Below are 50,370 nucleotides of genomic sequence, written 5' to 3'. Positions count from 1 at the left end.
TAGGGGGCGGACTTCCTTTTTTTAAAGGTATAATAACCAAAAATCGTAGCTTACTTTAGATTTAATCTAAAACTGTGTTTATAGTGCGTGTTTTATACACCATTTTGTCCCTTTAATATGTTAACAATATTAGTTACTATGCATTTGTGTAGTACAACGATTTAAGGTGACCATGGCGATAGGGTCCACCCCTTACCATTCCGAACAGGGAAGTTAAGCCTATCAGCGCCGATGGTACTGCTATACCAAGTGGGAGAGTAGGTCGTCGCCTTTTTTTAATCAAGTCCTCAATAGAAATATTGAGGACTTTTTTTGTTTATATAAGGTTCTTATCCTTGATGATTCTTATTCCTAACAACTGTAGTATCCCAAAACGCATTACTCCTGAGAGTAGATTACTTCAATATCTATTTATAACAGTTTTGTAGTCATAAGTAGCTATTAGTAGGCGTTGGTGGTATTCAAAAGGTATTCGTATAATCTAGATGCTATAGTTCGTGTGCAATAAAGTCTGAGTATTTCTTAGAGCTGCATGCGCACCAGCACCCATTCTTGCTCGTTATCTGTATATCTAACCATTTTTTCAAAACCTACCGCCTTATGTGCTTGCATAGATCTGTCATTTGAGGTTGCTTATATAGTTTTCTCAAGATCAATGTAAAAGGGAGCGAGATAAGTTCATTCCAGAATAGTATATACGCAGTCGCATTATTTTTTGGTTTAATACTTATCTAATACTAAATCTAGAAAGATAGTATGTCGTTGGGAATTTTAATTTTGAGGGCGGAGTAGCTCCCTAAATTTGCTCTTTAATTTTTCTCAGCGCCAAAGACATATGCGCCTCAACAGTCTTAATAGATATTTTTAAATTATCAGCTACTTCTTTGTACTTCAGGCCTTCAATTTTTATCATTATAAAAACCTCTTTGCATTTATTAGGTAATTTTTCAATTGCCTTTTTAATGAGTGTTACTTTGTGTTCATTTGTAATCTCAATACTGTCATCAATGAAGAAGTCCATGGCAGAAATCCGTATCTCTGTTAGGTAATCAATATTTTTTTGTTGTTTCTTATAGTTATCTATGAACTCATTATAGCACGCTTTGAATAAATAGGAACTCAACGAACTACTGATTTCTATTTTCTTTCTATTCTTCCATAAATTAAAAAATACATTTTGCACGATATCTTCAGACAATACTTTGTCTTTCGATAGTCCAAAAGTATAAATACATAATTTTTTGTAATGTTGTTTATACAATACCTTGAATAGATCGTCATCACCATTTCTAAGGCTTTTAATATCTAATGTATGTTCTTCTCTTTTCAGTTGAATTTCTTTAATAGTGTATCTCAATTTTAAATTTAATACTTTTTTTAAAATTTCTTAACATAAAACTAAGGGTATTCTATTTTTTTTAAGTCTTACTATAAAGAATCAACTACTTAATGAAGAATAGTCAGTTAAACAACATTGAAATTTCTAAATTTTTAAATAACACTTTGTCGCCTAATGAACTTAATTTGTTTAAGGAAAAATTAGAAGTGTCTGATAATGTAGCGCTATTAAAAAAATTTATTATCGTAAATCATTTATTTGAGGTTGAAAATGTGCACTTTGATTCTGATGCTGCTTTTGAGAAATTTTTGGCGAAGAAAATTGCTTATAATTCCAGTACTGAAAATTCCTTTTTTAAAACAAATAAGTCTTATTTATATGCTGCTGCTATTGCTTTGTTTGTTTTGGGACTATCTATCTTAATCTACACTAATAATGCTATTTATACTACGGAAGTTTCTGATCAGGTGGTTTTAAAACTTGGCTCTGGTGAAACTAAAGCAATAGATGAAACTGAATCTAATAAAATATTCAATAAAAAAGGTGAAGTTGTTGCGGTGCAAAAGGGAAATAGTATTCTGTATAATTATTCAGTGAACAAAGAACTGTTAGCAGTAGAGATCAATGAGATTTACGTTCCTTATGGAAAGAGAATGGAGGTTGTATTGTCTGATGGAACTAGAGTCTATCTAAATTCAGGTTCTAAGTTAATATATCCGACTTTTTTCAATAAAGACAAGAAACGTATCGTAGAATTAAAAGGGGAGGCTTATTTCAACGTAGCCAAAAAAGATTCTAATAATAGATTTGTGGTAAATACAAAGAATTTTGAGACCACCGTTTTGGGAACGGAATTTAATATTTCCTCTTATGATAATGATGTTTCTAATGATGTTGTTCTTGTAGAAGGCGCAGTTAGTATAAGCTCTAGTGCTGATGGTGATACCGAATTTTTCTTGGCACCCGGCGAACAATTTAACTATACAACTAATGCACCCGGCAGTGTCGTCTCTGTAGATGTTCAAAGTCACATAGCATGGTTAGATGGGGTCTTAGTTTTTGAAAATGAATCTTTTGATGTTATCGTTAAGAAATTAGAACGATTTTATAATGTTTCAATAGAAAACAACTATGATACTCTTTTGAATGAGAAGTTTACGGGTCAGTTTGATTTAGAATCTATTGAAGACGTATTAACGACTTTTAAAAATACAATGCCTTTTAAGTTCGAAATAAATAACCAAAAAGTGGTCATTAACCCTTTAAATTCCTAGTAAACTATATGACATAAAATAACTAAAACCAAAAAAATCGAGAGATGTTCCAGCATCCCTCGATTCACACAAAAATTTTAAAAACGCGAAATCTCTAAAATCATATTAAAAGTATGAAAAAACAATATAATAATTGCCATTATCTAGGCAATCTATTTAAATTCGATTTGAAAATGAAACTTACTGCGATCATGCTTATTCTATCTTTATGTAGAATAAGTGCTAGTATTTATTCTCAGAATACAAAAATCACTTTAAATCTTAACGAAGTAACGTACCAAGAATTGTTTAAAGAGATAAAAAAGAAAACAGAATTTAAATTCTTTTTTAAAAACTCTGAAGTAAATTCAAAGGATATAGTTTCTATAGATGTTAATGACAAGTATGTGGAAGATATACTGGACATAATATTCAAAGGAAAAGATATCTCTTATCAAATTCTAGGGAAACAAATAATTTTAAAGCGTGAGAAGCCTAAGATAGTAAAGGACAATTCTGAGCAAGATAAATTTAATCTTGAGGGAAATGTATTAGATGAAGATGGTATTCCCTTGTTAGGCATATCCGTCTTAATCAAAAACACCACGAGAGGAACAATTACCGATTTTGATGGAAATTTTACGATTGAGGCCGCTATAGGTGATATTTTATTATTTAAAGGTCTTGGGTTTAAAAGTACAGAAGTAGTTGTTAAAGATAAAAATGATATAACGTTGCAGTTGCTTGAAGATGTTGCAGCTTTGCAGGAAGTAGTAGTTTCGGGCTATGATAAAACATCCAAAAGAATCTTTACGGGGGCTTCTAGCTCTATTATTGCTCAAGATTTAAAGATTGATGGTTTGGTAGATGTCAGCCAGATGTTGGAGGGTAGAGCAGCAGGAGTAAACATTCAGAACGTTACAGGGACCTTTGGTTCTGGACCTAAAGTTACAATTCGTGGTGCTTCCTCTGTTTTTGGTGATACAAGACCATTATGGGTTATTGATGGGGTTATTCAGGAAGATATTGTCAACACAGATTTTGATGCTTTAATTTCAGGAGATGCTTCAACATTAATAAGTTCTTCTATCTCTGGTCTTAATGCAAATGATATTGAAAAAATAGATATTCTTAAAGATGCTTCTGCAACGTCATTATATGGTGCTCGTGCATTAAACGGAGTTATCGTAATTACAACTAAAGGGGGTAAAAGAAAATCAAAACTAAAAGTAAATTACTCTTTAGAGCAGACGGTTAGAGATATTCCAAGATATGGGAATTATGATATTCTGAATTCAAAAGAAACGGTGAGTATTTTTAATGAACTTGAAGCTAAAGGTTTTTTAGATTTCCCTAGTGTAGCGCAAAATAGAAATGGTGGTATTTATACAATCCTTGCGCAGCAAATTAATGCATATGATACAAGTAGTGGGCAATTTGGAGTTCAAAATAACATAGAATCAAGAAATCAATTTTTACAGCAATATGAACAAGCTAATACAGATTGGTTTAAACAGTTATTTAGATCTTCATTGACACAAAATCATACCTTGAGTTTTTCAGGAGGTGGTGAGAATAATAGTTTCTATACTTCCTTAAGTTTCTTTAATGATCCGGGATGGACGATTGCAGATAAGGTTAGTAGGCTTACGTATAAAGTTAAAAATACCTACTATTTGTCAGATAAATTTAAATTGACGCTAGGGTCTAACGGGGCTATCAGGGATCAAGATGCTCCTGGAACGTTTAATAGAGAAGAAGATAGTTTTAGAGGTAGTGTTTCTAGGGTTTTTGATATAAACCCATTCAACTATGCATTATCAACAAATAGAACAATAAGACCGAGAGATGCTGATGGAAATTTAGAATATTACAGAGCCAACTGGGCTCCCTTTAATATTTTTAATGAATTAGAGAATAATACGATCGAATTAAAAGTAAAAGACATCAGTTTCCAATTAGAAGGTAATTATAAAATAACCAAAAATTTAAATTATGATTTCTTAGGTTCTGTGAGGTATGTTGTTTCAGATAGAGATCATAATATAACAGAGAATTCTAATGTAGCAGCAGCTTATAGATCTCAAGAGACTACAATTGTTCGTAATTCAAATGTTTTCTTATATAGAGACCCTAATAATCCTACGGCTCCACCTATTTCAGTTTTACCACAAGGCGGAATTTATAGAAATACGAGTAACGAACTGACAAATTTTTATGTTAGAAATAGTATAAATTATGCCAACACCTTTAATCAAAAACATGAGGTTAGTGGTTTGCTTGGTCAGGAAATGCGGTATATAGATAGAGAGGAAGATTTCTTTATTGGTTACGGGTTGCAATATGATCGAGGGTTAACACCTTTTACTATTCCTGAGGTATTTGCAAAAACGCTTGGAGAAAAGAACGATTATTTTGGATTAGAGAGCGAAAAAGAACGCACGCTTGGTGTATTTTCAAAGCTTACCTACGTCTATGACAGTAAATATGTATTGTCTGTAACAGGCCGTTATGATGGGTCAAATAGACAAGGAAGAAGTAAATCTTCTCGTTGGTTGCCAACAGGGACTGTGAGTGGTAAGTGGAATATGAAGCGAGAACACTTTTTAGAGAACGTAGATTTTGTAAATTCTTTAGGTCTTAGAGCTTCATATGGTCTTACAGCAACTGCCGGTCCTGCAACAAACTCACTGGCCATCTTTAGAAATGATATAACCAATAGATTGGATATTAATTCTCGAGAACGTTTTTTGAATATTGATGAATTACAGAATTCAGAATTAACTTGGGAAAAGCAATATGAAACCAATTTAGGACTAGACTTTGGAATGTATGAAAATAAGGTTCTTTTTTCTGCGGATGTATATCAACGAAAAGGGTTTGATCTTATAGATTTTGTACGCTCTTCTGGAGTTGGCGGAGAGTTTATAAAACAAGGTAATAATTCTGATATGGAAACTAAAGGGATAGAACTTTCTATTACGGTTAAACCTATCAATACACCTAATTTTAGCTGGTCTTCTACTTTAAATTTGTCAGCTTTAGATCAAAAAATTACGGCCTTAGAGAATAAGCCTAACGTTTTAGACTTAGTAGATCAAACTGGAGGTAATGTTGTAGGTTTTCCCAGACAATCTTTATTTTCCTTTCAATTTACAGGCTTAGATGATAGGGGTTTGCCTAATTATATTTTACCAGAAGATCCAGGAAATGAAGAGAATAGTGTTACTGGTGCAAATTTTCAAGATGTAGATGATATTACTTCGTATTTAAAATATGAAGGAAGTATTGAGCCTACAAAAACAGCAGGTTTCTCAAATACATTTAGGTATAAAAGTTTTTCTCTTAGTTTCTTAGTATCTGCTTCAGGTGGAAACAAAATTAGGCTAGATCCTAAATTTGCACAATCTTATTCAGATTTGAATGTATTTACTTCGGAGTTTAAGAACAGATGGATTTCTCCAGGAGATGAGACGCTTACAAATGTACCTGTGATTGCAAGTGGTAGGTTAATTAATGAAATTCCTAATTTATTTAGAGCCTATAATGCGTATAATTTTTCGGATGTTAGAGTAGTCGATGGAGATTTTATTAGAATGAAAAACATTAGTCTTTCGTATAGTTTTCCAAAGTTATTGATAGAGGATCTAGGTTTGAATACGTTTAACCTAAAATTGTCTACTACAAATCCGTTTATGATTTATTCAGATGCTCGATTAAATGGTCAGGATCCAGAATTTTTTAGATCTGGTGGGGTCTCACAGCCTATAACAAGACAATTTACATTATCACTTAATCTAGGTTTTTAATATTAAAAAGATGAACAAATTATATACAATAAAAATTGGGATATGGATCTTCTTAGCATTTTTAGCTACTTCTTGCGAAGATTATTTATCAGAAATTCCAGATAACAGGACGGAAATTGATAGTCCAGAAAAAATTTCAGAATTATTAGTTATCGCATATCCGGAGGCAAATTATATGGATTTTGCAGAGACGATGTCTGATAATGTTTCTGATAAAGGGAACACATTGCCAACCGAATTAAATTTAGCGAATTACAGGTGGGAAGATATAGATATTGATGATTTGGATTATAGGGTAGGCTATTGGAATGCTTGTTATAAAGCGCTAGCGCAAGCCAACCAAGCTTTGGCATCTATAGAAGAATTAGGAAATTTAGAAAGTTTAGCACCTCAGAAGGGGGAGGCTTTATTGGCTAGAGCTTATAGTCATTTTATGTTAGTTAATTTTTGGGCTAAACATTATGACCCTGCAACTGCAGCAACAGATAAGGGTGTTCCTTATGTATTACAACCAGAGGAAGTATTTATAGAAACGTACACACGTAATACGGTTCAGGAAGTGTATGATTTTATTGAGGCAGATTTAGTGGCTGGTTTAAAATTAGTCTCCAATAATTATCAAGAGCCAAAATTTCATTTTACTCCCGAAGCAGGAAATGCCTTTGCTTCTAGATTTTATCTGTTTAAAGGGGATTGGGAGAATGTAATTAAGCACAGTTCTAATGTAATAACCAACCCTCAGTTGCAATTGCGTGATTATTTGGGGACGTATGCGGAATTAGAATATTCTCAAAGAACAGCATTGTATGCCAGTGATTCAGATAATGCGAATCTTTTAGTGGTATCGGCAAATTCGTTGTATTCTAGAATATTTGCAAGTAACAATTTTGGACTTAGTAGTGAGAAAGCCAATGAATTATTTTTTTCTGGAAATATATTAGGAAAAGCATGGGCTTATGATGTATTTGGAGGAGAGGGTTTTAATAATCTACCAAAATTTGCAGAATTCTTTAGGGTTACCAATGTAAGTGCGGGTATAGGAAATCCTTATGTAGGTCTTGTATTGTTTTCCACGGATGAAGTTTTACTAAATAGAGCAGAGGCTTATGCGATGCAAAATAATTATGAAGCTGCATTGGAGGATATCAATGCGTTTTTCTCTGTGAGAACCGAAGCTTATGATTCAAGTACCGATGTTTTGGTGAAACAAGACCTTTTAGATATATACCCGGTAGTGGTAAATGAATATACTCCATTTTATAGCTTAGATAGTGATCAGATTTCTTTTGTGAAAGCAATTGCAGAACTTAAAAGGAGAGAGTTTTACCACGAAGGTTTGCGTTGGTTTGATGTAAGAAGGTTTGATTTAGAGATAGCTCATAATCTTATTGGAGGAACTGACTTATTATTAGAAAAAGGAGACAATAGACGTCAATTGCAGATTCCAAATTTCGCTATTGAAAGAGGCTTAGAAAAGAACCCACGCTAACGATCTAAAAAATAAGAAAATGAATAATATCAATAATAAATACAAAAGATTAGTAAATGCGTGTGCTTATATAGTAGCTGTAATTGCTATTGTAATTTTAGCCTCTTGTTCACAAGAAGATTCTTTTGAAGGAAGTAATCTGGATACAAGTGCGCCTAAGCTTACTGCATTAGATACTTATATTAGAACGAATTATGTTTCTGCATATAATATAGATGTATTGTATAAATGGAATGAGAATGTGGTAGATAATAACCGATTTTTATTTCCGCCAATAGAAGAAAATGTACAACCAGTTTTAGAAGTTGTAGAAAAAATCTGGTTAGACTCATATACGGAAGTTGGTGGTGCTGATTTTGTTAAACTGGTAGCGCCAAGACAATTACTATTAGTTGGAGGTAGAAACTTTAATAGATCTGGAACTATTTTATTAGGTCTAGCGGAAGGCGGGAAACGAATAACCTTATTCGAAACAGATCTAGTAGATGTTTCCGATAGAGCGAATATTACACGTTTTTTATCTACGATTCAGCATGAATATTGCCATATTTTGAATCAAACAATTCCTTTTGATGAAGAAGGATATGGTAGAATAACACCCTCTGAATATACTGCTCAATGGTTTAACACCAGCATAGCAGAAGCTAGAGAGTTAGGCTTTATTTCTGATTATTCAAGGAGTAGTGTTGTAGAGGATTTTGCGGAGATGGTAAATTTCATGCTAATTAATTCTAATGAAGAATACAATGCAATCATTGATGGTATTTCTAATGTAGAAGCGCGTGAAAGTATTAGAAGTAAAGAAGCAATTGTAGCCGATTATTTTGATAAACAATGGGATATAGATATCTATGAATTGCAGGAAGTAACCGCTAGAAATACGCAAGAAGTAATAAATAATTAAAGAGCGACATGAAAAATAATAAATATATAATTAATACTATTGTTATAGTGCTGTTAAGCATGTTCTTGGTTAATTGTGCAGATGATGACAACGAAGGGGTGTTCGATGAAAGTCCGGCGGAAAGAACAAATGCACAAAAGCAAGAATTAAGAACGGCATTACAATCCTCAGATACAGGATGGAAGGCTGTTTATTTTACGAGCCCTGGAGAGTTAGGTGGTTTTACCTTCTTTTTTAATTTTTTAGATGATGAAACGGTAGAAATGACCTCAGATTTTGATGATGATTTTACAGTAACTAAAAGTAAGTATGACGTTGTTTTAGGAAGTACTATTAAGCTATCGTTTACCACTAAGAATGATATTCATAAATTATCGGACTCGGCAAATCCTCCAGATTCAGGCTTAATTGGGAGAGGATATTTAGGAGATTTTGAGTTTCTATATTACGGTCAAGATGAGGCTACAGGAGATTTAATTTTTAGAACCAATAGAACTCAAGAAGAAGTTAGGTTTACAAAAGCTACCACTAATGAAGTGCAGAATATTATTGATAGTAAGGCTATAGCTTTAGAATTAACGGACTCAGAAAAATCAGTGTATCAAAATGTTATTGTTACTATTGATGGAACTACAGAGGTTTTTGATTTTTCATTGAATGTAAATAGAAGATTCATCGATATTTCAAATGATTCTGATTCCTATTCTTTTGGGATTGCTTATAATGAAAAAGGTTTTACGGTGAGTCCGCCTCTTGAGATTAAGGGCCAAGAAATTTCTGAGTTTACATACAACGTAGAGGCTGATAAGTTTATAGCAGACCTAGGCTCTGGAAATATGGCAGAGATCGCATTCTTGGATGCGCCTTCTAATCCTACCGATGATAATTTAGTGGTGGTGCAGCCGGATAATGCTTATGGATATATAGATGATTTCTTATTTGATGCAACTTCTAGCTCATCTAATTTTAGAGCATTAAGAAATTCGGTTAATGAAGGACTTAGTCCGTTTGATTTGAGCCTTTCTAGAGTTCAATTCTTTTTTACAATTGGAGGGGATGAAACTTTTAATGTTATTCAATACCAGTTGCTAAGTGCTGTAGATGGTTCTATAATACGGTTAAATCACTTTGTAACATTTGAGAATGTTGACGGAAAATTAATACTTATAGATGATGGTTGGAGTGATCCTAGTTTAGCGCCTTTTGTTGAAGCAATTGATAACGTTTTAACAAATTCTGAAGGTTTGTATATAAAACAAGAAAATTTTACAGTAAGATTTCCGAATACAGTATTCACATTTACCAGTGCAGCAGATCCTAGTTTTAGAATGACAACTTACGCCTTTTAATAGGAGATAAGAGTTTATTATTTAATTTGTTAGTTATGTTTAAACTCCAAAAGCTGTAAGGCTTTTGGAGTTTTGTTATATTAAAACACCCTTTAAGAACTGCATCTTAAAGGGTGTTTGTATGAATTGTAGTGTATTCTTATATTCTAGGTAAATCTCCTTCCCCTTTCAGAGGTAAAGCAGATGTGGTTCCCATTAAATACGTATCTATATGATATGCAGCTTGTCTTCCTTCAGAGATGGCCCAAACGATTAAGGATTGTCCTCGTCGCTGATCTCCTGCAACAAATACTCCAGGAACATTTGTCATATAATCTTTGGCAGTTGCCTTTATATTGGTTCTGGGGTCTGCTTTTAAACCTAGTTGATCTGCAATAGTCATTTCTGAACCTGTAAATCCTAAGGCTAATAAAACTAAATCGCATTTCCACTCTTTTTCTGTGCCTTCAACTTCTTTTAAAAGCGGTCTTTGACCAGGTTGTTTGATCCATTCTACTTCAGAAGTGATCAAACCTTTTAGGTTACCGTCTTTATCTCCCACAAATTTCTTCGTAGAAATACTAAAGAATCGTTCTGCACCTTCTTTGTGAGAAGAACTTGTGCGCAAACGCATCGGCCAAAATGGCCAAGGTTGGTCCTCTGGTCTTTCTGGAGTTCCCTTAGACATAATCTCAAAGTTAGATACAGAATTAGCACCATGTCTAATAGAAGTTCCGATGCAATCAGAACCTGTATCTCCACCTCCAATAACCACAACATCTTTGCCTGTAGCCTTTATCTCTTCTCCTAAGTCTGTAATGCCATCTACACGTCTATTATTCTGTGCTAAGAAATCCATCGCTTGTACCACTCCTTTCAAATCAGAGCCTTCAATAGGAAGGTTTCTTCTAACAGTAGCGCCGCCACATAAAACAAGTGCATCAAAATCATTTTTTAGAGCATCAGCCTTTATGTCAACGCCAATGTGTACGCCAGTTTTAAAAATGATGCCTTCCTCTTCAAGAACTTTAACTCTTCGATCGATAACATTTTTTTCCATTTTGAAATCTGGAATACCATAACGCAATAATCCACCAACCTTTTGATCTCTTTCAAAAACAGTTACTAGATGTCCTGCGCGGTTTAACTGTTGTGCAGCAGCTAGTCCAGAAGGGCCAGAGCCAATTACAGCAACAGTTTTTCCTGTTCTTGTTTCTGGAGGATTAGCTGTAATCCAACCTTTTTCAAAAGCAGTTTCCACAATATTTTTTTCAATATTTTCTATCGTAACAGGATCTTCGTTTATTCCTAATACACATGCTTCTTCACATGGTGCAGGGCATAAACGGCCTGTAAATTCTGGAAAATTATTTGTAGAATGTAAGATGGTTGCTGCTTTTTCCCATTTTCCACGATACACGGCATCATTAAAATCAGGGATTAAATTCCCTAAAGGACAGCCACTATGGCAAAAAGGAATACCACAATCCATACATCTTGCTCCCTGATCCTTCATTTCTTTAGAATCAAGGGGAATAGTAAATTCTTTATAATTTTTAATACGATCCTCAACTGGAGCATATTCTTCAACTTTTCTATCGAATTCTAAAAATCCTGTAATCTTACCCATAGTTTCGATTTATATAGTTTCTAATTTTTCGTTCTCTAAACGAATTAATGCTTGTTTGTATTCTTCAGGTAATATTTTAGTGAATAGCGGAAGAGTTTCTTCCCATTTCTCTAATATACGCTGTGCAAGTGGACTAAAAGTTGCGTTGTAGTGATTTTCAATCAATGCTCTTAATTCAGCAATATCTTTATCTTCATCAACAGGCAATAAGTTTAGCGCCTCTTTATTGCAGTTTTTCTCAAAGGTTTTATTCTTATCGTAGATGTAAGCGACACCGCCACTCATACCTGCACCAAAATTACGGCCAACTTCTCCTAAAATAACAGCAATACCTCCTGTCATATATTCACAACCATGATCTCCAATACCTTCTACAACGGCTTTTGCTCCAGAGTTACGCACACAAAAACGTTCTCCTGCTTTACCATTTATATAAGCCTCTCCAGAAGTAGCGCCATAAAGGGTTACATTTCCTGTAATTACATTCTCTTCTGGTTTAAAGGTTGCTTTTCCAGGAACCTTAATAATTAATTTGGCTCCCGATAAGCCTTTTCCAAGGTAATCATTAGTATTACCATTCACGACCATCGTTATTCCTTTGGTGCTAAATGCACCAAAACTTTGACCAGCAGAACCTGTAAAATTTAATTTTAAAGTGTTTTCAGGTAAACCTTCTGCACCGTAAATTTTTGAAATTTCATTACTAATAATAGCTCCAACTGCTCTATCTGTATTCTTGATAGGGTAATCAATGCTCATCTTTTCTTTTCTAAAGAGGGCAGGGTGAGCTTTCGCTATAATATCAAACTCAATAGATTCTTCTATATGATGTTGTTGTTTTTGCGTATTGTAGAATTTCGTTCCAGCAGGAACATCCACTTTATATAAAATAGGAGTTAAGTCTATACCTGCAGCTTTATAATGATCAATAGCTTTATTTCGGTCTAGCTTCTGTACTTGACCTACCATTTCATTAATGGTTCTAAAACCTAATTGAGCCATAATTTCTCTCAATTCTTGGGCTACAAAATACATGTAGTTTACAACGTGTTCTGGTTTCCCTTTGAATTTTTTTCTTAAATCAGGGTTCTGTGTTGCAATCCCTACAGGACATGTATTTAAATGACATACACGCATCATAATACATCCTGAAGCTACTAATGGAGCTGTTGCAAATCCGAATTCTTCAGCACCCAATAGGCAAGCTACAGCGACATCACGACCTGTTTTTAATTGGCCATCACATTCTAGAACAATTCTATTTCTAAGATCATTCATGACTAACGTCTGTTGTGCTTCTGCTATACCAAGTTCCCATGGTAAACCACAGTGTTTTAAAGATGTTAAAGGAGATGCTCCTGTACCGCCGTCAAAACCAGAGATTAAAATTACATCTGCTTTTGCTTTAGATACTCCTGCAGCAACGGTACCAACACCAACTTCGGAAACAAGTTTTACATTAATACGTGCTTCTCTATTGGCAGACTTTAAATCAAATATCAATTGTGATAAATCTTCAATAGAATAAATATCATGATGCGGTGGTGGAGATATTAGTCCAACGTAAGGCGTAGAGTTTCTAGTCTTCGCGATAGAAGGGTTAACCTTAGCACCTGGTAATTGGCCACCTTCACCCGGTTTGGCACCTTGTGCCATTTTTATTTGTATTTCTTGAGCATTTGTCAAATAGTTAGAGGTAACTCCAAACCTACCTGATGCTACTTGTTTTATGGCACTGTTTCTCCAATCTCCTGTTGCATTTTTGTAAAAACGATCAGGATCTTCTCCACCTTCTCCAGAATTACTTTTACCACCAATTCTATTCATAGCAATTGCTAAATTCTCGTGGGCTTCTTTACTAATAGAACCATAAGACATGGCACCCGTTTTGAAACGTTTTACAATTTCTGTCCAAGGCTCAACTTCTTCTAAAGGAATAGGATCATAATTAGAAAACTCAAATAAACCTCTAATAGTCATTAAATTTTTAGATTGTTCGTTCACCATTTTAGCAAACTCTTTGTAAGACTCTGGTTCGTTATTACGAACAGATTGTTGTAATTTGGCAATAGATAGCGGATTGAACATATGTTTTTCTCCGTCTCTTCTCCATCGATATTCACCACCCATTTCTAGGTCTAAATTTGCGGCAACATGTTTATTAGTAAATGCCTTTTGATGACGTTTAGCAATCTCTTTTTCAATTTCATAAAGTCCGATACCTTGAATTCTTGTAGCGGTATTAGGAAAATATTTTTCTACAACTTTAGTATTGATACCAATACATTCAAATAATTGAGAGCCTCTGTAAGAGTTTAGCGTAGAGATTCCTATTTTGTTCATTACTTTCAAGATGCCTTTACCGACCGCTTTATTGTAATTTTTAATAGCTTCTTCTTTAGTAAACTCAGTAATATCATGCTCCTCTATTTGCTCAGCAATAATTTCATTTACTAAGTAAGGGTTAATAGCACTAGCTCCAAAGCCAAATAATAAGGCAAAGTGATGCACTTCTCTTGGTTCTGCAGATTCTATAATAACGCTTAGTTTAGAGCGTTTTTTAAGTTTTTGTAATCCACTATTTACAAAGGAACATGCTAATAGTGCTGGGATAGGTGCTAATTCTTCGCTTACATTTCTATCGGATAAAATAATGATGTTTGTGCCTTCGTCAATAGCCTTGCTAGCTTGGTTCAGCATATCTTGAAGTGCATCTTCAAGGCCATTATTTCCTTTATTTACTTCGTAAAGAATAGGAATAGAGGTTACCTTATAATCAGGACTCGCATCGTAGTTTTTAATCTTGTCTAAATCTTCTTTAGAAATTACAGGATTTTGAATCTTTAATTTACGACAATGAAGTTCTGTGAAATCAAAAATATTGTGATCACTACCTAGTGTTAAACTTATATCTGTAATTAGTTCTTCACGAATACCATCTAATGGTGGGTTGGTTACTTGTGCAAATAATTGCTTAAAGTAGTTATATATTAATTGTGGACGTTCAGATAATATGGCAATAGGAGTATCGCTACCCATAGAACCTAATGGTTCTTTTGCCGTTTTTCCCATTGGAAGTATAATGGTATTAATATCTTCTAAGGTGTATCCAAAAGTTGCTTTTCTTTTTTCTAATGACGCCTCGTTTAAAAATAAAGGACAATCATTGTAAGGTATATCTTTAAGGTGAACAAGATTTTTGTCCAACCAATTTTTATAAGGATGTCTGCTTGCAATCTCTTCTTTTATTTCCTCATCGTTTACAATACGACCTTCTTCCATGTTTACAAGAAACATTTTACCTGGTTCTAAACGACCATGTAATTCAATGTTTTCCGGAGCTATATCAACCACTCCAGTTTCAGAAGACATAATAACATTGCCATCTTTGGTAACGGTATACCTAGAAGGTCTTAGTCCGTTTCTATCTAATACAGCGCCAATATAGTTTCCATCGGTAAACGGGATTGATGCAGGACCATCCCATGGTTCTGAAAGACAAGAGTTGTATTCGTAGAACGATCTTTTAGCTTCAGACATGTCAGGATTCTTCTCCCACGCTTCTGGAACTAAGATCATCATTACTTCTGGTAAGGAACGTCCAGTCATCAATAATAACTCAACCACCATATCCATGGTCGCGGAATCTGATTTTCCTGGAAGGATTATTGGAATAATACTTTTTATTTCATCTCCGAAGAAATCACTCTTAAGTAATTCCTCACGAGAACGCATGCGTGTAACGTTACCTCTTAAGGTGTTTATTTCTCCGTTATGGCACATGTATCTAAATGGTTGTGCTAAATCCCAGGTTGGAAATGTGTTGGTAGAGAAACGTTGGTGTACTAATGCGAGTCTAGTAACTACTCTAGGATCCATTAAGTCTTTATAGTAAAGACTTATATCTTCCGGCATTAATAAGCCCTTGAATATGATAATTTTTGTTGATAAACTAGGTACATAGAAAAATTTACTTTCCGATAACTTAGAATCAATTATAGTGTGCTCTGTAGTTTTTCTGGCGATGTACAGTTTTAAATTAAAATCAAAGAAAGTTTGCTCCGGATTCTCTTTAGCAACAAATATTTGTCGAACAAAAGGTTCGGTCTCCATAGCAATTCTTCCAGGAACAGATTTGTTCACGGGAACATCTCTCCAGCCTAAAAGTTGTAAGCCTTGTTTTTTAATATTTTTTTCAAAAACTGAAATACAAAATTCTCTTTGGTTATCTTTTTGAGGTAGAAAGATATTTCCAGTTGCGTATTCTCCAGCTTCAGGCAGTTCAAAATCACAAACTTCTTGAAAAAATGCATGAGGAATATCAATTAGAATACCTGCACCATCACCTGTCTTTCCATCAGAACTTACTGCACCACGGTGCTCAAGTTTTTCCAAAATTTCAAGTGCTTTATGGATGATATCATTAGATTTCTTTCCTTTAAGACTGCATATAAATCCTGCACCACAGTTATCATGCTCAAATTCCGGTAGGTATAACCCTTGTTTCTTCAACGCCATAAATTATTGTATTTCCTCAAAAATATCAATTTTGTTGAATTATTCATACCTATTGTAATGATATGTAACAAAAAAAACATCGTTTGGAATAAATCATTAAAATATAGTCATTATCGACTTTAAGTTTATGTTAATTTAAGATTATGATAATTTGAAACAATGCGGAGTGTCTACCCCTGTAATACGGTGGGGTGTTGTGTAGTTTTAATGATTTTAATGGTCTTAAATATGTTCTAAATAGGGGTTGTGGTGAAAATAGTTATATTAAATACAAAAGCACCCCTATAAATGTAGGGGTGCTTTTAAATATTTTGTTTTTTTTACTGCTTAATGATGCTTCTGGAGATGACAATTTTTTGTATTTCAGAGGTTCCTTCGTAGATCTGAGTAATTTTAGCATCTCTCATTAATCGTTCTACGTGGTAATCTTTGACGAACCCGTTACCACCGTGAATTTGTACGGCTTCTACAGTTGTGTCCATAGCTACTTTTGAAGCAAATAATTTTGCCATAGCGCTAGATAGATCATAGTTATTCCCGTTGTCTTTGTCTAGTGCAGCCTTATACACTAATAAACGAGCGGCTTCAATCTCCGTATGCATATCTGCTAATTTAAAAGCGATTGCCTGATGATTACATATTTCTGTGCCGAAAGATTTACGTTCTTTAGAATATTTCAGCGCTAGCTCATAAGCTCCTGCTGCTATGCCTAATGCTTGTGCAGCAATGCCAATTCTTCCACCACTTAAAGTTTTCATAGCAAATTTAAACCCGAATCCGTCTTCACCAATTCTATTCTCTTTGGGAACTTTTACATCATTGAACATTAAGGAGTGCGTATCGCTACCTCTAATTCCTAACTTATTCTCTTTAGGTCCTATTTCAAATCCAGGAGTTCCTTTTTCGACGATTAAAGCATTAATACCTTTATGTCCTTTTTCTATATCTGTTTGAGCAATTACTAAATATACGCCAGCTGTACCGCCGTTAGTAATCCAATTTTTTGTTCCATTTAATAGGTAATGGTCTCCTTTATCTATTGCGGTAGTTTTTTGAGAAGTTGCATCACTCCCTGCTTCGGGTTCAGAAAGACAAAAAGCGCCAATCATTTCGCCTGTGGTTAATTTTGTCAAATATTTTTGTTTCTGTTCTTCGCTAGCAAATGTTTCTAGCCCCCAACATACTAAAGAATTATTAACGGAAACAACGACTGAAGAAGAGGCGTCAACTTTAGAAAGTTCTTCCATGGCAATAGCATAAGATAACGTGTCAAGTCCGCTTCCTCCATATTTTGGATCTACCATCATTCCTAAAAACCCAAGCTCGCCTAATTTTTTAATCTGTTCTTCTGGGAATTTTTGCGCGTCATCTCTTTCTATAACACCTGGTAGTAATTCAGTTTGAGCAAAATCTCTTGCTGCTTGTTGAATCATTAATTGTTCTTCTGATAAAGTAAAATCCATATAATTATGATATAATTAAAAAACTACTACAAATATAACTGATAATTGTTATATGATTAAAAAAAACCTTCTTAAACAGGGAATTTCGTAAGCGTCGATTGCGGCTTTAAAGATTCGCAAAAAATCGTGTTTACTTTTTGTTAAAAGCTTTTATTGCGATTCATTATTTTTATATTTGCTATATCTATAGTATTCGTAGATTTTTTAAAATAAAAATTATGAGACAACAGTAACCCCGCTTTGGGGATATTAACTTAGTTTTTCGGAGAATGTTTTACAAGTAACTAAAAAAGTCACATTAATTTTAATTAAAGAATCAGACGCATGAAAGATTTGCTAGCTATATACGAGAATAAACAACCAGAAATTGTGTTCCATTGGAAAGATACGGAGACAGAAGCTGAAGGTTGGACGGTAATTAATTCCTTAAGAGGTGGTGCTGCCGGTGGTGGTACACGAATGAGAGAAGGTCTTGATGTTAATGAAGTTTTGTCATTAGCAAAAACAATGGAAGTTAAGTTTACGGTATCTGGTCCTCCAATAGGAGGTGCTAAATCTGGGATAAACTTTAATCCTAACGACCCAAGAAAAAAAGGCGTATTAGAACGGTGGTATCATGCTGTGGCTCCATTGTTAAAAAGTTATTACGGTACGGGTGGAGATTTAAATGTAGATGAGATTCATGAAGTTATTCCTATTACTGAAGATGCGGGTGTATGGCATCCTCAAGAAGGGGTTTTTAACGGACATTTTAAGCCTACGGAAGCAGATAAGATTAATAGAATAGGGCAATTAAGACTTGGAGTTATTAAGGTTTTAGAAGGCGATAATTATTCTCCTGATGTTTCTAGAAAATATACTGTCGCAGATATGATTACTGGTTTTGGTGTCGCTGAAGCGGTAAAACATTTTTATGATATTTCTGGAGGATCGGTAACGGGAAAAAGGGCTATTGTTCAAGGTTTTGGTAATGTTGGTGCTGCTGCAGCATTTTACTTAGCAAAAATGGGAGCAAAGGTTGTTGGAATAATAGATAGAGTAGGTGGTGTTATAAAGGAAGAAGGCTTTACATTTGAAGAAATTGTAAATCTGTATAAAAATAAAGACGGTAACACGCTGGTTTCTGAGGATATGATTCCGTTTGAAGAAATTAACGAACGTATTTGGAATTTGAAAACTGAAATTTTTGCACCGTGTGCGGCATCAAGATTAGTGACCAAGGATCAAATAAGTAGGATGATTGATACAGGATTGGAAGTAATTTCTTGCGGCGCTAATGTTCCGTTCGCAGATAAAGAAATTTTCTTTGGTCCAATTATGGAATTTACAGATGAAAGAGTAAGTTTGATACCTGATTTTATTTCTAACTGTGGAATGGCGCGTGTATTTGCCTTTTTTATGGAAGGAAGAGTTTCTATGGATGATGAATTAATTTTTATGGATACATCAACCACTATCAGAAACGCAATTTTAAATATTTTTGATCAAAATTCAACAAAAACGAACTTAAGCAAAACAGCTTTTGAAATCGCATTAAAACAATTAATTTAAACTAACTAATTTTATGGAAACCATTGTAGTAATTGTATTTGTACTAGGTTATTTAGCGATCACTCTAGAACATAATCTTAAAATAGATAAGCTTATTCCTGCCTTAGGAATGATGGCTATTTTGTGGGCTATTATCGCATTAACACACATGGAGGTTTATGATATTATTCCAGGTGTTGGTAAAGAGTCACATCATTTAGAAGGTGTTTTATTGCACCATTTAGGGAAGACTGCAGAGATTTTAGTGTTCTTGTTAGGAGCGATGACTATTGTTGAAATTATAGATTATTTTGATGGTTTCTCTACGATTAAAGGATATATTAAAACAAAAAAGAAGGGCAGCCTTTTATGGATTGTCTCTTCTTTAGCATTTGTTTTATCAGCAATTATAGATAACCTCACGGCTACTATTGTTTTAATTACAATACTTCAGAAATTAATAAAAGAGCGCGATTTAAGATTGTGGTTTGCGGGTCTAATTATTATCGCAGCCAATGCGGGTGGTGCTTGGTCTCCAATTGGAGATGTTACTACTACTATGTTATGGATTGCTAATAAAGTTACAGCAGGCGTATTAGTAGAGCATGTATTGGTGCCGTCAATCTTCTGTTTTGTAATACCTACGTTTATTGCATCTCGTATGAGTGTCTTCAAAGGAAGTGTAGCAGATGATGCAAGTGATGATGATAAGCCTAAGTCTAGATATGCAGCAACAATGTTTTATTTGGGTCTTGGTGCAATTATTTTTGTTCCCATATTTAAGTCCGTGACACATTTACCTCCTTATGTAGGGATGATGTTATCATTGGCATTTGTAGCAGCCTTTGCGGAAATATATAGTAGCTCTAAATTTAGTATCTCTACAATTGATGGGGAGTCTGAGGCTGCAGGTCATCATAGTCCTGTGCATAGTTCGTTATCTAAAATTGAGTTGCCGAGTATCTTATTCTTTTTAGGTATTTTATTAGCGGTAGCGGCTTTAGAGTCATTAGGATTATTATTTGATTTCGCAGGAGTTTTAAATGAAACCGTACCAAGATTAGGAACAGAATTACATTCTACGATTATTTCAGATTTAGTGGTTATGTTATTAGGTGTAGGTTCTGCAGTTATTGACAACGTGCCATTAGTAGCGGCAAGTATTGGAATGTTCCAAATAGGATTAGATGAGCCAGCGTGGCACTTTATCGCTTATTCTGCGGGTACCGGTGGTAGTATGTTAATTATTGGTTCTGCTGCAGGAGTAGTTGCAATGGGAATGGAGAAGATAGATTTCTTCTGGTATTTCAAGAAAATATCTTGGTTAGCCTTAGTCGGATTTTTATCTGGAGCTGCTGTTTTTATTTTGATGAGAAATTTTATATTAAACGTATAATTTTATCGGTATAATGCCGTTATAACAGCAACTTAATAGAATATTTATATGTTATTGTTCCAAGACCTTGTTGAAGAGGCTCAAATAGGAGAGGCTTTGCCGGAAGAAAAAACACTTTCGGTTATTGATTTAATTATTAATGGTGGTACCGGGAGTATCATTATTATCTCCGTGTTGTTTGTTATGCTTTTTGTGGCATTATACATTTATTTCGAAAGAATATTTGCGATAAAGGCGGCATCAAAGATTGATAAAAATTTCATGAATCAAATCCGTGATCATGTATCCAACGGAAAATTAGAAGCGGCGAAATTACTTTGTGCTCAAACAGATTCTCCTGTTGCGAGATTAACTGAAAAGGGGATATCTAGAATAGGTAAGCCTTTAGAAGACATCAACAAAGCAATTGAGAACGCAGGTACTTTGGAAGTCTACAAGTTGGAGAAGAATGTTAGTATTCTGGCAACAGTTGCTGGAGCTGCTCCAATGATTGGATTTTTAGGTACGGTAATTGGTATGATATTAGCATTCCATGAAATGGCCTCAAGTGGTGGTCAGGCAGAAATGGGATCATTAGCATCGGGTATTTATACAGCGATGACAACTACTGTAGCTGGTTTAATTGTAGGTATTATTGCTTACATTGGTTACAATCATTTGGTAAACCGAACAGATAAAGTAGTTCATAGTATGGAAGCGAATGCTGTTGAATTTTTAGACTTATTAAACGAACCTCTTTAATTTCTAGTTATGAAACTAAAAGGTAGAAATAAAGTAAGTCCAGACTTCAGTATGTCCTCCATGACAGATATTGTATTCTTGTTATTGGTATTTTTTATGTTAACCTCTAACTCGCCAAATGCATTAGATTTGTTATTGCCAAAAGCAAAAGGAAAATCTACAAGTACTCAGAATGTTTCTGTAAGTATTAATAAAGATTTAGAATACTTCGTAAATAATGAGAGAATTAACGGAGAATACATTGAAATTGAACTAAAAAAAGCACTAGAAGGACAAGAGAACCCTACAATTATTCTAAGAGCAGAAGAAAGCGTTGCTATCAAAGAGGCGGTTAACGTTATGGATATTGCTAATAAGAATAAGTTCAAGGTGATATTGGCAGTGCGACCAAAATAATGTCATTACTAGACACGAGACATAAGAAAAAATCTTTTACACTAACAACAGTACTTTTAAGTCTACTGTTGTTAGTGCTTTTTTATGTGGGGCTAACTTATTTAGATCCTCCAGAAGAGAATGGTATTTCAGTGAACTTCGGTACTACAGATTATGGGAGCGGAACTGTTCAACCTAAAGAAAAGATTCAATCAGAGCCATTAGATACTCCGGTTGTTCCACCTTCGCAACAAGAGAAAGTTGAAGAAGTGGTTCCGGAAGATGCAGCATCTAGTGAGCAACCAACAGAAAAAGTGGTTACCCAAGATAGTGAAGAATCTTTGGTGATCAAACAGCAAAAAGAAGCAAAGCGTAAGGCAGATGCTGCAGAGAAAGCAGCAAAAGCAGAGGCGGATCGTGTAGCTCGTGAAAAACAAGAGGCAAAAGAAAAAGCTCAAAAAGAGCAAGATGCTAAAAAAAGAAAGCTTGATGAAATGATGGGAGGACTTAATAAGTCCGACGGTTCTGCATCGGGTGGTGAGGGCAATGATAATAAATCGGGAGATAAAGGAAATCCTAATGGAAACCCTTATGCCACGAGTTATTATGGATCTCCAGGTTCTGGAAGCGGCGGTGGTGGTTACGGATTAAACGGTAGATCATTAGCGGGCAGTAGTTCTGTAAAACAAGACTGCAATGAAGAAGGTAGGGTGGTAGTAAAAATTATTGTGGATAGAAATGGTCGTGTGATTAGTGCTACTCCAGGAGTGAAAGGGACGACCAATACAAACCCTTGTTTAATGAAACCTGCAGAGCTGACCGCAAAAGCACATACTTGGAAGCCAGATCCTAATGCGCCAAACCAACAAGTTGGTTTTGTGGTGGTGAATTTCAAATTGTCAGATTAGCGCATGACTTATCAAGAAGTGTTGGATTGGATGTTTGCGCAACTTCCAATGTATCAGCAAAAAGGGGTAAGTGCTCATTCAGGAAAATTAGAGGGTATTAAAAATTTTGCTGCGCATTTAAATCATCCAGAACATAAGTTTAAAAGTATACATGTAGCCGGTACTAATGGTAAAGGTTCAAGTAGTCATATGCTTGCTTCCATATTGCAAGAAGCGGGCTATAAAGTAGGCTTGTATACTTCCCCTCATCTAAAAGACTTCAGAGAACGCATAAAAATTAACGGAACCTCTATTTCTGAGGAAGAGGTTATTGATTTTATCGAAACTAATTTTGACTATTTAAAAGCGAATAGGCTCTCCTTTTTTGAGATGACCGTAGGTATGGCATTTGATTATTTTGTAAATCAGGATGTTGATATTGCGGTAATAGAAGTTGGATTAGGAGGAAGGTTAGATTCTACAAATATTATTCATCCAGAAGTTTCATTGATTACCAATATTGGTTTAGATCATGTAGAGCTCCTTGGTGACACGCTTGCTAAAATTGCAGCGGAGAAAGCTGGGATTATAAAGAATAATGTACCCGTTGTAATAAGTGAGACACAATTAGAGACGCAAGAAGTTTTTATGGCCATTGCGAAATCTAAGGACGCTGAAATTACGTTTGCTGATCAAATCGTAGAGGATGTCTATCAGACGTGTTTATTAGGATCTTACCAAGAGAAAAACATGAAAGGTGTACTTGAGGTTATCCATAAGCTTAAGGCGTTTAAGGTGTCAAAAGAAGCTATTAGAAAAGGCTTGTTGAATGTGGTGGTCAATACAGGTCTATTAGGAAGGTGGCAAACACTATCAGAACATCCAAGCGTAGTTTGCGATACAGCACATAATACGGATGGTTTGAAAATAGTCATACAACAACTATTAAAACAAAAATATGATCAGTTGCATGTAGTTTTAGGTTTTGTAAAAGATAAAGACTTGGCATTAATTTTACCACTTTTTCCAAAAAATGCGAGGTATTATTTTTGTGCTCCAAAAATAAATAGAGGTTTAGATGAAATTATTTTAAAAAATACTGCGGAAGCGCATAAATTGATAGGGGAATCTTATTCTTCTGTAAATAAGGCACTTGAAAGTGCTTTGTCGGCGGCATCTAAGCGTGATTTTGTCTATGTGGGCGGAAGTACTTTTGTTGTGGCAGAAATTTTATAAAAAAAATCATTTTTTTCTTTTGAGAATTGAAAAACTATTATATATTTGCACTCGCTTAACGAAACAAGTTTAGCAAATCGGGCTCTTAGCTCAGTTGGTTTAGAGCACCTGCCTTACAAGCAGGGGGTCGTAGGTTCGAATCCTACAGGGCCCACAGTAATTAAAAGGCTTCCATTTTTATGGAAGCCTTTTTTATTTTACCCTCCTCTCTATTTTTTCCAATCTATCTTCATTTACATCTAATAGTTCTATTTTATTCTATAACTTTAGTTGAATTTATTTTTTAAAGAAATTGAAGTTTCTTTAAAAGCTGACTGATCTTCATAAATGGAAAAAAATCATTTTACATATTTTAAAAGAAACGAGATAATTGAAAAATTAAGAGAAGAAACTTTTGATTTGGTAGTTATTGGTGGGGGGATTACTGGGGCAGGTATTTTACTAGATGCATCCTCAAGAGGAATGAAAGTGGCCTTGGTAGAAAAGGGTGATTTTGCTTCCGGAACCAGTAGTAAATCATCCAAGCTAATTCATGGCGGACTGCGGTATTTAAAACAGTTTGAGCTTTTGTTGGTCAAAGAAGTGGGTACAGAGCGTGCTATAGTGCATAAATTGGCGCCACATTTAGTCATTCCTGAGAAAATGCTATTGCCTTTAATAGAAAATGGCTCCTATGGCGAATGGATGACTTCTTTTGGGTTGAAGGTGTATGATATTCTCGCAGATGTAGAAGGTGATGATAAGCGTAAGATGATGGATAAGGAGAAAACCTTAGCCTTAGAGCCGCTACTTCCTGAAGCTATCTTAAAAGGTTCTGGCTATTATGCGGAATATAGAACAGACGATGCTAGATTAACCTTGGAGAATATTAAAACAGGATTAAATTTTGGTGGGACAGCTTTAAACTATACGAAGGTCAATGACTTTTTGTATACAGATGGTCAAATTTCGGGAGTTAAAGTTGAGGATGTAGTTAGTGGGGAGGAATATCAAATTAAATCTAAGTTTGTCATTAATGCTGCAGGCCCTTGGGTAGATGAGTTGCGAACTATCAATCATTCTAAAGAAGGAAAGCAATTGCATTTGACCAAAGGCGTTCATTTGGTATTTGAGAAAGAAAAACTGCCGCTAAAACAATCCGTGTATTTCGATATTCCAGATGGTCGCATGATGTTTGCTATTCCTAGAGGAAATGTAACTTATGCAGGTACAACGGATACCAATTACAAGCGTTCTAAGGAAGATGTTGTAGCGACTGTAGAAGATGCAGATTATTTATTAGACGCTATCAATAACATGTTTCCTAGTGTTCATTTAGAGCGTAAAGATATTGTGTCTTCTTGGGCAGGTTTAAGACCATTAATTCACGAAGAAGGAAAATCGCCTTCAGAGCTTTCAAGAAAGGATGAGATATTTAAATCTGATTCAGGCTTGCTAAGTATGGCTGGGGGAAAGCTTACGGGGTATCGTAAAATGGCGGAAAGGGTAGTTGATAAACTTCAGAGGCGATTAGAACGACAAACAAATGTAGCATATAAAGATGTCTTTACAGATGAGATTCCGCTTGTAGGAGGGCCTTGGAAGAACTATAAAGAGGTTAAGAAGTATATAGCCAAGATTCATAAAATTCTTAAAGTTGATAACTTTAAAAAGCATCGGGCTTGGTATCTAGTGACAACGTATGGGAAGCAGACAGAAGCTATTTTAGAATGTTATAATGCTAGTACTAATGAGAAGCCTAAAGAAAAATTAATTTTAGCAGAATTGCAATTTTGCATTCATAATGAAATGGTGGTAACTCCCTTAGATTTTTTTGTCAGAAGAACAGGGAGGCTCTATTTTGATATCAAGAGTGTGAAAAAACATCGGGAAATAGTTTTTTCAGTCTTCAAGGAAACTTTTGATCTTAATGACGCCACTTTGCAAAAGTATAACTCAGAGTTAGATGCGCTCATAAAATCACATTCAGAATTTTAATAGGCAGAAGAGTGGTACTAGTAAGATGAATGCTAATGGAGGCATTCATCTTACTAATTTTTTAAATTAGGTCTAGCATTCTTTCCAAAGCCATGCCTCTTGATCCTTTAATCAAAATAGCACTATTTTGAAGTGTATTGCTTTTTAAGAATTCTGAGAGTTCATTAAAAGACTTAAAGGTTTTTAGATGAGAACTCGTTAAGGCAAAATTTTCGCCAATTAAAAAAGCATCATCAAAATTAAGGGACGAAGTTAATTCGGCAATATATTGGTGTTCTTCGGGAGCGGAGTTTCCTAGCTCGAACATGTCTCCTAAGAAAACTATTTTTTTGGATGCTTTTAGTTTGCTGAAATTCTCCAAAGCAGCTTTCATGCTGCTAGGGTTGGCATTGTAAGCGTCCAATATTATTTTATGGCCATTTTGCTCCAATATTTGAGAGCGATTGTTAGCGGGGATATAGCGTTCTATTCCATTTTTAATTTGCGCTATTGGAACATTGAAGTATTTTCCCATAATAATAGCTGCACAGCAATTGATGAAATTATATGCACCTATTAGATTTGAGTTTATTTCTTCTTTCTCAAAGCTGATGGTCACAAAAGGATCTACCTTCTTAAGTTCAATGTTGTAGTATTTAGCATCTGTTTGACTGAAACCAAATTTAGGGATATAAGGTGCTAATTTTGTAACTTGGATTTCGTCATCTGCGTTAAAAAAGATTGGCTTATTCTCTTGTTGAAGATAGGTGTATAGTTCACTTTTTCCTTTAATGACACCTTTAAATCCGCCAAACCCTTCTAAGTGTGCTTTTCCAAAATTAGTGATGTATCCAAAATCTGGCGCTGCAATACTACATAAGAATTCAATTTCTTTTTGATGATTAGCACCCATTTCTATAATGGCAATTTCGGTATCCGCTTTTATGTGAAGTAGGGTTAAGGGTACGCCAATGTGATTGTTTAGATTTCCAACGGTAGCAATTGTTCTGTAGCTGGTGCTTAAAACAGAATTTATAAGTTCTTTGGTCGTGGTTTTGCCATTACTGCCTGTTAGTGCAATTACTTTTGCTGAGCTAAATTTTCTATGAAAATTGGCTAACTCCTGTAAGCAGGTTAGAACGTCTGTAACTAAAATAAAGGAATCGTTTACAGCAAATTCTTGTTGGTCAATAATCGCATATTTTGCACCACTTTCTATGGCCTTTTTTGCGTAGGTATTGCCGTCAAAATTATCACCTTTTAATGCGAAAAAAATACAGTCTTTAGTTATTTTTCTAGTATCGGTACTTATGGTAGGGAACTCTAAAAAAAGTTCATGGAGCTTTTCTATTTTCATAAAACTAAAGTATAAAAAAAGTCCCGATGGTTGCATCGGGACTTTTACTATTTTTTATAAAAAGATTATTTCACTTTTTTACTTCTAACGGTTTTGTTCTTTGTTTTAGACTTAGAACCTACTCTAGACATTGCACATCTAAATCCGATGTAGTCAGTAGCCATATATTGAGGTAAGTATCTACGTTGTGCTGGGTCTAACCAATATGCTCTATCTCTCCAAGAACCACCTTTGTAAACTCTAACTTCATCATTAATTAATGTAGTTCTGTAGTTAGATTTGTCATAGTTACGAGTTATAGCTCCTAAAGAATCACGTTGTACTTTATGTTTTGGAGAGTTGTACATTTTCTTCTTTTCATCGCCGTCCTCATCATCACTGAATCTGTCGTAGAATCTTGAAGATCCTGGTTCACCATCTCTATAACCTCTGTTATCACTAGAAGAGAAGTTTGTTCTTAAATAAGTTTCGTTTTCATCTACAGCAACCATTTTCAATTCGCCAGGTAAATTTACTGCAACGACTTTTCCGTTTGGTAAGGTATCGTAAACAATAGAATCTCTAATTACATTTACTTTTCCGTCTTCACCAATGGCTGTTTTCATGTAAATGTTACCACGGTAGTAGTTAAAATCACTTACTTCATCATCTACAATAGGTCTGTAAACATCAGCAACCCATTCTGCAACGTTACCTGCCATCTCGTATAATCCAAGATCATTTGGCTTGTATGATTTAACTTGAGCTGTAATATCAGCACCATCATCAGACCATCCTGCAATTCCACCGTAATCACCTTTACCTTGTTTAAAGTTGGCTAATTGATCACCACGGCCAAGACGTTGTCCGTTTCTAGTATAATCACCTTCCCAAGGATATTTTTTTCTACCTCTTTGGTTGTTGTATTCTCTAGACCCTACTTGTGCAGCAGCAGCGTATTCCCACTCTGTTTCTGTTGGTAATCTGTATTCAGGTAAGATGATACCTGTACTTCTTGATGCGAAGTTAGAAACAGAATCTTTCTTCATTTTTCCTTGTAAAGAATCTATTTGCCCATTATAAACAGACTCAGGTCTATTCAAGTAAGCTTCAGTACTAAATGTACCTTCAATATCTCCGTTTACCACTTTATATTTTGCTTCTTCAGAAAGGTATCCTTCTCTTTCAAGCATAATTTCATTTACTCTATCTGTTCTCCATTCCGCAAATTGTACGGCTTGGATCCAGTTTACACCAACCACAGGATATTCTGCATATGCCGGGTGACGTAAGTAGTTGTTGGTCATGGTTTCGTTGAATCCTAAACGATTTCTCCATACTAAAGTATCAGGCAAAGCACCTGTGTAGATATTCGCATATCTTGGATCTTCAGGAGGGTAAACACTCTTTAAGTAATCTAAGTACTCTAAATACATAGAGTTGGTAACTTCTGTTTCATCCATGTAGAAAGACATAACATGCTGCGCTGTTGGAGTGTTATTCCAGTCATGCATAACATCGTCTTGTACCTTACCTTTTGTAAAAGTACCACCTTCAACAAAAACCAAACCTGGAGCAGTTTCTTGCTCTTTATAGTCTGTGTTGTGTTGAAAACCACCTTCCTTTGCATTTATTTTCCAACCTGTAGCTCTTGAAGTGTTTTTTGAAGAAGAAGAATTTTTACAACTACTAACACTACCTGCAATAACAGCACAAGAGAGTACAACTTTGATGAATTGTTTTTTCATAATTAGGACTTGAGTTCAATAAAATAACTACTTTATGTAGTTAGGTAAATCATTATATTTTGGTTTGTAATTACTGCTTTCGGCTTAAAGAACGGTGTTTTCTACAGAATATTTTATGTAAATCTAAAAATATTTATAGTTTTTTAATTCTGTACGCCAAATTGTATTTACAGATTAATAACGCAGTAATGATCGTATTAGTATTTTGTTTTTTCCTTTTTTCTCAAATACCGTTTTTTATTCCAGCTTATCTATAAAATCTTCTGATATACTATATAGGACAGAAAATTATTTTTTGCTTTTTTTTTCTTTTGAATAAGTTTTTTTAAAATCGAACGTTACTGTAATAATATTGATATAACTTTTATGTACCAGCGCTAATCAATAACCTGAAAACCAAATAAATTTTAAGTATAGAAAACGAGAGATGAAAAAATTATTAGTAGTTGCCTTAGTTTTAGGTTATTTTAAAGTGTCCGCTCAAACTGAACGTGTTATTACGACGGCTGTTCCTTTTTTAACAATTTCTGCAGATGCTCGTGCCTCTGGTATGGGTGATATTGGTGTAGCGACGTCCGTTGATGCATATTCGCAACAATGGAACCCTGCAAAGTTTGCTTTTGCGGAACAAAAAATGGGTATAGGAATTAGTTACACGCCTTATTTGGAAAGTATTATTACAGATATAGCATTGTTAAATGCTAGTTTTTATAATAAAATTGATGATCGTAGTGCTTTTGCTGCGAGTATAAGATATTTTACGTTAGGGGAAATAGAGCTTAGACAATTTGCAAATGATCCAGGAACATTAACAAAACCTAATGAATTTGCTATTGATGGTTCTTATTCTTTAAAGCTTAGCGAAACTTTTGCTATGGCTGTGGGGGCACGTTTTATTAGCTCCAATTTAAAATTCCCTGATCAAGCGGGGTCTGCCGATACTCAAGCGGCTAGTGCTTTTGCTGTAGATATAGCAGGTTTTTACCGTTCTAGAGAGATTGCTTATGATAACTTTGATGGACGATGGAGATTAGGTTTTAACCTTTCTAATTTAGGAAATAAGATTTCTTATGATGAAGGCGGACAAGAAAATTTCTTACCAACAAATTTAAAATTTGGAACCGGCTTTGATTTTATTTTTGATGCAGATAATAAGTTAGCACTTTCTACAGAGTTTAATAAATTATTAGTGCCAACGCCTCAGGATTTTGATGAGGACGGTGATATTGATTCGGTAGATAATGCAGAATATCAAGAAATAGGATTTCTAAGCGGTGTCTTTAAATCCTTTAATGATGCTCCTGATGGTTTCTCGGAAGAATTGAAAGAGTTTACTTGGGCCTTAGGTGCTGAGTATAGTTATCAAGATGCATTTATGTTGCGTACAGGATATTTTAATGAGAGTGAAGAAAAAGGATCCAGAAAATTCTTCTCTTTGGGTGCTGGTTTTAAATTTAAAGCGGCTCAAGTAGATTTATCTTATCTATTTTCGTCTTCTAAAATTCAAAATCCTTTAGAGAATACCTTGCGTTTTTCACTTACCTTTAATTTAGGAGAAGAGTTCATAAACGATTAAGAAGAATAGCTTAATAGCATAATCCAAATTCGAAATGTTTATTTTGAATTTGGATTTTTTTATTTTAATTCAAATAGTTTCGAAATTTACTACCTTTCAAAAAAAAATAACATTGAAGAAACAAATAACAGTAGAGTACGAAGTTTTCCCATCTTTAGAGCGCTTAGCGCAAGAAGATATGAGTCTAATGGAACAGGCTGTATTGGCCAGAGCTAATGCATACGCTCCGTATTCTAGTTTTCATGTAGGCGCTGCTGTGCTTTTAGAAAATGGTAAAGTAGTGGTGGGCAATAATCAAGAGAATGCATCGTACCCATCAGGATTATGTGCAGAACGGGTGGCTATTTTTCAGGCGGGTGCCATATACCCAGGTGTAAAGATCAAAGCCGTTGCGATTACAGCAACTTCAAAGAATTATGCGGTAAAAGAACCTGCTGCTCCTTGTGGTAATTGTAGGCAAGCAATGATAGAATACGAGCAGAAACAGAAAGAACCTATTTCTATCCTTTTAATGGGGGAAATTGGTGAAGTAATCAAAATAAGTTCGCTGTCTGATATCTTGCCACTAGCTTTCAATAGTTCTTTTTTATAATAGAAGAATCTCAATGAGTCCTAGTTTTTTTACGAAATTCTCACTTTTGAAGAAGTATTCGTTTAATTTTTGGTAGACGATGCGCTTTTTCTGTAATTTTTTTCCCCTATTGATTTATATGTGTATTTTTGCTTTTCAATTTTTCACTTCTAAAGTTGGATAGAGGTGAACTAGTTCTATAAATTCATATTTAAATGGAAAAAATCACAAAAGAGGTCTACCTTAAATGGTATGAGGACATGTTGTTCTGGAGAAAATTCGAGGATAAATTAGCAGCAGTTTATATTCAACAGAAAGTTAGAGGGTTTTTACACCTTTATAACGGACAAGAAGCTGTTTTAGCAGGAGCTCTTCATGCTATGGATCTTTCAAAGGATAAAATGATTACTGCATATAGGAATCACGTGCAGCCAATTGGTATGGGTGTTGATCCAAAAAGAGTAATGGCCGAATTGTTTGGTAAAGTTACGGGTACCTCAAAAGGTATGGGAGGTTCAATGCATATATTTTCAAAGGAACACCGTTTTTATGGTGGTCACGGTATTGTTGGAGGTCAAATTCCATTAGGTGCTGGTTTAGCTTTTGCAGATAAATATAAAAAGAGTAACGCTGTTACTTTATGTTATATGGGTGATGGTGCAGTAAGACAAGGTTCATTACATGAAACCTTTAATCTTGCCATGCTTTGGCAGTTGCCAGTAGTTTTTGTTTGTGAAAACAACGGCTATGCTATGGGAACTTCCGTAGCTAGAACATCATACTCTACAGATATCTGGAAATTAGGTTTAGGTTATGAAATGCCATGTGGACCTGTAGATGGTATGGATCCTGTGACTGTTGCTAAAGAAATGAGTAAAGCCATTGAAAGAGCAAGATCTGGAGGAGGACCAACTTTCTTAGAAATGAAAACATACAGATATAGAGGTCACTCTATGTCAGATGCACAGCATTATAGAACAAAAGCAGAAGTAGAAGAGTACAAGAAAATAGATCCTATTACACAAGTTTTAGATGTAATTAAGGATAAAAAATACGCTTCTGATGAAGAAATTAAGACGATTGAGAAAAGGGTGAAAAGCTTAGTGGCGGAATGTGAAAAATTCGCTGAAGAGTCAGATTTCCCTCCAGTAAGCCAAATGTATGATATGGTTTACGAGCAAGAAGATTATCCATTTTTACAACATAAATTATAGTTAGATGGCAATAGTAATAAATATGCCGAGACTTAGCGATACCATGGAAGAAGGTACAGTCGCTAAGTGGTTAAAAAACGTAGGTGATAAAGTTGAAGAAGGTGATATTTTAGCAGAAATAGAAACCGACAAAGCAACCATGGAATTTGAATCTTTCAATGAAGGAACATTACTTCATATTGGAATTCAAGAAGGAGATGGTGCTCCAGTAGATACCTTACTAGCTATTATTGGTGAAGAAGGAGAAGATATTTCAGCATTATTAAATGGTGCTTCGGCTCCTGAAGCTAAAGCGGAGGAAAAGCAGGAAGAATCTGCTGCTGAACCAGAAACAGTTGCTAGTGAAGCTTCAGAATCTGTTGAAATTCCAGAAGGGGTAGAGATTATAAAAATGCCGCGCTTAAGTGATACCATGGAAGAAGGTACCATTGCTTCTTGGTTGAAAAAAGTAGGCGATAAAGTTGAAGAGGGTGATATCCTTGCTGAAATAGAAACAGACAAAGCTACGATGGAGTTTGAGTCTTTCTATTCAGGAACCTTATTATACATAGGAACACAAGAAGGAGAATCTTCTCCTGTTGATGTTATTTTAGCTATTATTGGCCCTGAAGGTACAGACGTTGATGCACTTTTAGCATCAAAGCCATCTAGCGCAGCTCCAAAGGCAGCTGCAGCAGCTCCTAAAGAAACTGCAAAAACTGAAAGTAAAGCAGCGCCAAGTGCTCCTGCTGAAACTAAAGAGGTTGTAGCAAACGACGGGCAAAGAATATTTGTTTCTCCATTAGCTAAGAAAATTGCTTCAGAAAAAGGAGTAAATTTAAGAGACGTTACTGGATCAGGAGACAATGGAAGAATTGTTAAGAAAGATGTAGAAAACTTTGTTCCAGCTCCAAAAGCAGCAGCTCCAGCAGCAAAAGCTTCTGGTGCAGGTGCTCCACTAGCATTGCCAGTTGGTGAGGAAAGTGTTGAAGATGTTAAGAACAATCAAATGCGTAAGGTTATTGCTAAGCGTTTGGGAGAATCTAAGTTTACAGCACCACATTACTACCTGAATATAGAGGTAGATATGGATAATGCAAAAGCTTCAAGAGTACAAATTAATAGCTTACCGGATACGAAAGTTTCTTTCAATGATATGGTGGTAAAAGCTTGTGCTATGGCGCTTAGAAAGCACCCACAAGTAAATACCTCATGGAATGGAGATACAACACGTTACAATCACCACATTAGTGTAGGAGTAGCAGTTGCTGTTGAAGATGGGCTGGTAGTTCCTGTATTGAAATTTACAGATCAAATGGGATTATCTCAAATTGGTGCTTCTGTTAGAGATTTAGCCGGAAAAGCTAGAACTAAGAAATTAACACCTGCCGAAATGGAAGGAAGTACATTTACGGTGTCTAACTTAGGAATGTTTGGAGTTGAGAGTTTTACCTCCATCATCAATCAGCCAAATTCAGCAATTCTTTCTGTAGGCGCAATTGTAGAGAAACCAGTAGTTAAAGACGGGCAAATTGTAGTGGGTAATACCATGAAATTAACGCTTGCTTGTGATCATAGAACTGTAGATGGCGCAACAGGTGCTCAATTCCTACAAACGTTACGTGCGTTTATTGAGAATCCAGTGACTATGCTGGCTTAAATAAATAAAGCAGAATATATATGAAAAGCATCCTAAGTAATTAGGATGCTTTTTTTATCTTTAAAATCTAAATCAAACAGTATGAAATCTATAGTTTATCTTTTTTTACTTTTAGTAGTTACAGCCTGCGGGACTGTGAAAATGAAAGAAACGGATCCTGAAAATATAGCGCCTGTTGCGGCAAGCGGTGGTGGCGCAGGTGAACTTATGTTGAGTGAGAAAGAATCGGATGAAGGCGTGCGTTTACAGTCAAGAACAGCTTTAGCTGCTGTGAATTTTAGTAATGCAAAAGATGTTGGGGATATTATTACCTTTTTATCTTCTGATGATTTAAAGGGAAGAGAAGCTGGGAGTGAAGGAATAGAAAAAGCTGCAAATTATATTGAAACGATATTTACAACGCATGGTGTAAAGCCATTTTTTGACACATATAAAGATACGATTGCTAACTTTAGCGAACCAGCCTATAATGTTGTAGGAGTTTTGGAAGGTAATGATCCTATTCTTAAAAATGAAGTAGTCATTATTGGAGCTCATTATGACCATATTGGATTAATAGCCCCTACAAATGGTGATAAAATAGCAAATGGGGCCAATGATAATGCCTCTGGTACAACTACGGTGTTAGAGCTAGCACGTTATTTCGCCTCTAATAAACTGAATAAGCGTACTGTAATATTTGCTTTATTTACAGCAGAAGAAAAGGGACTTCTGGGTTCTAAAGATTTAGCAAAACGATTAAAAGAGAAAAATATAAATTTATATACCATGCTTAATTTTGAGATGGTAGGTGTAGCATTGCAAGATAAAGATTATTTCATGTATGTAACAGGCTATGAGAATTCTAATTTAGCAGCTGTAGCAAATGATTATTCTGGGGAGAACTTAATAGGGTTTTTGCCTTCTGCACAGAAAATGAATTTATTTAAGCGTTCTGATAATTATGCTTTTCATACAGCGTTTAATGTGCCTTCTCAAACTTTCTGTACGTTCGATTTTACGAATTTTGATCATTACCATGGTGTAGATGATGAAGCAGAATTAATGGATTTTGATCATATGGCACGTGTGGTTAATAAATCAATTCCTATGGTAACGGGAATTATTAATGCAGCTACCAAAGAAATAAAGTACAATTAAGATGGCGAATATTATAATTACAGGTTCTAGCAGAGGCATTGGTTTTGAAATGGCAAAATTGTTTGCAGACGAAGGGCACCAAGTATTGGCTTTGTCTAGAAATGATAAGCCTATTTTAGCTTTAAATCATCCTAATATTACCACATTTCCTTTTGATTTGTCATCGGCAAAAGATTTGGAAATTTTGCATGACTTTATTAACGCTACTTGGCAACAGGTAGATGTTCTTATTAATAATGCTGGAATGCTCTTAAATAAACCATTTTTAGAAATCTCTGAAAAGGAATTTGAGGCCGTATACCGGGTAAATGTTTTTGGTGTGGCTAGTATTACTAAAGCCGTTTTGCCAAAAATGCCTAAAACCGGTCATGTGGTTACCATAAGTTCTATGGGAGGCGTACAGGGAAGTTTGAAGTTTCCAGGCTTAGCAGCATATAGCTCTAGCAAAGCAGCAGTAATTACCTTGACAGAATTATGGGCAGAAGAATTTAAAGAATCTGGACCATCGTTTAATGTACTGGCTTTAGGGGCGGTACAGACAGAAATGCTAGAAGAAGCTTTTCCAGGGTATCAAGCGCCAAATACCGCCTTGGAAATGGCCACGTATATTAAAGACTTTTCTTTAACGGGGAATAAATTTTATAACGGAAAACTACTTCAAGTAAGTAGTACTACTCCATAATGGATTTTTTTTCTATTAATACACTATAGTCGAAATATTCTGATCTATAGTTTTACTGCTTTATATAGCGCCACTATTCATTTTCCATTGAGAATTATTGTTAAAAAAGGAATAGTGGCATGGAATTGTTAATTTTTAACTATTTTCTATACCCATAGATTAAGATTATATTATTTCTTCCGTTTATTGGTAGCACAAATAATTGTTTTTGTTTTTTATCTTATTTTTGTTTTATGCGTAAAACACTAGAAAAATACCTTCCTGAGCGTGCTGTTGCTTTATGCATCACCTTAATAAAGGATCATAGTGTTAATTTAAAAATTGTTAATCAACGGGTAACACGTCATGGTGACTATCGCAGATTACCAGACGGTTCTCATAAGATTACCGTAAATGCATCCTTAAATAAGTATCGATTTTTAATCACATTAATACATGAAATAGCACATTTAGTGGCTTTTGAAAAATTTGGGCGTCAAATAAAACCACATGGATTAGAATGGAAACGAACCTTTCAAGGACTTATGTTGCCTTTTATTCATCCAGATGTATTCCCAAATAAAGTAGTACCGCTAGTGGCAAACCATTTTAGAAATCCAAGTGCAAGTAGTGATACAGATGCACGACTGTCATTGGCATTAAAACAATACGACGAACAATTAAAGGAAAATTCTTACGTTTTTGAAATACCCATTGGGAGTATTTTTAGAATACATAATGGGAAAATTTTTAAAAAAGGGAACAGAAAAATAAAACGATACGAGTGCTCAGAATTGGCTACAGGTAAAATGTATTTATTTCAGCCAAATGCAGAAGTAGAATTAATAAAAGACTAAGAAAATGAACAAAAATTATTATGCCGTTTTAATGGCCGGAGGAGTAGGATCAAGATTTTGGCCTATTAGTACATCAGAAAATCCTAAACAATTTCATGATATGTTAGGAACTGGTGATACACTAATTCAAAAAACATTCAAACGTTTAAATAAGTTTGTTCCTAAAGAGAATATTCTAATTTTAACTAATGAAAGGTATAATGATTTAGTTTTAGAACAATTACCGCTAGTAAAGCAAGAGCAAGTTGTTTTGGAGCCAGCAATGCGTAATACCGCACCTTGTATTTTATATGCAGCACTAAAGATTCAGAAACAAAACCCTGATGCTGTTATGATTGTAGCACCTAGTGATCACTGGATAGAAGACGAGGCAGCATTTGCAAAAGATGTTGAAGCTTGTTTTGATAAGTGTGAAAAGGAAGATGTGCTTTGTACGCTTGGTATTAAACCTACATTCCCTAATACTGGTTTTGGATATATTGAGTTTGAAAAAGGTAGTGATGCGGGTTTAAAAAAAGTAAATCAGTTTAGAGAGAAACCAGACTATGAAACCGCTAAAGAGTTTTTAGCACAAGGTAATTTTCTTTGGAACGCAGGAATCTTCATGTGGAGTGTTAAAACCATTGTAGATGCGTTCAAGAATTTCCAGCCTACGCAGTATGCGCTATTTGAAAAAGGAATGAGTGTTTATAATACGCCAACTGAGCAAGAGTTTATAAATGAAAACTATCCTAAGGCAGAAAATATTTCCATTGATTATGCTATTTTAGAACAGTCGAAAAGCATCTATGTGAAACCAGCGACTTTTGATTGGAATGATTTAGGTACTTGGGGATCGCTATATGATAAATTAGATAAAGACAGTGATAACAACGCAGTGGTAAACAGCCAAGTTTTAAGTCAGGATGCTAGCGGAAATATGATACGCTCTCCTAAAGGAAAAGTGGTAGTGGTTGATGGTTTAAATGATTACATCATCGTGGATAAAGAAGAAGTATTATTAATTTATCCAAAGTCTAAAGAACAAGACATTAAGCAGGTACTTACAAAAGTAAAAGATAAGTTTGGTAAACAGTATACCTAATATATGCAAGACGAATTAAATAAAGACCATGTTGCGCCTAATAGTAATGAAGGCGCAAAAGGCGAAGAGGTTAAAAAAGATTTTCAGGGCTTATTAGGGTCAACAAAGCAATTTTTATCTGAGTTACTAGATATCAGAAAAAATACAGACCAAGAAGCTACTAGAGAATCTATCGTGGCTGATATCCCTTTTAAGGGACATACGTCTTGGATTCTAATCTGTTCTATCTTTATAGCGTCAATTGGGTTAAATGCAAACTCTACAGCCGTAGTTATCGGAGCCATGTTAATTTCGCCTTTGATGGGACCTATTTTAGGAATGGGCTTATCATTGGCTATTAATGATGTGGATACGCTGCGTAGGTCTTTAAAGAATTTTGGAGTTATGGTGGTCTTGAGTATTCTAACTGCCTTTTTATTCTTTAAATTTTTCCCTTTACGGGATGAGTCTTCCGAACTTTTAGCACGTACTGCTCCAGATATTCGTGATGTTTTAATTGCTTTTTTTGGTGGTTTAGCATTAGTTATTGCTAGGGCTAAAAAAGGAACTATTGCCAGTGTGATTTTTGGTGTTGCGATTGCTACAGCCTTAATGCCACCGCTATGTACGGTAGGTTTTGGTCTTGCTATTGGAAATTGGGATTATGCTACGGGTGCCATGTATTTGTTTACGATTAATACCATTTTCATTGGACTAGCAACATTTTTAGTGATTAAGATTTTGGGCTTTCCAATGGTTCGCTACGCGAATTCTCAGCGTAGAAGAACTATTGCTAGGCTAGCCTCTTTAGTGGCTATTTTAGTCATGATCCCTGCTAGTTTCACATTTTTTCAGGCCTGGAAAGAATCAAAGTTTAAGAGTGAGGCGCAAAGCTTCATCGCAGATAATGTGGCGAAATATCAGTTTTCAGGGAATGGAATGTTCTTACAGAATTTTACCAATATTGAGTATCATGGTAATGACAAGAACTTTTTTGATATGATTTTTGGTAGTAAAACTAAGAATACAAAATCTTCTATAGAACTCATGTTTATGGGAGAAGAACTTGTTCCTGATAATATTATTGCCAGTTGGGAGTCTATAAAAAATGAAGAATATCCAGAATTAGAGGGTACTGATTTAAAGATTATTCAAGGATCTAAAAATGAGGCTGTAGATCAGTTTAAGTATGTAAATGAACTCTACGAATCTAAGAAGGCAGAGTTGTTGTCTAAAGATCAGCGTATTAAGATTTTAGAAGAAGATTTAACTAAGCTAAACAAACTGAAAATAGCGCAAATTCCTTTTGAAGATATTAGTGCTGAAGCAAAAGTGAATTACAAACAATTGGCTTCATTAAGCTATTCATATACCATAAAAACAGACTTTAAAAAACTAGATACGATTCCTGTTTTTGAAGTGAACTGGGAAAAAGGGGTTAAAAAAGCTCAGGCCGAAGAAGAGACCAAAAAGATCACGGAATGGTTAAAGCTGAGGTTGAAAAATCCTAAAATAGAAGTGAAAGAGCACTGAAATTAATTACGTTCTTCAATATACATTTGACGTACTTTTTTGAATAACTCTGAAGAATATACAAAATCGGTAACGGCAGCGTTATCGGTTTTAAATATTTCTTTATTAGTGCCTTCCCATTCTTTCAATCCATTCTTAAGGAATAATATCTTCTGACCTATTTCCATCACAGAATTCATATCATGGGTGTTAATTACCGTAGTAATATCATACTCCTCAGTAATTTCTTGAATAAGATTATCTATTAAGATTGCGGTCTTTGGATCTAAACCAGAGTTAGGTTCATCACAAAATAAATATTTTGGGTTCATGACAATAGCACGTGCTATTGCTACCCGTTTTTGCATTCCACCAGATATTTCAGAGGGGTATTTGTTATGTGCGTCTATTAAGTTAACGCGCTTTAAAACAATATTTACCCGATCTTGCATTTCAGACTTAGATTGCTTGGTAAACATTTCTAAAGGAAAAGTAACATTCCCTTCTACGGTCATAGAATCAAACAAGGCACTGCCTTGAAAAACCATACCCATTTCTTGACGTAAATCTCTTTTTTCATCACCAGATAGGCTAGAGTATGTTCTGCCGTCATAACAGATAGATCCTTCTTCAGGTTCAAAAAGGCCTAATAAACATTTTAAAAAAACGGTTTTACCAGAACCACTCTGTCCAATAATTAGATTGGTCTTTCCTTTTTCAAATTGCGTAGTAACACCTTTTAAGATTTCAGATTCTCCGAAAGATTTATGTATATCGTTTACTTCTATCATTAGCCTAGTAATAATTGCGTTAGTACATAATTTACAATAATGATCACAACACTCGTCCACACAAAAGATGTGGTACTGGCTTTACCTACTTCTAGTGCTCCACCTTTCATATAATACCCATGAAAGGAAGGTATCGTTGCTATTATAAAAGCAAAAATGATCGTTTTTATAAAGGAATAGGTCACGTGAAAAGGAATAAAATCTAATTGAATACCTTCAACGAAATCAGCACTCGTACTGAATCCGCCGAATACCCCAGCAATCCAACCTCCAAAAATACCTACATACATGGCAATTGCAATAGCGAATGGATATAAGCATAAAGCTATAATTTTAGGGAAAACCAAGTAGTTTAAAGAGTTTACACCCATCACTTCTAAAGCATCTATCTGCTCTGTTACGCGCATTGTACCAATACTAGAAGTAATATAAGATCCTACTTTACCAGCCATAATAATAGAGGTGAAGGTAGGGGCAAATTCTAAAATTACCGATTGTCTTGTAGCAAAACCAATAAGGTTTCTCGGGATTAATGGGTTCGTCATATTTAAGGCGGTTTGTATGGCAACAACACCTCCAATAAAGAATGATATAAATATGATGATTCCTAAAGAGCCGTAAATAAGTTCATCGATCTCTTTAAGAATAAGTGATTTCATTATTCTCCACTTTGTAGGTTTTTTAAAAACCTCACGTATCATAATAAAATAACTGCCAATGGATGCTAGGTAGTTCATTAATTAATAGAATCTAGTTGATGTAAAAATAATAATATTAAACCGTTTGTAACTTGTTATTGTAAGAAAAGAAAAAAGAAGTAGGCAAGCCGCTATTTTTAATTGTTTTTATTTAGGTAACTTTCTTAGGTTGGATTTAACTTTTAATTCAATTATAAAATTATTTATTTCTTTACTTTTAGCACTTAAATTATTTCTGATGAATTATAAGAATTCTGCTGTAGGCTTATTTACAGCATTTATGTGTTTCACGAGTGTTGCAGTGCTAGCACAACGAAAATCAAAAAAAGATAAAGAAGAGAAAACGGTCATAACTGCTCCCTTTGTTCGACCAAAATTGGTTGTGGGGATTGTTGTAGATCAAATGCGTTATGATTACTTAACGCGCTTTTATGATCAGTATGGTGATGGTGGTTTTAAGCGTTTAATGAATGAAGGTTTTAATTGCAAAAACAATCATTTTAATTATGCACCCACCTACACGGGGCCAGGTCATGCTTCTGTATACACAGGTACCACACCAGCAACACATGGTATAATAGGAAATAACTGGTATGATAAACAAATAGATAAGGAAGTGTATTGTGTGTCTGATGCTACGTATAGTTCTGTAGGAACTACATCGGATGCAGGGCAAGTATCTCCTTTTCAAAATGCAGTAACTACCGTAACTGATGAACTGCGTTTGCATACACAGATGAGAGGTAAAGTAATAGGTATAGCACTTAAAGATAGAGGTGCCGTTTTACCAGCAGGACACACAGCAAATGCTGCATATTGGTTTCATGGTAAAGATGAAGGACGTTGGATTACCAGTAGTTTTTACAGAACCGATTTACCAAAATGGGTATTAGATTTTAATGCATCAGGGAAAGCAACATCTTATAAGAAACCTTGGAATACCTTAAAAAGTATAGATTCCTATGTAGAAAGCGGAACAGATGATAATGCCTATGAAGGAAAATTTAAAGGAGAAGTAAACTCTTCTTTTCCTCATGATATTCCTGCGCTTTGGGAAGAAAATGGTCAGTATGACCTTATTAAAGCAACGCCTTATGGGAATAGCCTAACGGCAGATTTTGCTATTGCCGCTTTAGATGGGGAAAATTTAGGATCCGATGCTATTACCGATTTTCTTACAGTTAGTTTTTCAAGTACAGACTATGTAGGTCATATGTATGGTGTTAACTCTAAAGAGGTAGAAGATACCTACTTGCATTTAGATGCAGATTTAGAACGCTTATTAACGACCCTAGATGATAAGGTTGGAGTAGGAGCCTATACGGTATTTTTAACAGCAGATCATGCCGCAGTAGATGTACCTTCTTATCTTAAAGATCAAAAGATACCAGCAGGTTACACCGATAGTAAAGCGGTAAAAGAGAAGTTTGCTGCGTTCTTAAAGTATACCTATGGTACAGAAGATATTGTAAAAAATATCTCTAATAGTCAAGTCTTCTTAGATTATAAGATTGTAAAGAACCTAGATTTAGAATTAAGAGAAGTAGAAGAGCAGATCGCTAATGAGTTCATGTCATATGGTATCTATGAGCGTGTATTTACAGCGCAGCAAATGTTAGAGAATAACTATACACATGGGGTTCCTTACATTATTCAAAACGGATATAATCCGCAACGTTCTGGAGATGTTATGTTGGTATTAAAACCAAATTATATTCAATATGGGACTACAGGGTCTACGCATGGTTCTCCTTATAAGTATGATACACATGTTCCTTTATTGTTTTTTGGTCAGGGAATAAAAAAAGGGGCTACAGTAGCTCCTACAGAGATTCCCGATATCGCACCAACAATAGCAGCCATGTTAGGTATTGCTTTCCCTAATGGCACTACAGGAAAACCAATTTCAGAAGTTTTAAAATAACTGCTTTTTAATTCCTTGCCATCTTAGGTTACGAATAAATTTACCCTCTTCTGGATGTACCATGAAGGGGGTTTTTTGTTTTTTAGCATGGAAATACCCTTTCATATTATCAAAAAAGGCATGTAGCTTTCGCTGCTTCATAGCCATTTTTAAAGATGCGATTAAGGTAATGGTGAATCCATAATGCATGGTATACATTGCTTTTCCTTGGAGCTGTTTGGCTTTTTTATTGTAAGCGTTACCTGTTGGACGCAGATGTTTTACATTTAAACCTTCTAGTGTAATAATTTCAAAACCGTGAAATTGGGCCAACAATTCATCAACAGTATCCCAGCCCATAGCGTTTTTGAGTCCGCCTATGGCCGTATAGCAAGCCTTAGAGTAGGATTTAAAGGCACCTCGTACGTGTTTTTTGTGCATAGGGTGGTTCAGTTGCCAATCTCCTGTTTTAGTCGCTTCAAATACAAAACCACCAACCACACCTGCGGTATTGTTAGTTTCAAATACGGAGGCTACCTCAGAAAAATAATTAGGCGGAAGTATTAAGTCAGCATCTAGCTTAACAATAAAGTCATACGCATCATCTAAGAGTTGTGTTCCTTTAGTAAAGGCATTAATAACTTTACTTCCGGGCATGTGATCTGTAGAGGAAAGCGTATTTAATTTTGTTATAAATGGGTATTGCGCTGTATATTGATCAATAATCATTTCCGTATGGTCTGTAGAGTTATCATTGACCACAATTACTTTTTCTGGTAAGAGTATTTGTGTTACTAAAGACTGTAAAGTGCCCTCTAAAAAATCTTGTTCATTATGTGCGGGAATAACTACGTAATACTTCATCAATTTTTTTAAGACTTAAGGTGTAAATATCCAATTATTATTTTGCTTTTTATCGAAGCTGAATTACCTAAAAATGATTTTTATGGATAAAAATATCAGTTTTTTCAGGTCAAATATCGGATTAAAAACCCTTTTTTTCGATGAAATACACCTTTTTTGTAAAAACCTATGATTTTTTATTAGTTATTCTCTTGGAATAAATAGTGAATTTTGTCGAAGATATTAACCCCTTTATCGAAATAGTTATGAAAAATAATTTAACCTACAACGTGTTTTTTGCAACAATGATTGCATTTTCATGCTACACTATCCAAGCACAAGATTCTGATAGAATGTCAAAATCTGAAAAAATAGAAAACACAAAACGAAATGAAAATTTTAAGACTTTAAAGAACTTAGGATATTCAGAAAAAGAAATATATGAAGATTTGGGTAATGCCAATTTTTTAAGTGAAAACTACGAGACAGCATTATACTGGTACACTAAACTTTTTAAGTTGAGTGATGGTGCTGGAGTAAAAGATAGTTATGTAGAGCGTTACCAATTTGCCATGAAAAAAAGTGGTCATGGAAAAGCAACAGATTTCTCTAAGGAAAAAAATTGGGTTGCTTCTGTAAAATCTGATTACTATGTAAAAAAATCAAGAGAGCAAAAATTCAATGACTTTTATATTAACCCTACGGCAAGTAAAAAGTCTATAGAAGATTTTGTAGCTAGAGAAACAAGAGCAGCTATTACAGCAGAAAATAAAGTTAACAGCAAGCAAGAAGAATTACAAATTGCAATTACGCCAGATGGTACTGCAGCCTACTTTACAAAAGCAGTGTATGTAAAACCAGAGTATGGTGTTTTTTCAAAAAAAGAACTAGTACATAAAATATTTAAAGCAGAAAAAGTTTCGGGACAATGGAAAACGGTAGAAGAAGTTGCCTTAGGTCCTAAAAATTCATCTGCAATGCATCCAGCAATTTCAGAGGATGGTAAGCGATTATTTTTTGCGTCAGACATGCCTGGTACTTTTGGTAAGTTTGATATTTATGTAGCAGATTTAAAATCAAACGGTAAGTTTGGTACTGCTAAAAATTTAGGAAAGAAAGTCAATACAGATGAAAATGATCTGTATCCAAATATTGTGGGAGGGACTTCGCTATTTTTCGCCTCAAACGGGCATAAAGGCTATGGGGGACTAGATGTTTTTATGGTGGAAGTAGCTAATAACAGGGTTGGCGCTTCAGTCAACCTTGGTAGTCCCATTAACAGTTCAAAAGATGAATTCTCATTAGATATTATGAATAAAAACGGAACAGGTTATGTATTAATCAACCGTGGAGAAGATAACGGCGCTGTAGAGCGTGTAGCCTTCAGCTATTCTAAATCAAGAAATAGTTTTACCCCAGAAACTAAAGATGATGGCATATTAGAAGCAATGAATACCGAGTCTAAAATTAATTATGCGACCTCAATATTTGAAGATAAGTAGCCCCAACTGCTTACCAGATAATACATAATACTCCCCAAGGTATTAGCGATTACAAAATAAACCCCACAAAAATCCCCAAAGATGAACAACGTAACTAACATATCGAACAAAATTACACTGGTACTACTATTTTTAGTAATGATGAGCTTCCAGTCTGTAATTGGCCAAGAAGAGGCCACTGCAAATTTTGGTACAAAAACAACGTATCATAATCAATTGTTCTTTAACAGATTCTTAATTAATCCTACTTTTTCGTTGGTAAGAGAAAACAAATCTTACGTAAACATTTTACATAGAAATCAATACAGCACTTTTGAAGATAACAATCAAAATTACTTTATAGGTTTTAGTAATAAGATTAATGATCATACGGCATTAGGTTTAGGGGTATACAGCCAATGGTCAGGAGTAGTTCAAGAATTTGGTTTCAACGCAAATTATGCAACGTCTGTTCAATTAGGAGATAAAAGTAGCTTAACCTTCGGGACGAATGTTACTTATTTTAGTGATGGTTTAGATAGAAATCGTGTAGTAGCAGATGAAAACGATCCGCAATTGGCGCAAGCTCAAAAGGAAAGTAAAATTGCTATTCAACCAGGGGTAACCTTATCAATTGGGAAATTTGATTTTAGTGTATATGCACAAGATTTATTTAAATACAACCAATCTACAAACGAGTTTTTAACCAACTTTAATGATAAAAGTATTAAAGCTGCTTTACAGTACACACATACAATGGGGACAACTCGGGGGTTGTTTGCGAACGGTAGGTTTACACCTATGATTCAAGTGGCACGTAACAGTGATAATAGTTTTACCTATGTAGGTTCAATGGTTTTGGAATTACCAAAATACGGATGGTTGCAAACTACTTTTGATGCAGATTATGGGCTTTCTGCTGGGTTTGGGTTTAATTTAAATGATAAAATGTCTTTGGGGTACTTAATGGAAAAAGACGTGGCAAATACACAAGCAGATTTAGGGTGGAATCATGAGTTATCTGTAGCGTATACTTTTAAGAACAATAAAAAGACCTTAGCAGATTACGTTGACAACTCTCAGGATAGCAAAGTAGATGCCATTATTAGAAACTATGAAGAGCAGATTTTAAAATTGATGTCTGCACAGGAACAACAAACTAAAAAGTCAGAGATAGAAAATGGGGTTGATGACACAGAGCGTGTTGTTCCTGTTAAAGCGAAGAAAGGAATTCCTAAGAAGAGTAGAAAAACAATAGAAAGAGGAGCAGGTTCTAGCGGAATGGCTTTTAATGAGCCAACAGAAGCAATAGAAGATGTAAATTCTTTAGCGTATCAAAATAGTTTAATATTAGATGAGTTAATCTACAGATTAGATTCTTTAGAGTCTACTAGAAACCAAGAGTTCGAAAGAAGATTTGAGGATATTGTTAGAGTTCTTAAAAATGAAATCCAGACAGCGGGTACCACGAAATCAAATACGGCAATAGCACAGAAGGCTTCTTTTAATAATCCTAATGAGGTAATTGCTTCTACAAAAGCAGAAATTAAAAAGGTATACGCCATTAATAATGATCATACGAGTAAGACTTACGAAAAATTACCAATAAAAGTTTTAAATGAAGCTGATATTGTAGGGGTAAAAACAGGGTTTTACGTGATAGCAAATGTGTATAAAACAGAGAAGTATTTAAATGCTTTCATGAAGAATCTTCAGAATAGAGGATTAAGTCCTAAGAAGTTTTATAACAAAGAGAACGGTTTGTTCTATGTGTACTTAGCAGATTACGAAGTGAAGCAAGAAGCAGAAACAGCTTATGTTTCTAACTTAAATGGGAAATACAATGATGAAAAATGGATCATGCAAGTTGATACAATGAATTCTACTGCAACTGCAGTGAACATGTATGAAGACTAGAAAATAAAAATTACATATTTGGGATAGTACGCTTTAATTGGGAAAATAAAAACTATTGAAATTACTAAGATTGGTAAAACAGTCGCTGTAATTTTGATAGTTTTTTGCGTTTAAAACCTCTTTTTCTAGGTGCAAAATAACTTTTCGACCAAATGCATACCTTTTTAAAAACACTTATTTTATTGAAATACATATAGTTATAGATGAAATGCTATGTAGTTCATCGAAACGTATTTAAACGTAGGAAAAAGATTACTAAATTTTACTAGGTTTGTAGAATAATTATATAAATTTAGAAAAGTTAATCTAAATTATCAGGAGTTTTTAAACTTGAGTTGTTATAGTAGTAGCAAGTATAATTTAGTAATGTTTAATCCAAAAATGAAAAGCTTATAAAATAGAATTTTACATTTTCCCAAATCCCCCAAATAAATGAAACCTAACAAAAACCTTCAGTTTCCTCATCGAGGATACGACATTCTTTTTCAGAAAATCAAAGAAAATCTTAGTAACTTCCTAAGAGGAATTAAACCGTTAAAAGCACATAAACTCCAGTTTTATTGGCGCTGATTTTCTATTTCATACAATTTTAATTGCTAGATTTTAAGGCACTTTGCTATAAAATTTTCATCTTAAATTAGTCCCCCTTTATTTTTAAGATTCTAATTATATAGTGGCTATAAGGATAATTCCCCCAAATTATCTCACTAGAATATTGTCTTTTTTTAGCGCTTTATCTAAAACAATTTTTAATTGTTAATGTCTTTTGTTGCCCAAACATGAAGGATGTTAGCACCCCAAAAACCCCCACAATATGCAATCAAATGTTCTAAAAATCATGATCATTGATAACGATACACAATCTCATGAAGGTTATCGTTATTTCTTTGAAACCTACACAGATTATGCACTTGCCGGAATTTATACTTCGGTGAATGATGCCCTAAAAGAATTTAACTCTGTAATGCCTGATATTATTGTATCAGAAGTTGCAATTCCGGACTTAAATGGAATTGATGCTATTCAATATTTCAGAAAATTAAAAGCAGATATAAAAGTTATCATGCTAAGTGCAGATAGCGATTTTGAACAAGTAAAAAAAGCATTTAAAAATCAAGCTAATGGGTATTTAACGAAACCTCTAACTAATGCCAGGCTTCACCACGCTTTAGATTCTATAAAGTTTGAAGGTGCAGCCATGAGTCATGATATAGCCTCAAAGTTAATCTCTATGTTTCAAAGTAAATCCTATGATTCTTTTTCCAAGAGAGAAAATCAGATTATAGAATTTCTTTGTCAAGGTAGTACCTATAAAATGATTGCCGAACGATTATTTATTACAGCAAGTGCTGTTAATTTCCATATACAGAACATCTATGTAAAGCTTAATGTAAATTCTAAATCTGAAGCTTTGGTTAAGCTAAGAGAGATGGAGTTGAAAGAGGCTTGCTAGTGCACACAATTTAATTTCAGTTTGATTACTTTTTCGGGTAGTATGCCAGTACTACCTGGAAAAGTTTTTTTATTTACTCAAATTATCTGCTAAGTGTTGTGCTAAAGCCACCATGGTTAAAGTTGGATTCCATGAGGCACCAGTGGGCCATAAGGCGGCACCGGTGACATATACGTTTTCTATATTTTTTAGTTTGTAATTTACATCTACGACTCCTTCATCTTTTTCATCACTAATCCAAAGTGTGGATGCTTCATGTACTAGTGCAGGAACCCTATAGCTTTTGCTTGTAGGTCTTTGTTCTTCCCAATTTTCAGTTTTAGTATCCCAATACTCTACCATTTTTTTTCCTTTAGGCGATAGGATTTCTTCTAAGGTTTCAAAAGTAGTTTTGTCCATCGAATTCCATACCTTCATATCATTTGTATTAGCAATAACTTGTAAAGTAGCATTAGTTGTTGGGTCTAAATCTGCATTTTTCGAAAACCAATTTTGTTTATTTTTATAATCTAGTTCTCCGAGAGTAGCGCAGACAAATACGACATGATCTTTTGAAGTTAATAGTTGTTCTTTAGTCGCGGAGGCCACTACATCAGGCATATTTATTAATGCAGTTTTGATATTTTTACTCGGATTTTTATCTGATAATGCGGTTAGTTGAATGTGAAACTGGCCTTCATGGCCCCTTTCTGGGTTTACACCTGCAATGTAAAATGCGCCTAATTCTAATTCTGCTACCTCATGAGCAAAATCAAAATGTGCTCTTGGGATTCTGGCAATGATTGCAGAAACAAAATGTGATGTAAATCGTTTGCCTACGTTTTCTAGTTTAGGAAAGGAATTTTGAATTAATGTAGTAGGGGGCAGAGTTCCCATGGCAAGAATTAGTTTAGCATCTCCTATAGAGACAATACCTCTTGAGGTATCCAATGCGGTTGGGCAATTGCCTTGGGCTATAATTTTGTTAACAAGGCAATTTGTAACTATATGCACTAAAGCGCCTTCTCCTTTTTTGAATAATTCTTTTTGTTTTTCTGCGATCTCCAAGAGTTTGCCTGGTACGGAAAATTTGGAGAAATCTAAGTCCACTACGTCTGGGGTTTTCACCGCTAATGGTGCAGCGAAAGTTCTTGTAATTTCTTTAATTTTAAAGGAATTTTTAGCTAATTTTTGTTGAATCTCTTTTTGTAGTACACCATATACTGGTTTGTTTTTAATGGGACTATCAATTTGATCTGTTGGTACTACATTTAAAAGTTTTTCGGCTGTAGCAAAGTAATTATGAGCATTGGCAATGACTTCTTTAGGCCAATTAATCATTTCTTCTTTAGTGGGTCTGGGGCACCAAGCACTCCACAACGTAGAACGCCCACCAAAAAATGGCAGCATTCCATGCTGCCATTTGATATATTCTCCTTCTGTGGTTTTTTTGGACAAGGTCCAAGGGTATGTTTCGCTTAAACCTCCAAGTGTTTGTTTGTAGGGTAAAGGTAAATTTTGAAAGTGCTCCGGTAAAAAGAATTCTCCACGCTCTAAAATAAGTATTTTAACGAATGGATTTTTGGTTAATGTTCTTTCTACAAAAGCAAGACAGCAAAAACTAGAACCTATTACTATAAAATCAAACTGCTCAGTTTCTCGTATGTTTTTCCAATCAGATTGGGTGGTAAAAAACACATGATTCATTACGTCTTGGCCTGTTGGTTGTTGAGGCCCTGGTGTTGGAAATCCATAATTATAATTTGCACTGTGATCGTTTTTCTTCATGTGTATAAAGTTGCAGTTTAAAAATCTACAATAAATATAGGCATGTGATATGAACTACAGGTAGTCTATATTATAATTACAACATAAAGGTTTTTAAGCTTCCGTAGAATTATTTAGCATACGCACCAGATGAATAGGTTAGTTCATAGCTGTGAGTGTAAATCTCAAATACAATACCAAATGGATCTTCTACATAACACATTTTAAAAGGTTTGTCTTTAGGGTAATATTCACGAATAGGCATTCTTTGTTTTCCACCATGCGCTTTTACTTTTTCTACTAAACCTTCTATGTCAGGGTCTTGTATGCAAAAATGAAAAAGGCCTGTATTAAACGGACTAAATTC

The 50,370-nt window shown here is 34.8% G+C and carries 36 protein-coding genes, 1 tRNA gene and 1 rRNA gene (1 of these 38 cut by a window edge); 27 read left to right on the top strand and 11 right to left on the bottom strand.

Annotated features, from left to right (window positions below):
* Positions 1 to 162 precede the first annotated feature (162 nt).
* Positions 163 to 274: ribosomal RNA gene (gene rrf, locus BLQ19_RS05690) — 5S ribosomal RNA — on the top strand.
* A 522-nt stretch (positions 275 to 796) separates the two neighbouring features.
* Here the strand turns inward: rrf and BLQ19_RS05685 are convergent.
* Positions 797 to 1,357 carry an RNA polymerase sigma-70 factor gene (locus BLQ19_RS05685; RefSeq protein ID WP_175444400.1) on the bottom strand — a complete coding sequence of 187 codons (561 nt, stop codon included), beginning with the start codon at positions 1,355 to 1,357 and terminating at the stop codon, positions 797 to 799.
* A gap of 92 nt (positions 1,358 to 1,449) precedes the next feature.
* Here BLQ19_RS05685 and BLQ19_RS05680 point away from each other — a divergent pair, with 92 nt between their 5' ends.
* From BLQ19_RS05680 to BLQ19_RS05660, 5 genes are all read left to right on the top strand, one after another.
* On the top strand, positions 1,450 to 2,613 hold the full coding sequence (locus BLQ19_RS05680) for a FecR family protein (RefSeq protein WP_074537669.1): 1,164 nt from the start codon (positions 1,450 to 1,452) through the stop codon (positions 2,611 to 2,613).
* Between the two features lie 113 nt (positions 2,614 to 2,726).
* Complete coding sequence (locus BLQ19_RS05675) at positions 2,727 to 6,401, top strand: SusC/RagA family TonB-linked outer membrane protein (protein WP_254788243.1); 3,675 nt, start codon at positions 2,727 to 2,729, stop codon at positions 6,399 to 6,401.
* 10 nt (positions 6,402 to 6,411) lie between these two features.
* Positions 6,412 to 7,890, top strand: a complete 1,479-nt coding sequence (locus BLQ19_RS05670; RefSeq protein ID WP_074537667.1) for a RagB/SusD family nutrient uptake outer membrane protein — start codon at positions 6,412 to 6,414, stop codon at positions 7,888 to 7,890.
* A 19-nt stretch (positions 7,891 to 7,909) separates the two neighbouring features.
* Complete coding sequence (locus BLQ19_RS05665) at positions 7,910 to 8,794, top strand: substrate import-associated zinc metallohydrolase lipoprotein (protein ID WP_029445242.1); 885 nt, start codon at positions 7,910 to 7,912, stop codon at positions 8,792 to 8,794.
* Positions 8,795 to 8,802: 8 nt separating this feature from the next.
* On the top strand, positions 8,803 to 10,143 hold the full coding sequence (locus tag BLQ19_RS05660) for a DUF4302 domain-containing protein (protein ID WP_074537666.1): 1,341 nt from the start codon (positions 8,803 to 8,805) through the stop codon (positions 10,141 to 10,143).
* Between the two features lie 139 nt (positions 10,144 to 10,282).
* On the opposite strand, the gene BLQ19_RS05655 is transcribed toward BLQ19_RS05660, so the two are convergent.
* The 3 genes from BLQ19_RS05655 to BLQ19_RS05645 all read right to left on the bottom strand — a co-directional run bounded on the left by BLQ19_RS05655 (position 10,283) and on the right by BLQ19_RS05645 (position 17,733).
* A complete protein-coding gene (locus BLQ19_RS05655; protein WP_074537665.1) occupies positions 10,283 to 11,752 on the bottom strand; it encodes a glutamate synthase subunit beta in 1,470 nt (489 codons plus the stop codon).
* Positions 11,753 to 11,761: 9 nt separating this feature from the next.
* A complete protein-coding gene (gene gltB / locus BLQ19_RS05650) occupies positions 11,762 to 16,270 on the bottom strand; it encodes a glutamate synthase large subunit (RefSeq protein WP_074537664.1) in 4,509 nt (1,502 codons plus the stop codon).
* A 320-nt stretch (positions 16,271 to 16,590) separates the two neighbouring features.
* Positions 16,591 to 17,733 (bottom strand): acyl-CoA dehydrogenase family protein, encoded by a 1,143-nt coding sequence (locus tag BLQ19_RS05645; RefSeq protein WP_024479216.1) that lies wholly within the window; start codon positions 17,731 to 17,733, stop codon positions 16,591 to 16,593.
* Between the two features lie 324 nt (positions 17,734 to 18,057).
* On the opposite strand from BLQ19_RS05645, the gene BLQ19_RS05640 reads away from it, so the two are divergent.
* From BLQ19_RS05640 to BLQ19_RS05605, 8 genes are all read left to right on the top strand, one after another.
* The gene (locus BLQ19_RS05640; protein ID WP_074537663.1) at positions 18,058 to 19,284 is read left to right on the top strand and encodes a Glu/Leu/Phe/Val dehydrogenase dimerization domain-containing protein; all 1,227 of its coding nucleotides are present in this window, start codon (positions 18,058 to 18,060) and stop codon (positions 19,282 to 19,284) included.
* A 13-nt stretch (positions 19,285 to 19,297) separates the two neighbouring features.
* Entirely contained in the window at positions 19,298 to 20,659 is a 1,362-nt protein-coding gene (nhaD, locus tag BLQ19_RS05635; protein WP_024479218.1) for a sodium:proton antiporter NhaD, read from the top strand.
* Positions 20,660 to 20,707: 48 nt separating this feature from the next.
* A complete protein-coding gene (locus tag BLQ19_RS05630) occupies positions 20,708 to 21,400 on the top strand; it encodes a MotA/TolQ/ExbB proton channel family protein (RefSeq protein ID WP_024479219.1) in 693 nt (230 codons plus the stop codon).
* Between the two features lie 9 nt (positions 21,401 to 21,409).
* Positions 21,410 to 21,796, top strand: a complete 387-nt coding sequence (locus BLQ19_RS05625) for an ExbD/TolR family protein (RefSeq protein ID WP_024479220.1) — start codon at positions 21,410 to 21,412, stop codon at positions 21,794 to 21,796.
* Positions 21,796 to 22,683 carry an energy transducer TonB gene (locus BLQ19_RS05620; protein ID WP_024479221.1) on the top strand — a complete coding sequence of 296 codons (888 nt, stop codon included), beginning with the start codon at positions 21,796 to 21,798 and terminating at the stop codon, positions 22,681 to 22,683. The genes BLQ19_RS05625 and BLQ19_RS05620 overlap by 1 nt, the downstream gene beginning before the upstream one ends.
* Positions 22,684 to 22,686: 3 nt before the next feature.
* Positions 22,687 to 23,898, top strand: coding sequence for a bifunctional folylpolyglutamate synthase/dihydrofolate synthase (locus tag BLQ19_RS05615; RefSeq protein WP_074537662.1), 1,212 nt, complete (start codon positions 22,687 to 22,689; stop codon positions 23,896 to 23,898).
* A gap of 79 nt (positions 23,899 to 23,977) precedes the next feature.
* Positions 23,978 to 24,052 (top strand) — tRNA-Val (locus BLQ19_RS05610).
* A gap of 173 nt (positions 24,053 to 24,225) precedes the next feature.
* A complete protein-coding gene (locus BLQ19_RS05605) occupies positions 24,226 to 25,875 on the top strand; it encodes a glycerol-3-phosphate dehydrogenase/oxidase (RefSeq protein ID WP_074537661.1) in 1,650 nt (549 codons plus the stop codon).
* A 61-nt stretch (positions 25,876 to 25,936) separates the two neighbouring features.
* On the opposite strand, the gene BLQ19_RS05600 is transcribed toward BLQ19_RS05605, so the two are convergent.
* Together BLQ19_RS05600 and gldJ are read right to left on the bottom strand one after the other, a co-directional pair.
* Positions 25,937 to 27,211 (bottom strand): UDP-N-acetylmuramoyl-tripeptide--D-alanyl-D-alanine ligase, encoded by a 1,275-nt coding sequence (locus tag BLQ19_RS05600; RefSeq protein ID WP_074537707.1) that lies wholly within the window; start codon positions 27,209 to 27,211, stop codon positions 25,937 to 25,939.
* Between the two features lie 65 nt (positions 27,212 to 27,276).
* Positions 27,277 to 28,938 (bottom strand): gliding motility lipoprotein GldJ, encoded by a 1,662-nt coding sequence (gene gldJ, locus BLQ19_RS05595; RefSeq protein WP_029445250.1) that lies wholly within the window; start codon positions 28,936 to 28,938, stop codon positions 27,277 to 27,279.
* Positions 28,939 to 29,365: 427 nt separating this feature from the next.
* Here gldJ and porV point away from each other — a divergent pair, with 427 nt between their 5' ends.
* The 9 genes from porV to BLQ19_RS05550 all read left to right on the top strand — a co-directional run bounded on the left by porV (position 29,366) and on the right by BLQ19_RS05550 (position 39,192).
* Positions 29,366 to 30,514, top strand: coding sequence for a type IX secretion system outer membrane channel protein PorV (porV, locus tag BLQ19_RS05590; RefSeq protein WP_074537660.1), 1,149 nt, complete (start codon positions 29,366 to 29,368; stop codon positions 30,512 to 30,514).
* A gap of 112 nt (positions 30,515 to 30,626) precedes the next feature.
* Positions 30,627 to 31,106, top strand: a complete 480-nt coding sequence (cdd, locus tag BLQ19_RS05585; protein WP_024479227.1) for a cytidine deaminase — start codon at positions 30,627 to 30,629, stop codon at positions 31,104 to 31,106.
* Positions 31,107 to 31,300: 194 nt separating this feature from the next.
* Positions 31,301 to 32,299, top strand: a complete 999-nt coding sequence (gene pdhA, locus BLQ19_RS05580) for a pyruvate dehydrogenase (acetyl-transferring) E1 component subunit alpha (RefSeq protein WP_024479228.1) — start codon at positions 31,301 to 31,303, stop codon at positions 32,297 to 32,299.
* A 4-nt stretch (positions 32,300 to 32,303) separates the two neighbouring features.
* Positions 32,304 to 33,938 (top strand): pyruvate dehydrogenase complex dihydrolipoamide acetyltransferase, encoded by a 1,635-nt coding sequence (locus BLQ19_RS05575; RefSeq protein WP_074537659.1) that lies wholly within the window; start codon positions 32,304 to 32,306, stop codon positions 33,936 to 33,938.
* 81 nt (positions 33,939 to 34,019) lie between these two features.
* Positions 34,020 to 35,078, top strand: coding sequence for a M28 family metallopeptidase (locus tag BLQ19_RS05570; protein WP_025613937.1), 1,059 nt, complete (start codon positions 34,020 to 34,022; stop codon positions 35,076 to 35,078).
* A 1-nt stretch (position 35,079) separates the two neighbouring features.
* A complete protein-coding gene (locus tag BLQ19_RS05565) occupies positions 35,080 to 35,760 on the top strand; it encodes an SDR family NAD(P)-dependent oxidoreductase (protein WP_024479231.1) in 681 nt (226 codons plus the stop codon).
* 233 nt (positions 35,761 to 35,993) lie between these two features.
* Positions 35,994 to 36,596, top strand: a complete 603-nt coding sequence (locus BLQ19_RS05560; RefSeq protein ID WP_024479232.1) for a SprT-like domain-containing protein — start codon at positions 35,994 to 35,996, stop codon at positions 36,594 to 36,596.
* Positions 36,597 to 36,600: 4 nt separating this feature from the next.
* Complete coding sequence (locus tag BLQ19_RS05555) at positions 36,601 to 37,680, top strand: mannose-1-phosphate guanylyltransferase (protein ID WP_029445255.1); 1,080 nt, start codon at positions 36,601 to 36,603, stop codon at positions 37,678 to 37,680.
* 3 nt (positions 37,681 to 37,683) lie between these two features.
* Entirely contained in the window at positions 37,684 to 39,192 is a 1,509-nt protein-coding gene (locus BLQ19_RS05550; protein WP_074537658.1) for a DUF389 domain-containing protein, read from the top strand.
* Between the two features lie 2 nt (positions 39,193 to 39,194).
* Here the strand turns inward: BLQ19_RS05550 and BLQ19_RS05545 are convergent, their stop codons facing one another.
* Together BLQ19_RS05545 and BLQ19_RS05540 are read right to left on the bottom strand one after the other, a co-directional pair.
* Positions 39,195 to 39,962 (bottom strand): ABC transporter ATP-binding protein, encoded by a 768-nt coding sequence (locus BLQ19_RS05545; protein WP_024479235.1) that lies wholly within the window; start codon positions 39,960 to 39,962, stop codon positions 39,195 to 39,197.
* On the bottom strand, positions 39,962 to 40,699 hold the full coding sequence (locus BLQ19_RS05540) for an MlaE family ABC transporter permease (protein ID WP_024479236.1): 738 nt from the start codon (positions 40,697 to 40,699) through the stop codon (positions 39,962 to 39,964). Before BLQ19_RS05540 ends, BLQ19_RS05545 begins: the two co-directional genes overlap by 1 nt.
* Before the next feature lie 199 nt (positions 40,700 to 40,898).
* On the opposite strand from BLQ19_RS05540, the gene pafA reads away from it, so the two are divergent.
* Complete coding sequence (pafA, locus tag BLQ19_RS05535) at positions 40,899 to 42,584, top strand: alkaline phosphatase PafA (RefSeq protein WP_074537657.1); 1,686 nt, start codon at positions 40,899 to 40,901, stop codon at positions 42,582 to 42,584.
* Here the strand turns inward: pafA and BLQ19_RS05530 are convergent.
* On the bottom strand, positions 42,576 to 43,427 hold the full coding sequence (locus tag BLQ19_RS05530) for a glycosyltransferase family 2 protein (RefSeq protein ID WP_074537656.1): 852 nt from the start codon (positions 43,425 to 43,427) through the stop codon (positions 42,576 to 42,578). The two genes, pafA and BLQ19_RS05530, sit on opposite strands and share 9 nt — an antisense overlap.
* Before the next feature lie 245 nt (positions 43,428 to 43,672).
* On the opposite strand from BLQ19_RS05530, the gene BLQ19_RS05525 reads away from it, so the two are divergent.
* The 3 genes from BLQ19_RS05525 to BLQ19_RS05515 all read left to right on the top strand — a co-directional run bounded on the left by BLQ19_RS05525 (position 43,673) and on the right by BLQ19_RS05515 (position 48,257).
* Positions 43,673 to 44,908, top strand: coding sequence for a TolB family protein (locus BLQ19_RS05525; protein ID WP_074537655.1), 1,236 nt, complete (start codon positions 43,673 to 43,675; stop codon positions 44,906 to 44,908).
* 81 nt (positions 44,909 to 44,989) lie between these two features.
* Positions 44,990 to 46,804, top strand: a complete 1,815-nt coding sequence (locus BLQ19_RS05520; RefSeq protein WP_024479240.1) for a PorP/SprF family type IX secretion system membrane protein — start codon at positions 44,990 to 44,992, stop codon at positions 46,802 to 46,804.
* 814 nt (positions 46,805 to 47,618) lie between these two features.
* Positions 47,619 to 48,257 (top strand): response regulator transcription factor, encoded by a 639-nt coding sequence (locus BLQ19_RS05515; RefSeq protein ID WP_024479241.1) that lies wholly within the window; start codon positions 47,619 to 47,621, stop codon positions 48,255 to 48,257.
* Positions 48,258 to 48,326: 69 nt separating this feature from the next.
* Here BLQ19_RS05515 and BLQ19_RS05510 read toward each other — a convergent pair whose 3' ends face one another.
* Both BLQ19_RS05510 and BLQ19_RS05505 read right to left on the bottom strand, forming a co-directional pair.
* The gene (locus BLQ19_RS05510) at positions 48,327 to 50,024 is read right to left on the bottom strand and encodes a GMC oxidoreductase (RefSeq protein ID WP_074537654.1); all 1,698 of its coding nucleotides are present in this window, start codon (positions 50,022 to 50,024) and stop codon (positions 48,327 to 48,329) included.
* Positions 50,025 to 50,133: 109 nt separating this feature from the next.
* A protein-coding gene (locus BLQ19_RS05505) for a VOC family protein (RefSeq protein ID WP_074537653.1) crosses the window boundary here: on the bottom strand, positions 50,134 to 50,370 show its 3' portion. Its footprint extends 276 nt past the window's final position; the window shows 237 of its 513 coding nt (coding positions 277–513); the start codon falls outside the window, past its right edge — the gene reads right to left on this strand; its stop codon occupies positions 50,134 to 50,136.

Origin of the sequence: Cellulophaga baltica (assembly GCF_900102165.1) — a bacterium.
GTDB lineage: Bacteria > Bacteroidota > Bacteroidia > Flavobacteriales > Flavobacteriaceae > Cellulophaga > Cellulophaga baltica.
This window is presented reverse-complemented; position numbering and strand designations above follow the sequence as displayed.

Excerpts from the sequence above, each read along its gene's own strand:
- BLQ19_RS05570 (WP_025613937.1), top strand. The coding sequence starts at position 34,020 with ATGAAATCTATAGTTTATCTTTTTTTACTTTTAGTAGTTACAGCCTGC.
- BLQ19_RS05615 (WP_074537662.1), top strand. The coding sequence starts at position 22,687 with ATGACTTATCAAGAAGTGTTGGATTGGATGTTTGCGCAACTTCCAATG.
- BLQ19_RS05675 (WP_254788243.1), top strand. The coding sequence starts at position 2,727 with ATGAAAAAACAATATAATAATTGCCATTATCTAGGCAATCTATTTAAA.
- BLQ19_RS05600 (WP_074537707.1), bottom strand. The coding sequence starts at position 27,211 with ATGAAAATAGAAAAGCTCCATGAACTTTTTTTAGAGTTCCCTACCATA.
- gltB (WP_074537664.1), bottom strand. The coding sequence starts at position 16,270 with ATGGCGTTGAAGAAACAAGGGTTATACCTACCGGAATTTGAGCATGAT.
- BLQ19_RS05670 (WP_074537667.1), top strand. The coding sequence starts at position 6,412 with ATGAACAAATTATATACAATAAAAATTGGGATATGGATCTTCTTAGCA.
- BLQ19_RS05665 (WP_029445242.1), top strand. The coding sequence starts at position 7,910 with ATGAATAATATCAATAATAAATACAAAAGATTAGTAAATGCGTGTGCT.
- porV (WP_074537660.1), top strand. The coding sequence starts at position 29,366 with ATGAAAAAATTATTAGTAGTTGCCTTAGTTTTAGGTTATTTTAAAGTG.
- BLQ19_RS05525 (WP_074537655.1), top strand. The coding sequence starts at position 43,673 with ATGAAAAATAATTTAACCTACAACGTGTTTTTTGCAACAATGATTGCA.
- BLQ19_RS05680 (WP_074537669.1), top strand. The coding sequence starts at position 1,450 with ATGAAGAATAGTCAGTTAAACAACATTGAAATTTCTAAATTTTTAAAT.
- BLQ19_RS05530 (WP_074537656.1), bottom strand. The coding sequence starts at position 43,427 with ATGAAGTATTACGTAGTTATTCCCGCACATAATGAACAAGATTTTTTA.
- BLQ19_RS05560 (WP_024479232.1), top strand. The coding sequence starts at position 35,994 with ATGCGTAAAACACTAGAAAAATACCTTCCTGAGCGTGCTGTTGCTTTA.
- BLQ19_RS05545 (WP_024479235.1), bottom strand. The coding sequence starts at position 39,962 with ATGATAGAAGTAAACGATATACATAAATCTTTCGGAGAATCTGAAATC.
- BLQ19_RS05575 (WP_074537659.1), top strand. The coding sequence starts at position 32,304 with ATGGCAATAGTAATAAATATGCCGAGACTTAGCGATACCATGGAAGAA.
- BLQ19_RS05640 (WP_074537663.1), top strand. The coding sequence starts at position 18,058 with ATGAAAGATTTGCTAGCTATATACGAGAATAAACAACCAGAAATTGTG.
- gldJ (WP_029445250.1), bottom strand. The coding sequence starts at position 28,938 with ATGAAAAAACAATTCATCAAAGTTGTACTCTCTTGTGCTGTTATTGCA.
- BLQ19_RS05625 (WP_024479220.1), top strand. The coding sequence starts at position 21,410 with ATGAAACTAAAAGGTAGAAATAAAGTAAGTCCAGACTTCAGTATGTCC.
- BLQ19_RS05520 (WP_024479240.1), top strand. The coding sequence starts at position 44,990 with ATGAACAACGTAACTAACATATCGAACAAAATTACACTGGTACTACTA.
- BLQ19_RS05515 (WP_024479241.1), top strand. The coding sequence starts at position 47,619 with ATGCAATCAAATGTTCTAAAAATCATGATCATTGATAACGATACACAA.
- BLQ19_RS05540 (WP_024479236.1), bottom strand. The coding sequence starts at position 40,699 with ATGAACTACCTAGCATCCATTGGCAGTTATTTTATTATGATACGTGAG.
- nhaD (WP_024479218.1), top strand. The coding sequence starts at position 19,298 with ATGGAAACCATTGTAGTAATTGTATTTGTACTAGGTTATTTAGCGATC.
- BLQ19_RS05655 (WP_074537665.1), bottom strand. The coding sequence starts at position 11,752 with ATGGGTAAGATTACAGGATTTTTAGAATTCGATAGAAAAGTTGAAGAA.
- BLQ19_RS05555 (WP_029445255.1), top strand. The coding sequence starts at position 36,601 with ATGAACAAAAATTATTATGCCGTTTTAATGGCCGGAGGAGTAGGATCA.
- BLQ19_RS05660 (WP_074537666.1), top strand. The coding sequence starts at position 8,803 with ATGAAAAATAATAAATATATAATTAATACTATTGTTATAGTGCTGTTA.
- BLQ19_RS05620 (WP_024479221.1), top strand. The coding sequence starts at position 21,796 with ATGTCATTACTAGACACGAGACATAAGAAAAAATCTTTTACACTAACA.
- BLQ19_RS05630 (WP_024479219.1), top strand. The coding sequence starts at position 20,708 with ATGTTATTGTTCCAAGACCTTGTTGAAGAGGCTCAAATAGGAGAGGCT.
- BLQ19_RS05510 (WP_074537654.1), bottom strand. The coding sequence starts at position 50,024 with ATGAAGAAAAACGATCACAGTGCAAATTATAATTATGGATTTCCAACA.
- BLQ19_RS05550 (WP_074537658.1), top strand. The coding sequence starts at position 37,684 with ATGCAAGACGAATTAAATAAAGACCATGTTGCGCCTAATAGTAATGAA.
- BLQ19_RS05645 (WP_024479216.1), bottom strand. The coding sequence starts at position 17,733 with ATGGATTTTACTTTATCAGAAGAACAATTAATGATTCAACAAGCAGCA.
- BLQ19_RS05605 (WP_074537661.1), top strand. The coding sequence starts at position 24,226 with ATGGAAAAAAATCATTTTACATATTTTAAAAGAAACGAGATAATTGAA.
- pdhA (WP_024479228.1), top strand. The coding sequence starts at position 31,301 with ATGGAAAAAATCACAAAAGAGGTCTACCTTAAATGGTATGAGGACATG.
- pafA (WP_074537657.1), top strand. The coding sequence starts at position 40,899 with ATGAATTATAAGAATTCTGCTGTAGGCTTATTTACAGCATTTATGTGT.
- BLQ19_RS05565 (WP_024479231.1), top strand. The coding sequence starts at position 35,080 with ATGGCGAATATTATAATTACAGGTTCTAGCAGAGGCATTGGTTTTGAA.